The sequence below is a fragment of the Streptomyces sp. NRRL B-1347 genome (assembly GCF_000720325.1).
GTDB lineage: Bacteria > Actinomycetota > Actinomycetes > Streptomycetales > Streptomycetaceae > Streptomyces.
Genome location: NZ_JOJM01000004.1, coordinates 277,501 through 334,299, shown reverse-complemented (window position 1 = coordinate 334,299; position 56,799 = coordinate 277,501). Strand labels below are relative to the sequence as shown.

Sequence of the window (56,799 nt, the reverse complement as noted above, 5' to 3'; positions counted from 1 at the left end):
GGCCGCGAAGTCGGCCCAGGTCGCTTCGAACAGGTCCGCTTCCCGGTCCAGCTGGGACGCGTAGACGCTGACCTCGGTGCCGGGGTGGTCGCCGTATCTCGTGTAGGGCGCGCAGTCCTCGGCCGCACGGGCCCGGGAACCGCCGCCGTCCGGGGCACCGCAGGCGGTGACCGTGGCTACGAGGACGATGACGGCGAGCGCGAACCTCGCGCCGAACCTCATGGGTGTGCTTCCTCCGATCGCGCCCCCGCGTGTTCCTGGGGGCGACCAGAAGTTATCAGCGCGCGGACAGCATCGACCAATCGTTCGACCGTGGGGCTCGCGCGGACGTGCCGACCCCGCACGAAGGTGGGGCCGACACGGGCTCGCTGTCGCAGAGGCGCAGGTCAGCAAGTGGTGGACCGGATCACGTCCTGGATCAGACCGGCCACGGCGTCGGGCCGGGCGAGCATGACCAGGTGCGAGGAGTCGACCTCGACGGTGGTCATGCCCGCGCGCTCGTAGCCGTAGCGCTCGACGTCGGGGTTGACGGTCCGGTCGGCGGCGGCGACCAGGCCCCACGACGGCTTGGTCCGCCACGCGGCGACCGGGGCCGCCTCCGTGAAGGCCCGCGCGGCCAGGGGGCGCTGGGAGACGGCGAGCACGGCGGCGAGGCCGGGCTCGACGTCGGCGGCGAAGAGGTCGGGGAACCTCTCGACGGCCACGGAGACGTCGGTGCCGGTCTCGCTGGTGCCGGGCACGGGGAACGGCGTCTGGACGAGTGCCTCGGCGAGGCCGGAGTCGGGGAAGCGGCCCTGCAGCTCGCCCAGGCTCTCGCCTTCCTCCAGGGCGTAACCCGCGAGGTAGACGAGAGCGCGGACGTTGTCCTCCGCTCCCGCGACGGTGATGACGGCGCCGCCGTAGGAGTGCCCCACCAGGATCACGGGGCCGTCGACGGCGCGTATCACCGAGGCGATGTACGCGGCGTCGTCGATCAGGCCGCGGTTGGGCACCGCGGGGGCCACCACCGCCAGGCCCGCTGCGGTCAGTTCGGGGATGACCCGGGCGTAGCTGGAGGCGTCGGCGAAGGCGCCGTGGACCAGGACGACGGTCGGCTCGGTGGATCGGGGCATGGGGGGAACTCCTGCGAGGGTGGGGTCGGGTGGGCCGGTGGGCGTGTTCAGAGCGTGCGCCGCACGCCCGCCTGGCGTTCGAGGTTGCGCAGCTGCACGGTGAGGTCGCCCGCCACGGCGGCGTGGGCGGGGCCGCTGCGGCCGATGGGCAGGACCTCCTCGCTGCGCATGTCCTCCAGCATCAGGGCGAACGCCGCGTACATCGCGACGACCGCCACAAGGAGGCCGAGGGCGCCGGACGTGCGCGTGAGCCACTCGGCGCCGGTCAGTCCGGACAGGCCGGTGGCCGCCCAGCGGGGCAGGGAGACCACCAGGACGCACCACATCGCGCGCTTGGGCCGCGTCACGGCGGTCATCAGCGCCCCGAAGCAGAGGAACGCCAGGTTGAACACGCCGAGGACCCGCAGGCCGTCGGCCGCGCCGCTGAACATCACAAGGGCGTACGCCAGCCAGCTGCCGGCGAACGTGGCCATCAGCGTCGCCGCGATCACGTCACGGGCGCCGAAGGACAGCACGCTCACCAGGAGCTGGAGCGCGAAGGCGGGCAGCACGCACAGGGCGACGGCGGCGCGGGCCTCCGGCTCGAAGACCCCGAGCTGGAGGCATCCCGTCATCACGGAGGCGATCGCCACCGTGAAGAAGCCCAGCGGCATGGGCGAGGCGATGGGGTGCAGGTTGATGCGGGTCATCGGCCGGAGGTCCGGCTCGAAGCGGCGTCCCTGCGGAGCGTCCGGCGGGCCGTCGGGCCCGTCGTCGGCTCCGTCGGCGGCGGCGGAGGAAGCAGTGCTCATCGTGGGGATCTCTCGTTCGGTGCTCGGTCGTTCAGTGCTCGAAGCAGGGGTCCAGGAAGGGCGCGGGCACATCGGGGGTCGCGCCACGGGCCACGCGCCACCGGCGGTGCTCCTCGGACTCGGCCGCGGCCTCGGCCACGAGCGAGGCCTGCCGGGCACCGGCCTGGTAGCCGCCGAAGCGGGCCACGGGGCTCCACTCCGGGCTGACCGGCGGGACGGCCTCGTCGAGTCCCTCGTACTCCGCGCTCGCGTAGACGACGCGGCCGCCGACGACGGTGAGCACGGCCTCGATGTCGGGGATGGCCGCGTCGGGCACGGTGAGGTAGTCGTCGGACAGGATCGCCAGGTCGCCGTAGTAGCCCTCCCGCAGGATGCCCTTGACGTCCTGCTCGCCGGTGAGGCGTGCGCCGCCGCGGGTGTAGAGGCCGAGCGCGGTCTCCCTGTCGACGAGGTTCCCGGCCGGGTAGAGCGCGGTGCCGCCGACGGTGCGCCCGGTCACCAGCCAGTGGAGGGCGACCCACGGGTTGTACGAGGAAACGCGGGTGGCGTCCGTTCCCGCGGCGACGGTCAGGCCGCGGTCGAGCATGGCCCGCACCGGCGGGGTGTGGGCTGCGGCCTCGGCGCCGTAGCGGTCGCGGAAGGCGGTGCCCTGGAAGGACATGCGGTTCTGGACGGACAGGAAGCCGCCGAGGGCCGCGATCCGGTCCAGGCTGTCGGCCGAGACGGTCTCGGCGTGGTCGAAGAGCCAGCGGTTGCCGCCGGGGAAGAGCCCTTCGGCGGCGAGCTTCTCAAAGACGGCTAGGTCGCGGCGGATCGTCTCGTCGTAGGTCGCGTGGAGGCGGAAGCCCCAGCCGTTCTCCATCAGGAGCCGGACGGCGTCCTCGAACTCGGTCTCGTAGCCGTCGGCGAGTTCGGGGCGGGGCTCGGAGAAGTTCTCGAAGTCGGCGGCGGCCCAGGTCAGGTTCTCGCCCGCGCCGTTGAGGCGGAGCCACTCGTCGCCGTCCCCGGGCTTCACCGTCGCGATCCAGCGCTTCAGGTCGGCGAGTTCCTGACCGGCCGTCTGCGGGAACAGGTGGTAGGCGATCCGCAGGGACAGCTCCCCCGACGCGGCGAGGTCGACGACCGTGGCGTAGTTGTCGGGGAAGTTCTGGAAGCCGCCCGCCGCGTCGACCGCGGAGGTCAGCCCGAAGCGGTTCAGCTCGCGCAGGAAGTGACGCGTCGACGTCCGCCTGTCGGCCTCGTCGAGAGCGGGCGCCTTGGCCAGGGTCGAGTACAGGATGAGGGCGCTCGGTGCCGCGAGGAGGACGCCGTTGGGTTCGCCGTCCCGGTTCCTGACGATCTGCCCGCCCTGCGGATCGGGGGTTTCGCGGGTGAATCCGGCGGCCTGTACGGCGGCCCTGTTCATCAGGGCCGACTGGTACAGGTGCAGGACGAACACCGGGGTTTCGGGGGCGGCGGCGTTCAGCTCGGCGACGGTCGGCATCCTGCGCTCGGCGAACTGTTCGGCGGTCCAGCCGCCGACGACGCGGATCCACTGCCCCTTGGGGGTGCGGGCCGCCTGCTCGCGCAGCATGGCGAGGGCGTGGCGGAGGCTGCGCACGCCGTCCCAGCGCAGCTCCAGGACGTAGTTCAGGCCGCCCCTGATGACGTGCAGGTGCGAGTCGTTCAGGCCGGGGATCACCCGGCGGCCGAGGGCGTCGACGACCTTGGTGCCCGGCCCGACGAGGTGGGCGAGGTCGTGGTCGTCGCCGAGGGCCGCGACCTTGCCGTCGCGGATCGCGACGGCGCGGGCCTCGGGGCGGCCGGGGTCACCGGTGAACACCTTCGCGTTGCGCACGAGGAGGTCGGCCGGCGCGTGGCCCTGGGGCGGGGAGGCGGGTTCGGGGGTCGGCTGGTTCGGCATCAAGGGTGCTCCTTCGCAGGGGTGCGGGGTGGGTCGCGGGAGGTTGGGTGCGGATCGCCTCAGAGGCCGTACGCCTCCAGGAGCCGCAGCCAGACCTCGCTCACGGTCGGGAAGGCGGGCACGGCGTGCCGCAGCCGCTCCAGGGGGACTTCGCCGACGACGGCGACGGTGGCGGTGTGGATGAGTTCGCTCGCCATGGGGCCGGTGAGGGTGCAGCCGACGACGACTCCCCGGGTCTCGTCGACGACGAGCTTGGCGTGGCCGCGGTAGCCGTCGGCGTGCAGCGCGGCACCGGCGACATCGTCGGTGCGGTACTCCACCGCACGGACCGTCAGGCCCGCGGCGCGGGCGGCGCGCTCCGTGAGGCCGACGCTCGCGGCCTCGGGACGCGTGAAGACGGCCTGCGGCACGGCGGCGTGGTCGGCCCGCGCGCTCCAGGCCCGCCAGCCACCGGGGTCGGCCGGGCGGCCCGCGGCCCGTTCGGCGATCGCGGCGGCGCAGGCGCGGGCCTGGTACTTGGCCATGTGGGTCAGCGGCGCGCGGTGGTTCACGTCGCCGACGGCGTAGAGCCAGTCGCCGTCGAGGCCGGTGACCCGGCAGGTGTCGTCGACCGGAAGCCAGTCGCCTGCCGTCAGGCCGACGGTGTCCAGGCCGAGGTCCGCGGTGCGCGGGCGGCGGCCGACGGCGGCGAGGACCTCGTCGCAGGCGAGGACGGTGCCATCGTCGGTCTCCACCGTCACGGCGCCGGTGGCCTCGTCGCGGGCGACCCGGGTGGCCGAGACCCCGAAGCGCAGCGTCACGCCCAGACCGGTCAGACCGCGGGCGACCTCTTCGCCCGCGCACGGTTCCCAGTCGGTCAGCAGGGCCCGGCCGCGAACGAGCTGGGTGACGGCGGAGCCGAGCGAGCGCCAGGCGGTGGCCAGTTCGCAGGCCACCACTCCCCCGCCGATGACGACGAGCCGCCCGGGCACGGCGTCGGCCGTCGTGGCCTGCCGGTTGGTCCACACGCCGATCCGGTCGATGCCTTCGACCTGCGGCAGCGCGGGTTCGGTGCCGGGGCTGAGCACGACCGCCCGCCGGGCCCGCAGGGTGCGGACCGTGCCGTCGGCTCCGGTCACGTCCACCCGGCGCGCTCCGGCGAGCCGTCCGTGCCCCCGCACGAGGGGGATGCCCGCGCCGGTCAGCCAGTCGGCCTGGCCGGAGTCGTCGCCACGGGCGGTGAAGCGGTCGCGGCGGGCCAGGACGGCCGCCGCGTCGAGTGTCCCGGTCACCGCCTGCCGGGCCCCGTCGACCGACCGCGCGGCCTCCAGGGCGGCGCCGGGGCGCAGCAGGGCCTTGCTCGGCACGCACGCGCGGTAGGAGCACTCGCCGCCGACCGCCCCGGCCTCGACGACGACGGCGGTCAGCCCCGCCCGGACCGTCCGGTCGGCGACGACCTCGCCGCCCGGACCGCCACCGACCACGACGACGTCGTACGCGTCCTCCATCAGCCGCGCACCAGAGGCGTGTCGACGAGGTGCTCGGCGAGGAACCACACCTGCGCCTCGCCGGTGCGGATGACGTCGGAGACGAGCAGGTCGGCGCTGCCCTCGTCGCCCTCGGCGGAGAGCCGGGCGGCGGCGTCCCGCGCGTCGATCAGGATCCGCTCGTGCGCGTCGAGGAGGCGCGACAGCATGACGGGGACCTGCTCCACGCCGTCCGGCGGCCGGGGGACGACGGTCAGCTCCGCGACGTGCCGCGGGTCTCCGACGGCGACGCCGCCGAGGCTCTGGACGCGCTCGGCGAGCTCGTCCACGAGGGCCAGTTGGGCCTCGGCGTGCTTGTCCAGCATGAGGTGGAGCGAGTAGAAGGTCGCCCCGCGCATCAGCCAGTGGTGCTTCTTGTAGAGGGAGTACAGGATCTGCGTGTCGGCAAGTACGCGGTTCAGGCGCTGGCAGGCGTACATGCGGGTGTCGTGGCCGAGGCCGATCGGCAGCTGCTTGAGCGTGCCGAAGGCCTGGGTCTCGGCGCCCTTCTGGTGCAGCAGCGGCTGTCCGCCGCCGCGCGTGGCGGGGGTGGTCGTGGTGTCCATCAGGTGCTCCTGGTCGGGATGGTGGGTGGGCCCGGCCGTCCGGTCGGGGGTTCGGAGCGGCCGGGCCCGGTCTGTGGGGCGTGCTCAGCCCGCGCCGGGCGCGGCGGTCCCCGGCGGCACCGGGGTCGGCCGGTGCAGGACGAGCCGCGTGAGCAGCCCGCTGCCGAGACCGGCCGCGAGGGCGGCGGCCGCCCACCACAGCGGGTACGGCGTGAGGCCGAGGGCCGCGTCGAGGGACCAGTCGCCGGGCCCGGTGGCCGCGAGGGCGGCGGCGGTGCCGATGAGGACGAGCGGGTACTCGTAGCCGTCGTTCTGCACCCAGAGGCCGTTGCGCCACTTCACGGTGAGCGCGACCGTCATGACGCCGATCGCCCCGGTCGCGGCGAGCGGGGTCAGGAGCCCCGCGGCGAGCAGCAGGCCCGATCCGATCTGGCCGCCGCCCGCCGCGAGGGCGGTGAGGACACCGCCCCGGAAGCCGTCGGCGCGGAACTCCTCCGTGCCGCCCTCGAGGCCCTTGCCGCCGAGGTGCGAGCTGATCTTCTGCACCCCGTGGCCCGCGACGAGCAGGCCCGCGAGGAGGCGCAGGAGCAGGATGCCGGTGTCCAAGGCGGTCAGCCCGCCGCGTGCGCGCCGAGGATGCTCTGCGCGTACACGACGCCCAGGCCGTACGCGCCCGCGTGGGCCTTGACGATCTCCATGACGGCGCCGTACGTCTCCTGGCGGGCCCAGTCGCGCTGGAGCTCCAGGAGGACCTGGACCCAGGTCACCGGGACCGCGCCGGCGGCGATCATCCGCTGCAGGGCGTGCTCGTGGGCGGCCTGGCTGACGCCGCCGGAGGCGTCGGAGACGACGTACACCTCGTAGCCCTGCTCGATCGCGGAGAGGGCGGGCAGCACCAGGCAGACCTCGGTCCACAGGCCGGACAGGATGATCTTCTTGCGCCCCGTCGCCTTGACGGCCGCCACGAGCGCGTCGTCCTCCCAGGCGTTCATGGACGTGCGGTCGACGACGTCGTGCCCGGGGAACACCTCGGCGAGCTGCGGCAGCAGGGGGCCGGAGAAGGACTCGGCGGCGACGGTGGTCAGGACGGCCGGGACGTCGAACGCCCGGGCGGCCTTGGCCAGACCCACGGTGCTGTTGATGATCGAGGAGCGGTCGCCGCTGCCGGTGCCGAAGAACATCTGCGGCTGGTGGTCCACGAAGAGCATGACCGAGTTGTCGGGCGTGAGCAGGTCCGAGCTCGGGGCGGCCTGCACCTTGGTGACGTCGAACATGAGGGGTCCTTTCGAAGCGGTCGCTGGTGCGCCGACCGCGTCCGCGGCTCGGCACACCAGGAAGCTACGACCGGTCGGGCGGCCCGACTTTTCGTCCCGCGCCCAGGAGTTGGCACGCCAGCGCACAACCCGCTCGGCTCCGTGGTCCCCCGGGAGCAGCAGGTCAGGGAGGGGGTGCAGCGGCGGCCCCGTGCGATGCTGTGGGCATGAACCTGGAGGACCTGGTGCGGCTGCGCCGCGCGAAGGACGTGATGGACCGTGACTACGCGCGGCCGCTGGACGTCCCGGCGCTCGCGAAGGTCGCCTTGATGTCGTCCGGCCACTTCTCGCGCAGCTTCCGTGCCGCCTACGGGGAGACGCCGTACAACTACCTCATGACCCGCCGCATCGAGCGGGCGAAGGCGCTGCTGCGGCGCGGCGACATGAGCGTCACCGAGGTGTGCTTCGCGGTCGGCTGTACCTCGCTCGGGTCGTTCAGCTCGCGCTTCACCGAGCTGGTCGGCGAGTCGCCGAGCGCGTACCGGGCTCGGGACCACGGGGCGGGCGCCGCGATCCCGGCGTGCGTCGCCAAGGTCCACACGCGGCCGCTCAGGAACGGGGAGCCCGCGCTCGAACAGACGGCGGGCCCGGCACGCGAGCCGAAGGCGGGCCCGGCACGCGAGCGGGAGACGGGCCCGGCACGCGACCGGGCCGCGCGCGAGGACGGCGCTTCGCGGGCCGCCGGGAATCCGGTCACGATCGGAGAAGCGGATTCGGGCGGCTCCTCGTAGCGTCGAGGCATGGACATCAAGCTCTCGCAGTGCTTCATCGCAGTCGACGACCACGACAAGGCGCTCGCCTTCTACCGCGACGTCCTCGGCATGGAGGTCCGCAACGACGTCGGGTTCGAGGGGATGCGCTGGGTGACCGTCGGCTCCCCCGCCCAGGACGTGGAGATCGTCCTGGAGCCGCCGCTGGCGGACCCCAACGCCGCCCCGGCCGACCGGCAGGCGATGGCGGAACTGCTCGCCAAGGGCCTGCTGCGCGGCGTGATCTTCACGACCGACGACGTCGACGCCACCTTCGAACGCATCCGGGCCGCGGGCGCCGACGTGCTCCAGGAACCCATGGACCAGCCGTACGGCGTGCGCGACTGCGCCTTCCGCGACCCGGCGGGCAACATGCTCCGCTTCAACCAGCCCCGCAAGCAGTAGGGCCCCGCCGAAGGCCCCCTGCGGTAGGGTCCCGGCCCATCGCCGCGGGGGGCTCCGCCGGTCGGAACGAGCCAGGCGACAGAGGCGGAGCCGCGCGGGCGGTCCCGCGGAGACGGACGGAGAGACGATGAGCAAGGTCACGAGGACGCACCCGCAGTCGCCTGCGCCGCACGCCGCCGACAGCCACGACCTGATCCGCGTGCACGGCGCGCGGGAGAACAACCTCAAGGACGTCAGCGTCGAGCTCCCGAAGCGGCGGCTCACGGTGTTCACCGGGGTCTCCGGCTCCGGCAAGAGCTCGCTGGTGTTCGACACGGTCGCCGCCGAGTCACAGCGGATGATCAACGAGACCTACAGCGCCTTCGTGCAGGGCTTCATGCCCACCCTCGCCCGGCCAGAGGTGGACGTGCTCGACGGCCTGACCACCGCGATCATCGTCGACCAGCAGCGGATGGGCTCCGACCCCCGCTCCACGGTCGGCACCGCCACCGACGCCCACGCGATGCTGCGCATCCTCTTCAGCAGACTCGGCAAGCCCCACATCGGCCCGCCCAGCGCGTACTCCTTCAACACCGCGTCGATCCGCAGCAGCGGCGCGATCGCCGTCGGCAACAAGAAGGCGGTCAAGGCGACCTACCACCGCACCGGCGGCATGTGCACGCGCTGCGAGGGCCGCGGCTCGGTCTCCGACATCGACCTCACCCAGCTCTACGACGACTCCAAGTCGCTCGCCGACGGCGCGTTCACCATCCCCGGCTGGAAGTCCGACAGCCAGTGGACCGTGGGGCTCTACGCCCAGTCGGGCTTCCTCGACCCGCACAAGCCGATCCGCCGCTTCACCAAGAAGGAGATGCGGGACTTCCTCTACGGCGAGCCGACGAAGGTGAAGGTCAACGGGGTCAACCTCACCTACGAGGGGCTGATCCCCAAGATCCAGAAGTCGTTCCTCGCCAAGGACAAGGAGTCGATGCAGCCCCACATCCGCGCCTTCGTGGAGCGGGCGGTCACCTTCACCACCTGCCCCGAGTGCGAGGGCACCCGGCTGAGCGAGGGCGCCAGATCGTCGAAGATCAAAAAGGTCTCCATCGCCGACGCGTGCGCGATGGAGATCCGCGACCTGGCGGCCTGGGTCCGCGGCCTCGCGGAGCCGACCGTGGCGCCGCTGCTCACGGCGTTGCAGCAGACGCTCGACTCGTTCGTCGAGATCGGTCTCGGCTACCTCGCGCTCGACCGCCCTTCGGGCACGCTCTCGGGCGGCGAGGCACAGCGCGTCAAGATGATCCGCCACCTCGGCTCCTCGCTCACCGACACCACGTACGTCTTCGACGAACCCACCATCGGTCTGCACCCGCACGACATCGAGCGGATGAACAAGCTGCTCCTGCGGCTGCGGGACAAGGGCAACACGGTGCTCGTCGTGGAGCACAAGCCGGAGACGATCGCGATCGCCGACCACGTCGTCGACCTGGGTCCTGGCGCCGGTGCGGAGGGCGGCACCGTCTGCTTCGAGGGCACCGTCGAAGGGCTGCGCGCCAGCGGCACCGTCACCGGGCGTCACCTGGACGACCGGGCCGCCGTCAAGAAGACGGTGCGCGAGGCCACCGGAGCCCTGGAGATCCGCGGCGCGAACACGCACAACCTGCACGACGTCGACGTCGACGTGCCGCTCGGGGTGCTGACCGTCGTCACCGGCGTCGCCGGGTCCGGCAAGAGCTCGCTCGTGCACGGCTCCATCCCCGCAGGCGAGGGCGTGGTGTCGGTCGACCAGACCCCGATCCGCGGCTCGCGGCGGAGCAACCCGGCGACGTACACGGGGCTCCTCGACCCGATCCGCAAGGCGTTCGCCAAGGCCAACGACGTGAAGCCGGGCCTGTTCAGCGCCAACTCCGAGGGCGCCTGCCCGAACTGCAACGGCGCCGGGGTGATCTACACCGACCTGGCGATGATGGCCGGTGTCTCCACGACCTGCGAGGAGTGCGAGGGCAAGCGGTTCGACGCCTCGGTCCTCGAATACACCCTCGGCGGCCGCGACATCAGCGAGGTGCTCGCGATGTCGGTGACCGAGGCCGAGGAGTTCTTCGGCGCGGGAGAGGCCCGCACGCCCGCCGCGCACAAGGTCCTCGAACGGCTCGTCGACGTCGGTCTCGGCTACGTCAGCCTCGGCCAGCCCCTGACCACGCTGTCCGGCGGCGAGCGGCAACGGCTCAAGCTGGCCACGCACATGGCGGAGAAGGGCGGCGTGTACGTCCTCGACGAGCCGACCGCGGGCCTGCACCTCGCCGACGTCGAGCAGTTGCTGGCCCTGCTCGACCGGCTCGTCGACTCCGGCAAGACCGTCATCGTGGTCGAGCACCACCAGGCGGTCATGGCGCACGCCGACTGGATCATCGACCTCGGCCCCGGCGCCGGGCACGACGGCGGCCGGATCGTCTTCGAGGGCACGCCCGCCGACCTGGTCGCCGCCCGCTCCACCCGCACCGGCGAGCACCTGGCGGCGTACGTCGGCGCCTGACGCCGGTCAACCGGGCGCGGGCGGAGGGGAGTCGGGCGGCGCGTACGGCGGCAGGCACGCCTCGCCCGCCGCCTCCCGCAGCACGTCCCGGAGCATCTCCGGGGTCAGCCTGCCGGTGAACGTGTTGCGCTGGCTGACGTGGAAGCAGCCGTACAGGGTGACCGGGCCCGAGCCGTCCGCGGCCGGTGTGCCGCGCTCCAGGGTGACGCGGGCGCCGTGCGCGAACCGCGGGCGCGGCCTCGGCACCCGCCACCCGGCCTCGGCGAACGCGGGCAGGGCCGCCTGCCAGCCGAACGCCCCGAGGACCACCGCCGCCCGCAGCCGGGGCGCGAGCAGCTCCAACTCCCGTACGAGCCAGGGCCTGCAGGTGTCCCGCTCCTCCGGCGTCGGCTTGTTCTCCGGCGGCGCGCAGTGCACCGGCGATGTCACCCGTACGCCGCGCAGCGTCAGCCCGTCGTCCAGGGACACCGCCAGCGGACTCGACGCGAGCCCCAGCTCGTGGAGCGCCGCGTACAGGACGTCGCCGGAGCGGTCGCCGGTGAACATCCGGCCGGTCCTGTTGCCGCCGTGCGCCGCGGGCGCGAGCCCGATGACGAGCAGCGAGGCGTCCGGCGGCCCGAACCCGGGCACCGGCCGCGCCCAGTACGTCCAGTCCTGATACGCGGCCCGCTTCACCCGCCCGACCTCCTCGCGCCACGCGACGAGGCGCGGGCAGGCCGCGCACCGGGTGACGCGGGCGTCCAGTTCGGCCAGGGGATCCATAGGAGGTTCCACGGTAGTCGGAGTCCGCGGCGCTCCTCACATGCGGGCGAACTCCGCCGTCAGGGACCGGTTCCGGTCCATGGTGAGGAAGAACGACGGGTGGGTGTGGTGGTGCCGCTCGCCGTCGAGGGTCCAGCCGGTGAAGCGGTAGCCGGGCTTGGGAGTGGCGGTGACGGTGACGCCGGTGCCCGGGCGGTAGGGGCCCCAGGTGGTGGGGCGGACCGTGCCGCCGCCCGCGGGGGCGGTGCCCAGGGTCAGGCCGTGGCGGAGCCGGGGCTTGGCGGGCTCGCGGTAGGCGGCGACGATCGGGGTGGTCTGCTGGGCGAGCAGCGCGTTGTTGTTGTACCGGTCGCCGAGCGGCTGGCCCCACCAGGTGTTGTGGGTGTTGGAGTACTGGTTGACCGCCGTGCAGGACCGGCCGCAGGCGGAGGAGTAGGCCATGAGCGTGTGCCAGCGCCGGTCGGGGGTGACGTACCCGGTGCCGTACGGGGCGGAGAGGTAGGGCCGGTAGTCCTGGCCGCCCAGCTGCTCGTCGAGGGTAGCGCGGTCGTGGAACAGGCCCAGGTTGTGGCCGACCTCGTGGCCGAAGTTGTACCAGTCCACGATGGAGTGGACGTCGGTGACCGAGTAGGCCTGGTCGTCGGTCTTGGCAGTCGGTGGCATCGGCAGGCTGCCCTGTCCGGTGCTCGCCCCGCTCGGCACCTGCACGATCATGCCGACGAGGTCGGCGCCGTACTTCTCGCGGAGCCGGGCGGCTTCCGCACCGAGTTGGGGCTCGCGCGGATTGGACAGCTTCTCGTGGACCGTGGCGGCCTTCTCCTCGCCGTAGTAGGGCGCGCGGTAGGTGTCCACGATGTCGACGCTCGCCTTCACCCCGCTGTCGGCGAACGCCTGGTTGATCGCGGCCTCGGCGTACGCGACGCGGTTGAGCATGCCGTCGACGCCGCCGACGGCCCACTCGGCGCGCGGGGTCCAGCCGACGACCATGTCGATGACGACCGGGTTCTCGGCCGCCGCCCGCCGCGGCGGGCCCGCGGTGCCGCCGCCCGGCGGGGTGTACTGCTCGTCGGCGTCGTCACCGTCGGGGCGTTCGCGCAGGGCCGGGTTCTCCTCGGTCACCAGGGCCTTGCCGGGTTCGGTGCGCAGCGGCGCGATCCTGAAGACCCGGTCGCCGCGGTCGTACGTCGCGTCGACCATCACGGGGTCGTCGCCTGCCGCGCAGGCTCCGGTGACGTGGAGGAACACGGTCCGCTCGGGCCGGCCCGCCTCGTGCCCGGAGAAGCTGACCGTGCCGGCGGCGTCCGCGGGCTCGATGCGCTCGGCGACGGCCCTGACCTCCACGTCCGGGAAGAACCGCACGGTGTACTCACGCGGCCGCCCTTCGCGCGGGCGCTCGCACAAGTCGGCGTAGTCCCGCTTGTCGACGGCGACGGTGAGCCGCCGCACCTCGTCGCGCGGGACGGGCTCGGAGGCGTCGGCGGGGGCTGCGGGGAGCAGTGCCAAGGGGACCGTGGAGACGGCGCTGACCAGCACACTTCGACAAGCACGGGATCGGGGCATGCCTTCCACATGTCCCGGCCCCGCGCACTCGCGCACACGCGGCCGCGGTCATTCACTCGACTGGCGAACACACTTCCGCCCGCTCGGCCCTCTCCAGGTCTTACGAGTCCCCCAGGTCCGCCAAGTCCGCCTCCACGTCCTCCTCCAGGCCCTCCAGACCCTCCAGGAACGGGACGATCGCGTCGATGAAGTGCTCGTTCCGGTCACCGACCACCATGTGCCCCGCGTCGCCCACGTCGACGCGCCGTACGTGGGGAACCCCGGCGCAGAACTCGTCGGCGATGTCCGCGCCCACCACGTCGCTGACGCCGCCGCGCACGAGGAGGGTCGGCAGGGCGGCCCTGCGGGCGGCGGCGAGGAGGCGCTCCGCCCTGCCGGGCGGGTCCGGCCGGGCCGCGAAGCCGTCGAGCATCCGGGGGTCCCAGTGCCAGACCCAGCGATCGCCGTGGCGCCGCAGGTTCTTCCGTATCCCCTCGGGGTCGTGCGGGCGGGGGCGGTGCGGAAGGTAGGCGGACACCGCATCGGCCGCCTCGCCCACGCTGGCGAACCCGTCCGGTCGGGCGCGCGCGAACTCCATGATCCGGCGTACCCCGCGGTGGTCCGGCCGGTGGGCGACGTCGACGAGCACCAGCGCGCGCACCGCCGCCGCGGGTGCCTCTCCTGCGGCGAGCAGCGCGCTGATGCCGCCGAGCGAGGCGCCGACCACCACGGGCCGCTCGCCAAGCTCGGCGACGAGCGCCCGTACGTCGTCGGCGAACAGGTCGAGGTCGTAGTCGCCGTCGGCCGACCAGTCGCTGGTGCCGTGTCCGCGCAGGTCGGGGGCGACGACCCGCCAGCCCAGGGCGGCCAGCCGCGGGCCCGTCCGGTCCCAGGCGTGCCGTGTCTGGCCGCCGCCGTGCAGCAGGACGAGGGGCGGCGACGACGCCTCGCCCCACACGTCGGCCACGAGCCGGATCCCGCCGCGGCCCACGAACCTCCGGGGCAGGGCGCCGGCCGTCACGGCGCGCCCCGGGTCCGCAGCGGCGACAGGAGTTCGTCCCGGTGGGGGTCCGCGGCCGCCGCGGCGAGTACGACGTCAAGGGCGAACAGGGCACGGGCGAGGAACCGGTCGTCGTCGATCAGGGCGGCGACCCACTGGTGCAGCGCGCCCACGCACGAGGTGCCGACGGCGGAGGCCAGCGCGTCCGTGTCGACGTCGGCGCGCAGCACCCCTCGCGTCCGGGCGTCCGCCAGCGCCCGGCGGAGCTGGACGAGCGGGCTGCGGGCGAACACGAGGCCGCTCGCCTCCCACTCGCGCACCATGCGCCGCGACACGACCGGGTCGCCCACGAACAGTTCGACGGTCGTCCGGACGACCGCCCTCGGGCCGCCGCCCGGAGTCTCCCGGCGGCAAGTCTCCAGACGGCGCTCCAGTTCGTCCATGAAGCCGTCGGCGAGCGCCTCCCAGATCTTGTCGCGCGGTCCGATCAGGTTGTACACGGTGGCCGGGGCGACCTCCGCCCGCTCGGCGATCCGCTCGGTGCTGATCACCGATTCCGGGCCGTCCCGGAGGAGTTCGCGCGTCGCTTCGAGGATCCGGCCGCGCCGCTGGGCCTTGTGCCGTTCACGCAGTCCCCCTTCGACCGGCCGCATGAGCCCACGCCCCTTCCTTGTGCCGTCCGGAATTCTCGTGAACTTAGAGAGCTCTCTAAATTTAGGGATGGGTCTGGATACGGTCAAGGGTGGGTCCGGCGCACCCCTCTGACCAGGCAGGGAGCCGAGGCGTCAGCCACGCGATCGGAGCGGGGAAGCCGGGCAGCGAAGGGAACGCACCCTCCCATTCCGCCGTCCTCTCAGCCATGACCACTGCAATCCGCCGGGCGGCGCACCTCACGGCCGCCTCCGCCGCCTTCGCCCTGACGCTCACCTGCGGCACCGCCGCCGCCCAGGCTGCGGCACCCGGCAAGCCCGCCTCCCCGCGAGCGGCCACCGCCGCCGGGACCACGAGCAACGCGGCGAGCCTGACCAGCTATCGGCTCGCCCCCGGCCTCCTCAAGATCACCGGAGGCCGGACGGCGGGCAACCCGTCCCAGGTCCACGGCGTGCTCGGGATGCCCAAGGGCAAGGGGCCCCACCCGGTGGTCGTCGTGCTGCACGGCACCCACCACAACTGCGTGACCACCAAGGACGCCTCCGACGTCGTCGCCCGCAACCCCGTCAAGACCCACTGGCCGCTGGTCTGCGCCAAGCCCGGGAAGCCGGAGCGCGGTCTTGGCCCCGACTATCTGCGCCAGGACGTGGGCCTGTCGCACGTCGTGCAGGCGCTCACGCGCAAGGGGTTCGCCGCCGTGTCCATCGACGTCGTCTCGCCGGAGATCTGGTGGGGCGGCGAGACCGACCCCACCAAGGGCTACACCGATCTGGTCAGCGCCCATCTGCGACTGCTCTCCGACCTCAACAAGGGCGTCGACCACGGCCTGAGGATCCCCGGGGTCAAGGGCCGGATCGACACCTCCCGCGTCGGCCTGGTCGGGCACAGCCGGGGCGGCGGCTACGTCCTGTCCCCCAAGGCGGCCAAGCGCGCCGGGCTCTTCGGCACCGTGGCCATCGAGCCCGCCGAGAACGCCGAGCCCGCGCCGCACAAGGTCCCCGTGCTCAACATCCGGGGCGCCTGCGACGAGGACGTCCAGGCGCAGGCCGGGCGCGCGACGATGAAGGCGCTCGCGAGGTCGGGCTCGACGAAGGTCGCGGCGGACGTGCTGCTCGCGGGCACCGGCCACCGGATGATCAACACCAATCTCGCCGCCACCGACAAGGGCGGCGGGATCGGCCCCTGCAAGCCCGCCAAGGTCGCGTCGCCGGCCGTCGCGCGCGCCCAGGCCGCGCAGCTGACCGCCGCGTTCCTCGAGCAGGCCCTGCGCAAGGCCCCCGCCTACCGGCTCCCCGCCCTGGGCGGCCTCTCCCCCAAGGGCGGCAACCTGCGCAAGGGCGGCCCGGGCCTCACCTTCCGCCCCGCCCGCCCGGAGACGTTCACCGACCCCCGCGCCATCCGCGAGGTGTCGTCGAAGCAGCGGCTGCTGCCTGCCATCCCCAAGAACCTGAAGGTCAACAAGCGTCCGGACGACGGGATCTGACACGCGGCGGCCGCCCTCGGTCACCCCTGCCGCGGCCACGGCAGGGGGCCGCTCCTCAGCGCACCGGGAGCCACGGATCGCCGTCGCTCACCCTTCGAACGGCCGGAAAGCAGTTCGACAACAGCTCAGTCACGCGTCCGCCCAGCCCCTTCGATTGCGCCTTTCCGGTACGTCTACGGCAAGGAAATGCTCGGACCCGGCGGGTATCACTACCGTATGCATGGTCCTTGACCGGCACAGCCGTGTACCTCCGGAAGGCACCGCCATGGCCGCCTCACCCTCGTCCTTGCGCGTGGACATCGTCTCGGGGTTCGACCCCGCCCTGGTACGCGTACACGGAGATCTGGACATCGCCAGCGCGCCCTCGCTGCGGGCCGCGCTCGCGCCCTTGCTGCACCGCCGCGTGGAGCTGGACCTGACCGACGTCGCCTTCATCGACTCGTCCGGGATCAACGCCCTGACCGCGCACCATCGGCACTGCGGCCTCGCGGGCGGCCGCATCACCGTGATCGAGTCCTCGCAGCCGGTCCAGCGGGTGCTGCACATCACGGGAGTCGACGTGATCCTGACGCACCCGCGCGACCCGGAGGACCCGGGCCGCGGCCGACGTGAGGATCCGCCGCACACGCCCTGAGGCGCGGGCGGAGCGCGTACGGATCATCGCCAAGCAGGCCATCCATCACGCCGCGCGGGCCGTCACATCCTGCGTGCCGTCACGCCGTCCAGGCCACCACCGCGAAGCGCCCACCGTCCCGGCGCTCCCCGCAACTCCCCCTGCCCCGCCGCGATCTGACGGTACGACACACAACCATTACCGCACCCCTTCCAACACACTCGAACACGCTCTACCGTAATCCCACACTGCCGACAGGCAGCTGACGTCACTCCACGTTCGCCGTTCGCCGGGCCAGAGACTTCTCCTCACCCCCTGGAGCGCCCCATGGATCGACGCGACTTCCTGATCATCAGCGCCCTCACCCCGCTCGCCGCCACCTGGGCCACCGAGGGCCACGCGGCCGCCAGGAGCCCCCTGGCCGCCGCGGACCACACGTTCGGATTCTCCGCGGACGGCAGCCAGTTCCTGCTCGACAAGGAGCCCTTCCAGATCCGCAGCGGTGAACTGCATCCGTGCCGCATCCCCGTGCGGTACTGGCGCCACCGCATCCAGATGGCCAAGGCGATGGGCCTGAACACCATCGGCGTGTACCTCATGTGGAACTACCTGGAGGAGCGCCCCGGCATCTTCGACCTGACCACCGACCGGCGCGACTTCGCCGCGTTCGTCCGGCTGTGCCAGGCCGAGGGCATGTGGGTGCTGTTGCGCCCGGGGCCCTACGTGTGCGCCGAGTGGGACCTCGGCGGTCTGCCCGCCTGGCTGCTGAAGGACCCCGCGGCCAGGATCCGCGTACGGGCCGCGGCCGACCCGCACTACATGGCGGCGGTCCGCCGCTACGTCAGCAAGATCGCACCGGTGGTCAAGCCCCTCCTCGTCGCCAACGGCGGGCCCGTCCTCATGGTGCAGATCGAGAACGAGTACGGCTCGTTCGGCGACGACGCCACGTACGTCGACGAGATCCGTCAGGCCTGGCTGGACGCGGGCGTTCCCGGGCCCTTCTACACCCAGGACGGCCTGGCCCAGGTCAAGGCCAACCGCACCAACGTGCCCGGCGGAGCCATCGGCCTGTCCGACGGGGACGCCGCCGCCATCGCCGACTGCCGCCGGGCCTTCCCCGCGGTGCCCGCGTTCATCGGCGAGTCCTGGGCCGGCTGGTTCACGGCGTGGGGCGACAGCGGATTCGCCGGCATCGGCAAGGACAAGTCCCCGGTCCTGCGCGGCCTCATGCAGTCCAAGCTGTCGTTCAACATCTACATGATTCACGGGGGCACCAGCTTCGGCTACTGGGCCGGGGCCAACTCCGCGGACGACGGCAGCGGCTACACACCCGACATCACCAGCTACGACTACAGCGCGGCGATCACCGAGCAGGGCCGCCCGACCGCGAGCTACACCGCGTACCGCTCCCTCATCGACAGCTACCTGGACGAGCCGCTGCCTCCGCTTCCCGCGGCCGTCCCCACCATCACCCCGAGCCCGGTGACGCCCCGGGCGTACGCCTCGCTGTGGGACAACCTCCCCCGGCGCTGCCGCCGTCCCGGACGGTCACCGCCCAGCCCATGGAGACCTACGGCCAGAACTCGGGCTTCGTCCTCTACCGCCGCCCGCTGTCCGGATACGACGGCGCGACCCTGCACGTCACCGGCGTGCACGACTACGCCACGGTGTTCCTCGACGGCGTCTACCAGGGCGGCTTCAGCCGGGTCCCGGTTTGGCCGTCGTACGCCGGACCGCTGAAGGTCACCACCGGCAGCAGCCTCTCCCTCGGCGACGCGGACGCGACCCCGACGCTCGACGTCCTCGTGGAGGGCCTGGGCCGGGTGAACTTCGGGCACTACGTCGACCGCAAGGGCATCACCGGGCAGGTGTCGCTGTCCGACGCCGGTGCGCTCGACGGCCCGCTCACCCGGTGGCAGACCTACTCGCTGCCCGTCGACGAGAAGTTCGTGGCCTCCCTGCGCCCGGCCATCAGCGACCGCAGCAGAAGCGGCCTCTTCTTCCGCGCCGCCCTCAGCCTCGACAAGACCGGCGACACCTACCTGGACATGTCCGCCTGGACCAAGGGCGTGGTCTTCGTCAACGGCCACCACCTCGGCCGCTACTGGTCCGTCGGCCCGCAGCAGCGCCTGTACTGCCCCGCCCCCTGGCTGCGGACCGGCCGCAACGAGATCGTCGTCTTCGACCTGCACCAGACCACGCCGCAGCCCATCGGCTTCGCCGCCGCCCTGCAGAGCACCTACGTCCTCACCAACCGGCGCAGCGGCAAGGTCCTCGACGTACCTGACGAGTCGACGGACCAAGGCGTGCAGCTCGTCCAGTGGACCCGCCACGGCAAGGCCAACCAGCAGTGGCGCCGCACCACCCTGTCCCACGGGCTCACCACGTTCGCCAACTCCCTTTCAGGGCACCACATCGACGTCCACAGCGAGTCCACGACCCCCGGCGCGCCCGTCATCCAGTGGCCCGCCACCCGCGGCGCCAACCAGCAGTGGCGCCTGGCCGACACCGGTGCCGGCCACGTGAAGCTCGTCAACGTCCACAGCGGCAAGGTCCTCGGGGTCGAATCCAACTCCTCCGCGGACGGCGCGAAGATCGTCCAACAGAACGACACCGACGACACCAGCCAGCACTGGCACCTCGACGAGCTGTAGCCGCCGAGGGCTCAGCGGGCGGCGATGCCGGTCGCGGCGAGGATCTCCGTGGCCGACGCGCTGTTGCCGTCCTGTACGGCCAGGGTCATGGCGGCGTGGGCGGCCCCCTCGTCGGCGTACGGCGGGAGCATCAGGAAGGAGAAGATGTCCTGGTGGCCGCGGGTGACGAGCATGGTGTGGTCGTCGACGTCGGACCAGTCGATGCGGACCAGGTGACCATCGACGGCCACCGAGTGCAGGTGCACGTCCCACGCTCCGGCGTCCAGGCCGATCCGGGCGACCGTACCGAGCTTGTCGGTCAACGCGCGGATCAGGCCGGGCAGTTGCACGGCGAGGTTCCGGGACCTGGGCCACCACGCGCCGTCGAACGTGCCGTCGCGCCGGGACGTCGTCGCCATCCTGAGCAGGGCCGCGCCGGAGAACGTCTGTCGGCTTCCGGATTCCGTCGGGAGAACGACCGGACCGGCCGGATCGTCACTCATGGCACACCTCCCAGGTGCAGTGGCCACCACGGTCGGTCACGTACGCGTGAGGCCGCTGGGCGGCGAGGACACCTCAGTCCTTCCAGCCTACTCCTGGCCGCTGTGCGCACGGAGCGTGACCTGTACGGCCGGTCCGTGCGCGCAATCGTGGTCGGGCGGGCCGCAGGAGTAGGCTCATGGCCACTGGGAGCGTTCCTCGACCGCCTTCCCTGCCGGTCGCCCTCTCGGTCCAAAGCACCGGGCTCAGCACCTACGGGGTTCGGGGACAGGTCGACACCATGCCGGTGATCACCGCACGTACTCCGCTTCCCGCACCGGGCACCGGCGGCGACGCACGCCCGATGGCCGACGGGAGCGTCCAGGGCCGCATCGTCGCCGACGACCCCGAAGCGGCCTGGCAGGTGGCACAGGTCCTGCGCGAGCGCCTTCTCTGCGACGAGCCCCGCAGCTACCCCACCGGCAGCGAGGGCGACGGCGTCCGTCTGCATCTGACGGTCGACACCCTGCGGACCCGCCCGACGGCACCGGCCCCGCACACCTGGCTGATCGACAGCGGGTCGCAGGCGCGCCGCACCCACGCCGACGAGACGGCACACCCCTGAGCCGACCGCCACACCGTGCCCGGCCCCGGCCCGAGGCACGTCACCGCCCCCTGCCGCAGCCCGCCACGCACGCCCGCACAGCACCCCGCCACGCCGTACTCCCAGGGAGATCAACATGACCGCGCCCCTCGTCGGCCCCCACTCCCTCACCCGGCTGCGCCTGGCGCCCGTCGGAGGCGGTCCCCGCAGCATCGACGGCGTCTGGTGGCCCCACACCGACGACCTCGTCACCGAGCTTCCGCGCCTGCTGCGCACCCTGCCGCGCACCTGGGCACAGATCGTCCACGTCACCGTGCGCACCGCCACCTGGTCCGCCTTCCCCGGCCGGATGCTCTGCGCGGGCCAGGTGCTCCACCTGCACGGAAACTCCGCCGTGCACGCCCCCGCCACGGTCTGTCTGCTGGCGCCCGGCGCCGGGCGCTGGGACCTGCTGGTCGTACCGCACCTGACCGACGACAGGGAAGGACCGCGGCTGATGGCCGCCGCGTTCACGGAAGAGTGACGACCCCGACGGCGCCGCCCGGTCTTCCAGTACGCTCAACACACGGTCGCCCCAGACCCGGCCCTCTCCGTGCATGCCGCCCAGCGCAACAGAGGCTCTGCGCAACGCGAAGCAGCAACCTTCCTGAGGAGATGGGGCGGATGAGCCCGCATCCCGACCTCCCGGAGTCGGCCGGCCGGCCCGCTCTTCCCGTCCTGTTCGACGACTGCCGTCTGGTCCGCGCCCGGGGCGAGCTGGATCTGACCACCATCGCGCCCCTGGAGCACGACCTGCGCCTCGCCCGCACCGGAGCCGGACGACACTGTCTCATCGTGGACCTCACCGAGGTGACCTTCATGGACGGAAGCGTCCTCAGGCCGCTGAACGAGGCCTGGTCCGACTGCCGGGCCCGGCACGGCTGGATCCGGCTCGTCTACACGCTCCCCGCGACCCGGCTGGTCTTCCGGGCCGGTGGCCTCGTCGACCGGTTCCCCGGATACGCGAGCGCCCAGGACGCCTGGCAAGGCACGGCCGCCCGCCCCGGACCGAGCCGTCGGGCCGCTCACAACGGTGACGTGTGATGTACGGTCTGTGTCGGCAGGAGTCCCGCACGGGGAGGTCCCGGCCTCGGTGGAACGGAGACCGGTGACCAGCAACGGCATGGCCGAGGCTCTGCGTTCGCTGCGCCCCGGAAGCAACAGCGATCCCGCGGAGACCAGTGCGCGCGCGCTGGGGGTCGCGGGCGTCACCGTGTCCGTCTTCCCCAAGTCCTCGGCAACGGTGAACGGCACCCGCACGCCGGAGCCGCTGTGGTCCTTCCCCGAGCTGAGCCGCCGCTTCGAGGAACTGCAGTTCACGCTCGGCGAGGGCCCGGGCCCCGACGCCGCACACGCCGGAGTGCCCGTACTGGAACCGTTCCTGAGCCGCGTACGCCCCGACCGCTGGCCCGCGCTGCTGCCCGCGGCACAGCGGCTCGGGGTGCGTGGAGTGTGCTGCTTCCCCCTCGGCCTGGGCGCCGCACGGCTCGGGATACTGACCCTGCTGTGCGACGGGGAGCGCGGCCTCAGCGACCAGCAACTCCTGGACGCGAACACGCTGTCCGCCGCCCTGACGGCAGCCCTGATGAACGGGAGCGGTCCGACGCATGGCAGCAGTACGGGTGACGACGGGCCGTTGTGGCCGATCGACGGGCTGCACCGTGCCGTCGTGCACCAGGCGACCGGAATGATCAGCGTCCAACTCGGGGTCTCGATGGTGGAAGCCCTGGTGCGGCTGCGTGCCTTCGCCTTCGGCAGTGAACGCCCTGTCGGGGACGTAGCAGACGATGTCGTGGCCCGACGGCTGCGATTCGACGACGATAGGAACGGGCCTCATTCGCCCGACGGTGGAGAGGGATGATCGGTATGGCCCGGGAACAGCGCCTCGCGAGGGTGTTCGTCGAGATCGCGGACTCACTCATCGACGACTTCGACGTCCTCGACCTGCTGCAGCGCCTTTCGACACGCTGCGTGGAGCTCTTGGACGTATCCGCCGCGGGGATCCTGCTCGCCGACGCCCACGGTGAACTTCAGGTCATCGCCGCCTCGGACGAGCACACCCGCCTCCTCGAACTGTTCGCCCGGCAACACGACCAGGGGCCCTGCGTCGAGTGCTTCCGCGTCGGCGAACCCCGCACGAACATCGACCTCAGGCGTCCCGAGGCGGCCATCGCCTGGCCCCACTTCACGCCACGGGCCCGCGAGATCGGGTTCGTGGCCACGCACGCCATCCCCCTGCGGCTGCGTGACCGGGTGGTGGGCGCCCTCAATCTGTTCCACACCTCCGTGCACCCGCTCGGTGACGACGACATCGCTCTGGCCCAGGCGCTCGCCGACGTGGCCACGATCACGATCCTGCAGCAGCGCACGCTGGAGCAGTCGCACGTGGAGAACGCCCAGCTGAACTCCGCGCTCACCAGCCGGATCCTGGTGGGGCAGGTCAAGGGAGTGCTCGCCGAGCGCTGGGACACCTCGGTCGACGAGGCGTTCACCGCGTTCCGCTCGTACGCCCGCTCCCAGCACCTACGCCTGACGGACCTCGCCCGGTGCATCGTCGACGGTACGTTCGACACCTCCGTCATCCCGGCTCCCGAGGCCCGCATGTGACGGCAGGGCGTGGCGCAGCACGCGGCCCCACATCGACGCGTACTGGCGCCACAACGGGCCGGTGACGTACGGCAGTCCGTAGCGGTCGCAGATCTCGCGTACGCGCGGGGCGAGCTGGGCGTAGCGGTTGCTGGGCAGGTCGGGGTAGAGGTGGTGCTCGATCTGGTGGCTGAGGTTGCCGGTGAGGACGTGCAGGAGGGGGCCGCCCTCGATGTTCGCCGAGCCCTGGATCTGCCGCAGGTACCACTCGCCGCGGGTCTCGTCGGCGAGCCGCTCCTCGGTGAAGGTCTGCACCTCGCCGGGGAAGTGGCCGCAGAAGATGACCGTGTGCGCCCAGATGTTGCGGGCGGTGTTGGCGGTGAGGGCACCCACGAGGCAGGGCAGCGCGGAAGGGCCCGCGAGGAGCGGGAACAGGACGTAGTCCTTGGCCGCCTGGCGCACCGCCTTGCGTGCCGTGCCCGACGCGTCGCGCAGGAAGGCGCGCACGCTCTTGCGCCCCTGCGTCACAGCGTCGGCCTCCAGGTCGTACAGGGCGATCCCCCACTCGAAGACGGGCGCGAGCAGGGCGGCGTAGAAGGGCTGGAGCGCGTGGAACGGCCGCCAGGGCTGGTGCGGGCTCATGCGCAGGATCGTGTAGCCGAGGTCGCGGTCGCGGCCGACGACGTTGGTGTACGTGTGGTGCAGGTGGTTGTGGGTGCGCTTCCAGGCGTCGGCGGGGCTGGCGAAGTCCCATTCCCAGGTGGTGGAGTGGATCGCCGGGTCGGCCAGCCAGTCCCACTGGCCGTGCAGGACGTTGTGGCCCAGTTCCATGTTCTCCAGCGTCTTCGCGACCGTGAGCAGGGCGGTGCCCGCCAGCCAGGCGGGCGGGAAGAGGGACACGGCGAGGGCGGCCCGGCCGCCCGCCTCGCAGCCGCGCTGCACGGCGATCACCGTACGGATGTACCGGGCGTCGTCCGCACCGCGTGCCGCGACGACCTCGGCACGGAGCCGGTCGAGTTCGCGGCCCAGCTGTTCGGTGCGGTCGGCGTCCGGAGCCGCCGGAGCGGCGTCGCTGAAGGGGGCGGCGGTCGTGGGCATGGTGTCTCCATGGGGTGTGGTGCGGCCCTGCGGGGGCCGCTCGTCGGCCGGATGCCCGGGGGGAACGGCCGGGTCACAGGTCGAGGAGGAGGGGGCCTGCGGCCGCGTTGACGCAGGTCTGGATCAACTCGCCTGGTTCACCGCGCACTTCGCCGGTGCGCAGATCCCGCACCCGCCCTTCGGCGAGCGGCACGAGGCAGCCGAAGCAGATGCCGCGACGGCACCCGTACGGCATCGCCACGCCCGCCGCCTCGCCGACCGCGAGCAGGGGCACGGAGGCCCGCGCGTCCGCCTCCACACCGCTGCGGCCGAACCGGACCGGCGCACCGGCGGCGTCGCCTTCCCGGGGCGGCAGGGGCGCGAGCCGGAAGCGCTCCACGCGCAGCCGTTCCCGTACGCCCGCGGCCGCCCAGCTCTTCTCGGCCGCGTCGAGCAGCCCGGAAGGCCCGCACACCCAGGCGTCCCGGCGGCGCCAGTCCGGGCAGAGCGCCGCGATGCGGTCCGGGGTGAGCCGACCGTCCGTGCGCGTGTACGCCAGGCGGACGGTCAGCCACGGCAACTGGGCGTCGAGGAGAGTGAGTTCGGCCCGGAAGAGGCACTCCTCCGACTGGGGCGCGCTGTGCAGGAGCACGGTGTGGGGCACGGGGCCGGGGCGCCGGGCCAAGGTGCGCACCATGCCCATGACGGGCGTGACGCCACTGCCCGCCGTCACGAACAGCAGCCGCTCGGGCAGCGGCTGCGGCAGCACGAACTCGCCCTGTGCCGGGCCGAGTCGGAGCACGATGCCCGGCCGGGTCCGGTGGACCAGGTGCGGGGAGACCCGGCCGCCCCGCTGCGCCTTCACCGTGAGGGTGAGCGGGCCGGTGGGCGACGAGGTGATCGAGTACGTGCGCCAGTGCCGCACGCCGTCGATCTCGACGCCGACCGGCAGGTACTGCCCGGCCAGGTGCCCGCGCCAGCCCCGGCCCGGCCGGATCACCAGCGTGGCCGCCGCCGGGCCTTCCGGGAGCACGGCGGTGACCCGGCCCGCGGGGTGCCGCGCCGACCACAGCGGATCGAGCAGGCCGAGGTAGTCGTCCGGCGAGAGCGGGCTGGTCAGCCAGGACACGGCCGCGAGGGCGCGGCGCCCGGACCGCCCGTCGGCCCACGCGGTGAGCCGGGAGGCGACGGCGGGCGGCGGGGAGGGCGGCGACGAGCGGGGGTTCACGGACACGGCGGTACCCCTCCGGGGTCTGCGGTTCCGGTCGGGCCCGCACCTCGACGGCCGGACCCGTACCTCAGCGACCCGCCGTCGTCGCCGGGCCGTCGGGGCCGAGCGAAGCACACCTCGCGGCGGACCACACCGCCGCCGGGGCGCTTTGCGCCATCCGTCGCACCGCTCCTGCCAGCGGGGACGCACCGGCATCCAGGGTGCAGTGCGGAGGTCCGGCCGGAAGATGGCCAGATGGTGACGCCGCCCGTGAGCGGTCGCGTCCCAGAACTCCGCCGTGCTGGACGGCCCGTCCAGCACGGCGTGTTCGGTCTCGGTCTCCGTGCGGCGCCAGCGGGGCGGCCGGGTGACCCCTACTTCTCCACGGTGTAGCGCAGCTGAGCGAAGCCGCCGAGGTTGGCGGTGGAGTCCAGGCGGAGCGGGACGTCCTTGGTGAGTTCGCCGAAGAGGCGGTGGCCGGCGCCGATCAGGACCGGGGCGACACTGATGATGAACGCATCGACGCGACCCGAGCGGATGAAGCTCTGGACGAGCCGTCCGCCGTCGGGATAGACGTGCTTGATCCCCCGCCGGTCGAGGTCGGCAACAAGGCTGTCCATGTCGCGGTAGACGGTGACGCGCGGGTCGACGTCCTCGGGCAGCGTGGTGCTCAGGACGCCCACGTGGCGGTCGCCGTAGTGCCAGTTCTCCTCGCCGAAGCCTATGACCTTGTCGTAGGTGTTGCGGCCCATGATCACGGCGTCGACGGAGTCGAGGAACTCGACGAAGCCCAGGTCGCCGGCCTTCTCGCCGCGCGAGGTCAGCCACTCGATGTCGTCGTCGGGGCGGGCGATGTAGCCGTCGAGGCTGGTGCCGATGAAGACGGTGGAGCTGAAGGTCATGAGGTCCTCCCGAGCAGGTGGTCGAGGTCGTCGTGGAGCAGGGCGGCGGGATCGCCGTCACCGGTGAGGGCCCACCGCAGCAGGGAGCCGTCAGTGGTGACCTTGATGGCGCGGGCGAGGCGCGGCACGTCGGTGCCGGACGGGAGTTCGCCCTTGGCGACGGCGTCCGCGAGCAGTTCTTGGAGTGCCGCGTCCACCGCGCGGGTGTGCGCGGCGGCGTGGACGCGGAACTCGGGGTCGGACAGGTCGAGCTGGAGCATGCCGAGGTGATTGGCCATCTCCTCGGGTGTGGACAGGTGACGGGCGAACTCGTCGGCGACGGCGTGCAGCGCAGCCAGCGGCGAGTCGTGCTCGGCCCGCGCCCGCCGGTACGGCACGGCGGCATCCGCGGCCGCGTCCGCGGCGAACGCCAGCAGCAGGTTCCGCTTGGAACCGAAGCGCTGCGAAAGCGTCGCCGGAGAGACCCCCGCTTCGGCGCCGACATGCGCCAGGGTGAGCCTGCCGGGGCCGTGCGAGCCGATGGCACGCCCGGTGGCGGCGAGGATCTCGGCGTCGCTGGTAGCGCGTGGTCGTGGCATGGGTTCCTCCTTCCGTGATCGACTGTAGCACATTAATAAATGGCCATTCAGTTATTAACTGATTCCGGAGAGAGGACGGGAGGGAAGGCTGAGCCGGAGGGCCTGCGGGCTCCGCCTCACCGGCCGACGACAGCGACGGCGAGGCGGTGGCCGAGCAGCTGCGGCTGGCCACCAGGGCGGACCGGATCGCCCTGGCCGAGCAGACCGGATCGCCCTGGCCGAGCTGAAGGAGCGGCTGGAGCGGACGTACGCCTCGAAGACGTACGCCGAACTGGAGGCCCTGATCGCGTTCTTGCCCGCGGGTGGCGGCGTGCGCAGTTCGTGCCCCACGTCGTCCAGGAAGCAGCGCAGGCGCGCCACGGAGGCCTCAGCAGCAGCCCTACAAGGCGTGAGCGGTCACACAGCCAGCTCTGGCCACAGGTCCGTGAAAGCGCAGGCCAGAGACGGACGTTGCAGCATGCTTCGCCGGGTTGTCCACTGCGGGGCGGCGGTCAGTCACGGACGCATGAGCAGGGGTCGGCCGTCATGTGGTGTCCAATGGTGCGGCTGCTTCACGCCTGGAACTCGGTGAGATCGATGGTGTGCACCTGCAGGGGATAGTCGTACTCCGGGTGCGCCGTCTCCCGCTCGGGCACCATGCCGAGCTTGCTGATGATGTTCCCGGAGGCGTGGTCACCCACCTGGCTGATGCTGATGACGCGGTCGAGGCCACGGTCCTGGAGCGCGAACTCCAGCGTGGCGTGGGCGGCCTCGGAGGCGTACCCCTGACCCCAGAACTGTGAGCCGAGCCGCCAGCTGATGGCCACGGCGGGCATTACCTCCGGCAGGAACTCGGGCACGGACAGACCCGTGAAGCCTGCCAGTTCGCCCGAGGCCAGCAGCTCGACGGCGAAGAGTCCGAAGCCCTCCTCGTCCCACTCCTCCTCCCACCTCTCGATTTCCTCTGCGGTGTGGTCCAGGTCGCGCACCGAGCCGTCGTCGATCCAGCGCATGACCCGCGGGTCCGCGTTGATGTCCGCCATCGGCGCGAGGTCGTCGTCGTGCCAGCGACGCAGGAGGAGGCGGGGGGTACGGATCTCGGTCATGGCGCCCATCCTGCCGAAGGAAGTGGCCTTATCGGTAATCCGGCGCTCGGGCAGCGAGGCTGCGAGGTGAGACCGATGCGGCTGAGAGCTATCGCGGGCCTGCGCACCGGCCGGTAGCCGGCCGGTGGCCGGTCAGTGGCCGGTCAGTGGTGACTGGGTCTACCGGTTCGCGGTTTCGCGAGCGGTGATCCGGTTCGTGCGAGCGACCGCGCGGCCCACCGCGTTGCGCACTGCGAGGCCCGGCCGGGTGCGGGGCACCATGAGTCCGGAGAGCAGGCCGACGCGTCGCTGTCGCGGGCCTACCTCGCGGCGGAGCCGCGCCTCGTAGGCGGCGAAGGCGCGGGCGTGATCGCCGGGATGGGCGGCGAGCTCTTCCGCGAGGGCGTACGCGCCCGCCATCGCCATGCTGGACCCGTCACCCAGAAGGGCTGTCGCCGCCGCGGCGTCCCCGAGCAGCACGACGCGTCCGCGGGACCAGGAGGGCACCCGGATGGTGGTCAGGGGGTCGAAGTACGGGGCCGGGTGGTCGAGGAACGCCGCTACGAGTTCCGGTGCCCGCCACCGCACGTCGGCGTAGGCGTCGGCCACGGTCTGCTTGTGCAGGGCGATGTTCTTGCGGTCGTGGGCGGCTGCCTGTGCGGCCCGGAAGGTGAAGATCGCGAGAGGGGTGGTCCGGGAGGGGTGGACGACCAGCATCCGGTTCGGCACGGTCAGCATCGTCATCTCGCTCGGGTCTTCGACGGCGTCGGGTGACAGCGGCACGGTCGCGCCGTACAGGCCCAGGTCGCTCGCGAACTGCCGCTCAGGTCCGAATGCCAGGCGCCGCACGGTGGAGTGCATCCCGTCGGCGCCGACCACCAGGTCGAAGCGCCGTGGCGCGGCCCGCCGGAAGGTGACGTCGACCCCGCCCGCGTCCTGGTCGAGAGCGGTGACCGTGTCGTCGAACAAGAACTCGGCCTCGGTCTGCGCCGAGCGGTGGAGCACCTCGGACAGGTCGGCTCGGGTCACCTCGACCGTGGGCGCCTTGTCCGAGGTGAGCGGGAGTCGCAGGATCGGCCTGCCGCCGGGGTCGAGCAGGGTCAGTGACCGGTTGCGGGTGGCGAGCCCGCGGAGCTGCGGGAGGATGCCCATGCGGTCGGCGACCGGGATCGCGGGCCCCTTCACGACGATCGCGCTGCCACCGGAGCGCAGCTGCGGGGCATGTTCTATGACCGTCGGCCGGTAGCCGTTCCGGGAGAGCCAGTACGCGAGTGCGGGCCCCGCGATTCCGGCACCGACTATCAGCACCTCGGGCTTCTTCATGACGGTGACCTCTCGGAGTGTCGATGACCGGGCCCCCGGCGAGTGCCGGGCCGGGTCTCGGGGCGCGGCGGCACGGGCAGGGGGGCAGGGGGCAGCACAATCGGACCAAGGTACGAAATCTTTCGTACCTTGGCGCTCAGTGGAGCACATCCCTCAGGTACGATTCAAGTCGTACCTGAAGGGGGTGCCGCGTGCCCGGGAAGAACCTGGCCGGCCCGAAGGCCGATGCGCTCGATCTGGGCGCGGTGTTTCGTGCCCTCGCCGACGAGCACCGTCGTTCGGTGCTGACGCAGTTGGCCACCGACCGCGGCGACAACGAGCGGGGCTGCAACTCGTTCGATCTTCCGATCTCCAAGCAGACCCAGACCCACCACTTCCGCGTCCTGCGCGAGGCCGGCCTCATCGACGAGATCGACTACGGCAACCGCAAGGGCGTCCGTCTCCGACGCGCGGACATCGAGAAGAGATTCCCCGGACTGCTCGCCCTCCTGGAAGCAGAGCCTCCAGGCGCTGCCGCTCCTCGCTGAGCACAGGTGGGCACGGACGTTCGCCCCATGACCCCTTCGGCTCCCGGATGCGGGCCCGCTCCCCCTGCGGGCGAATACCGCAGCCGTCTCGTTGGGCCTCTTGCCCGCCGGCCCAACCCGCGCCGGGGCACTCACTGACCCAGCGAAAACCCCTCCTGCCCCGAACGAATCGGGCCAGGAGGGGCTTCAATCACGGGATCCTACGTACAGCTTGGAGGTCACCTCTGTCCCCTGGACGCCCGGGACCTACGGTTCCGCACCTCCTTCCTTCACCTGCCGAATCCCACGCGAACGGTGGAGCTCAGCGGGGCAGGAGCCCCCGTGCTGCCCCGCTGAGTGCCTTCGGGTCAGGCCCGGTTCAGTTCGGCGGGCAGCTGCGGAGCGCCGGCTTGCGGGGGGCACTCTTCGGCGGCGCCGCCGTCGGACAGGTGGTCGTCGGAGATCCATCCGTGGGTCTCGGTCCCCGCGATCCGCGCGTACGTCCAGGTGTTGCCGTAGTCGTTGAGGGCGTAGCACCAGTAGTAGACCTTGGTGCCCGCGTCCATCCCCTTGACGTTGCCGCAGGCGGCGTAGGGGCCCTTCTTCATGTTGGCGCCGCGTTCGAGCGTGCCGGAGCCGTGGTCGTAGTTGGCGTACTTCCATCCCGAGCAGGTCACTGCCGGGGAGGCCGCCTGGGTCGGTGCCGCCGCCAGGGCGCTCAGTCCGAAGGCGAGGCTGCCGACGGCAGCCAGGGCCGCGGCGTGTCGCTTGAGTCGTGTCATGGATCGGTTCCTTTCTGGTCGATGTCCGCCGAGTGGGTCCTGGCAGACGGCGTAGTGCGGCTTGAAGGCGACGGTGCGCGGGACGGCTGGAGGGCTGCCCGTCATCGCCTCGTCGTCGTGGTCGGCCACGGAGAAGGGCCTTCTCGCTGGGGGCCTTCTCGAGGTTGTACGTGGCGGTCGGCTTCCCCCCACCCAGTGGAGTTGGTCCGGTGGTACGGGGGCGTGCAGTTGACGTTGGCGCACGCAGAAGCGCCTGGAGGAAAGCCGAAGCGGGGGGTCTAGCCGGCCACGCGGTCGTAGACGTAGAGGAACCACTTCATCCGGCCGTCGAGGCCCCGCTTGTACTTGCAGTCGGAGTCCTTCCACCAGTGCTTGCGCTCGCCCGCCAGGCCTTCCTTGACGCACGCGCTCTTGGTCCAGTAGGCGCGGTAGAAGGTCCACCCCGAGGCCGCCTTCGCCGCGGAGTCGGCGGTGGCGGTGGTGCTCATCGACACCTGGGGCTGGGACGGCGTCTGCGGCGCGGCGTTCGCCACGCCGGTGAAGCCCACGAGGCTGCCGCCGGCCACAGCCACCGTTGCCGTGGCGCTCACCAGGTGCTTGCGCCATGCGGAGGAAGTGGTTCCTTGGACACGATTCACGAAGACTCCTCTGAGGTCGGGGTGTTCCGTAGTGCGAAGCCGTAACGCGCTTGTGCGGGCCGGCGTCCGGCGCCACGGGCCATGCGGCCGGGCGGGGCGGGGCCCGGCCGGAGCGGTAGGCCGTGGTGACCGGTGCGCTATCGAGTTCAGCGGCTGCCGGGTTGTTGCACAGCCCCGTTCTGTGGCGTGAATCAAGCCGATGCGTGGCTGGAAGTGGGCCAGGCTCCTGGCCGAGGTGCTGGTTGTAGCGGCGCGAAAGGCGTTCGTAAGCTGTCAGCTGATGATCGTTTGGGCGTCGGGGGGCCAGGGTGGGGCGCAAGGAGAATCCGGTTGATCCCTTGGCGGGGCCGGTGCAGCGCTTCGCATTCGCGTTGCGCGCGCTGCGCAAGGAGGCCGGCGGGATCCCCTACCGGGACATGGCCCCCAAGGCCGGCTTCTCCGCGGCGATGCTGTCGCGGGCCGCGTCCGGGCAGAAGCTGCCGTCCTTGCCGCTGGCCCTGGCGTACGTCCGCGCGTGCGGAGGCGACGAGCAGGAATGGGAGCAGCGCTGGCACACCGCTGCCGGGGAGCAGGAAGCCCAGCCCCCGGACCCGCCCGGTGACGACTCCCCGGCGCCCTACCGCGGTCTGGCCCGGTACGACGTGGGCGACGCGGAGTTGTTCTTCGGGCGGGAAGCGCTGACCGACCATCTGATGGCCAGGTCGGCGGAGCACCGCCTCATGGTGGTGGTGGGCCCGTCAGGCAGCGGCAAGTCGTCCCTGCTGCGGGCCGGGCTCATCCCACGGCTGCGCGGTGTCGAAGGCCGGGCGCGGCCCGCCGCCATCCGGATCCTCACCCCGGGCGCGTCCCCGGCCCGCACCCACGCGAAGGTGTGCGTACCGGCTGTCGACGCGGGCGAGACCTGGCTGGTCGTCGATCAGTTCGAGGAGGTCTTCACCCTCTGCCGCGACGCGCAGGAGCGAGCCGCCTTCCTGGATCTGCTCCTGGCCGCCACGGAGTCCGACAGCCGGTTGCGTGTCGTCCTCGGCGTCCGTGCCGACTTCTACGCGCACTGCCTCGCGCACCCCGACCTCGCCACGGCCGTACGGGAATCGAGCGTGCCGGTCGGGCCGATGAGCGGCAGCGAGCTGCGTGCGGCGATCGTCAAGCCCGCCCAGGCGGACGGCTTGATCGTGGAACGTGCCCTGACCGCCCGTCTCATCGCGGAGGTCGAGGGCGAGCCCGGAAGTCTGCCCCTGCTCTCGCACGCCCTGCTGGAAACGTGGCGGCGCCGCCGGGGCCGCACCCTGACCGTCGAGGCGTACGAACAGTCGGGCGGCATTCGGGGCGCCATCGCCCAGACCGCCGAGGACCTGTACACACGGATGAACCCGGTGCAGGCCGCGCACGCCCGCCGGGTCCTCTTGCGGCTGATCACTCCGGGCGACGGCACCCAGGACACGCGGCGCCCCGTCGACCGCGCCGAGCTGGACCTCGCCGACGCGGACGGTGGCGTCGCCCTCGTCCTGGCCGACCTCGCGGCCGCGCGGCTGATCACCCTGGACGACGACACGATCGACCTCGCGCACGAAGCGCTCATCACCGCATGGCCCAGGCTGCGCGACTGGATCGAGGAGGAACGCGAACGGCTGCGGACCCAGCGCCGCCTGACCGAAGCGGCCCGCGTCTGGCACGAATCGGCTCGGGACCCGGGCACCCTCTACCGCGGCACGCGCCTGGCCGCGGCGGAGGACCTCCTGGCCGACCCGGATCAGCTCACCGGCCTGGAACGCTCGTTCGTGAGCGCCAGCCGCCTCGCGCACACCCGTGAACACCGCCGACGCCGTCGGCTGCTGGCCACCCTGGCCGCCGTACTCGTCCTGGCCCTGGTGGCCGGTGCCGTCGCCTGGCAGCAGAACCGCGTCAACAACCGCCAGCACCAGGAGGCGGAGGCCCGCCGCATCGCCGCCGTCGCCACCGGCATGCGCGCCTCCGACCCCGTGCGGGCCATGCAACTGAGCGCGGCCGCCTGGAAGCTCGCGGAGACGACGGAGACACGAGCCGCGCTGTTGGGGGCCGTGACGCAAAAGGAGGAGGCCGCGTTCCGCATCCCCCGGTCCGGTGCCGCGGAGCCGGACCACCATCTGACCGCGTCCGGCCGTCGACTCGTCTCCGTCGACAGCGAACGGATCCGGGTGCGGGACCTGACGACCGGCCGTCTGACCCACACCTATCGCGGCATCGGAAAACAGGAACTGATGGATGAAGGGCGCGTGAGCGATGACGGCCGCACCCTGGCCATGGACGCCGCGGACGGAGTGCGGCTGTGGGACGTCCGCGCCGGGCGAGCCATCGGCACCCTGCCCGACATCGTGCCGTTGACGTGGGACTTCAGCCCGTCCGGACGGCTACTGGCGACTGACGACGGCACCCGTGGTGACGTGGAAGCCGTGGTCGAGGAGAGCGGCAGCACGGCGCCCGCAAGGCAGGAGCGAGAGGAGGCAGCACCCGACGGCGTGACGCAGGTGTGGGACGTCCGCAGCCGCCGCGTGCTCCTGCGTCTGACCGACCCCGGTGGCAAGGCGCCCCTCTTGAGCATGGCCATCAGCCCGGACGACAGCCGACTGGCGGTCTGCCGGGAGCGGCGCCACCCAGAGGTGTGGGACATCCGCGCGCGGCGAAAGCTCACCGTGAAGATCAAGGCCATCTGCGGGGAAGGACAGGCCGCGTTCACGCCCGACGGTCGCCGACTGGTCCTGTCCACGGGCAGCGGCATCCAGCTGTGGGAGCTGGCCTCCGGCAAACGCCTCGCCCGGATCAAAACCCCCGGAGCCGAGGCCCTGCGGGTCAGCGCCGACGGGGATTTCGTCGCCGCCGCGACCGACGACGAGATCCGTCTGTGGCGCTTCTCGGCACCCGACACCCCGGTGTTCCGCTACCCGCTGGCCAACGAACGGCCCAGCCAACTGGCGCTCGACACGGCGAACCGCTCCATCCGGTACGTCAACGGTGGCGGCACCGTCGTCCGCACCCTCAGCCTGGGGCAGGCGACCAGCAAGGACTGGCGGCGACAGCCGCTGAGAGCCTCCCGGCTGAGCCCTGACGGGCGCACCACGGCCGCCGTCCGCGAACACGGCCGGACCCTGGCCCTCGACCTGGTCGACGCGCGCAGTGGCCGCAGCCGCGGCACAGGGCTCGGCACGCCCTGCCCGAAACGGTCCACCGACTGCCACGACCACGTCGTGTTCAGCCCCGACAGCCGTTACGTCGCCCACATCCGGCTCCGGGAAGGACCGCTTCCGACAGCCCCACCGCCCGCACCGATCACCGTGACGAACACCCGGACGGGCCGCACCCACGCCCGGGTGAACGTACCCGCCGAGGACCTGAGCTGGATGACGCTCTCCGCGGACGGACGCACCCTCATCCTCTCCCGCACCTCCATGGACCACTCCCTGGAGTTCTGGGACATCAGGACGGGAAAGCGGCTGAAGAGGCTCTCACGCTTCTACTCCGACAGCCGGTTCACGGCGCGGAGCGACGGGAAGAAGCTGATATCCGAGGGAGGCGACATGGTCGAACTGCCCTCGGGGCGCGTGACCCGGCAGGTCCTGGCCCCCGACGAACTGGCCGCGCTGGCCTTCAGCTCCGACGGCACCCGCCTGGCCGTGGGCGACGTGATGGGCGGCGTCACCCTGTGGGACGGAGACGCCCGCAAGCAGCTCGGCGTGCTGCCCGGTCTCTACCCCACCCGCAAGGGCGGCCCGCACGAAACGCTCTCCGCCCTGGCCTTCTCCGCCGACGGCCGCCTCCTCGCGGTCGCCGGTGACGCCGGGACCCTCCACATCTGGGACGTGGCCTCCAGCCAGCTGCTCGGCACCTCCCTGTCCACCCCCGGCGACACCATCACCTCGCTGGCCTTCAGCCCGGACAGCCACACGCTGTACGCCACAGGCCGGCACGTGCGCGTCCAACGGCACGACATCGATCCCGCGACCCTGATCACACAGGTGTGCCGACGAGCCGGATCCGGTCTGTCACGCGCCGACTGGGAGACCCACCTGCCGGACATCCCCTACCGCGACACCTGCTGAACCGCCTCCCAAAGCCTGATGCGGAAGGCTTCTACACGCGGCCGCTGTCCAGTGATTGCCGTGGATCCGGGCGGGAGTTGACCCTCGCGCCCTCCACCGCCTCGTCCGTGATCGTCGCCGGAGTTCCCTGCGCCCTGTCGTCGGCCCGCGCCCGCTGTGGGGACACGGTCCAGGTGGTGGCGCCGTCGGTGAACTCGTAACGAAGCAGGGGCAAGGCCCGGTCCAGGAGATCGACCATCGCGAAGTGGTCGGGCGCGTCGCCGGTGAGGAGGTCCATGAAGGTGCTGCCCACACCGCCGGAGAGGTGGTCGCCGGGGCGGACGTAGGGCCGGTAGCCGGTGATGCCCTCGAGGGAGCGGACCTCGTCGGCGCCGGTGAGAGCACGCAAGTGGCAGGGGCTGTCCGGGGCCAGGCCGTTGAACTGGAAGAAGACCCGGTCGGGCGGTGCCGGAGCGGGCGGCGGGGCGGCGCCGAGGGCAAGGAGCGCGGCCGTCCGGACGAGGTCCGCTCCGCAGGCGCGGCGCGACAGTTCGTTGAGGTGGCCGCCGAGACGACCGTTGACCTCGATGATGCGGGGGCCGTGGGGGGTGAGCTTGATCTCCGTGTGGCAGATGCCGGTGGTGACGCCGAGCGCGGTGACCGCCCGTACCGCCAGGTCCGACACGGCCGCGGTGCGGTCGGGGGCCAGCGCGGCGGGCCAGAACTGGCCGCTCTCGCGGAAGGGCGGGGTCAGCGGGTGCTTGCCGGTCACCGCGAGCACCCGCGTGCCGTGCGGGTCCGTCGCGGTCTCGACCGACACGTAGTCGCCGAAGGGCCCGCCCGGCTGTCCGCTCAGTAGTTGTTCGACCACCCAGGACTCGCCGGGGTCGGTGAAGAGCCGTGACCGCAGGCTTTCCGCCTCCGCCCGGTCGTGGACGGCGAAGGTGCCCCGGCTGCCCTGCCCCTGTACGGGTTTGACCACCGCGGGCAGTCCGACGGCCGCAAGCGCCTCCTCCCAGGCGGCGGCGTCCGGCACCAGGTGGCAGGCCACCGCGTCGACTCCGGCGGCGCGCAACCGCTGCCGCTGCCGGTACTTGTCGGTGAGGACCTCGGCGACCTCCGGCGTGTGGTGGGGCAGGCCCAGGGCGTGGGCGAGACCGGCCGTGACGCGCAGCAGGTTCTCGGAGAAGGTGAGCACCCCCGCCGGGGCGAGCCGTCGTACGAGGACGGCGTCCCGTTGGGCGCTGCCCGTCAACTGGACCACCCGGCCCAGCTCGGCCAGGACCGGGCGCAGCGTGCGTACGTGCGCGGAGCGGGGCAGCAGGAAGACCACCGGGACCAGGCCCGCCACGCCCACCGCGATCTCAGCCGGGGAGACGGAGCCCACGTCGTACGCCACCACGAGCGGTGCCGGTTCACCCATCGTGAGGCTCCGTCCCGGCCGCGTGCACGTCCCGGGCCGCGGCGCGCAGGCCGTCGATGGTCAGTGCCTCGTACTTCTCCACCTGTTCCTCGGTCACCAGGTGCGGGTCGAAGGAGAGGAGGAGGCCACTGCCGAAACCGGGGTAGTCGAGGGTGAAGTCGCAGGACATCGGGTGGCTGGCCTTGTCCCGGTCCCACCATCCGTCGGCGGAGAGGGCCGTGAGTTCGGACACGCGGCGGTAGACGTGGAAGTCGGTGAAGTTGAAGGCCACGTCGAAGGACCGCCGCCCGGCGTTCTCCTCGATCAGCGCGAGGGGATAGCGCTGGTGGGGAGCGGCGGCGGTCTCCGTCTCCCGCAGCGTCCGGGCCAGTTCGGCCCAGGTGCCGGACAGGGACGGCAGGCGCAGCGGAACGGTGTTGAGGAAGAGCCCGACGACCCGGTCGGCGTCCGGCAGTTCGGGGCGCCCGTTGACCACCACGCCGGTGACCACGTCGGTGGTGCGGCCCGCCATCCGGCCAAGGGCCCAGCAGTGCACCGCGAGGAGCAGGCTCTTCAGCGGGACCCGTGCCTCCGCGGCCTGTGCGCGCAGGTCGGCGAAGAGGCCGGCGGGCAGTGCCGTGGCCCGCCGCCCGGAGGCGTTGGCCGAACGGCCGTACCGGTCCCGGTCCACCAGCGGCGGCGCATCGCACTGGGCGCGCCAGAACGCGGCGGCTTCCGGGGAGTCCACGGCGGCCCGCTCGAGGCGGACGAACTCGGCGGCCGCGGCCGCGGGCGGCTCCGGCAGTCCGTGGTCGGTGCCGGACAGGTGGGCGTCGTAGAGGGTGAGCAGGTCGACGACGACGGTGGCGAAGCTCCAGCCGTCCATGATCGCATGGTGCATGGCCACGGTCACCCGGAAGGTGTCGCCGGGACCGGCGGCCACATGGCAGCGGAACAGGGGCGCCTGCTCCCAGTCCAGGGTGGTGGAGAGCTGTTTGTCACGCCAGGCGGACACGGCCGCGTCGGCCTCGGCGGCCGTGCCCACGCGCTCGCTCTCCAGTGGCTCGGCCACGTCGCCCCAGAACACTTGCAGGGACTCCGAGTAGCTGCCCAGATCGAAGGAGCTGCGCAGCGCGGGGTGCCGGTCCATCAACTCGCGCAGGGCCGACCGGAAGAGGTCCTCTTCGTAGGGCGCCGTCACGCGCAGCCCGATCAGGTCGTGGTAGAGGCTCGGGTCCTCGGCCATCTCGCACTGGAAGATCAGGCCGGTCTGGAGCGCCGAGGCGGGCAGCGCGTCCAGCGCGCCCGCGGGCAGGGCCGCCCGGTCCTCTGGTTCCACCAGGGAGTCGCCCGGGTACGCCGGGGCGGCCGCCGCCTCCTGCGGGTCGGCGCCGACGGTGGCCGCGGCGCGCAGGTGGTCCACGAGTTCGTCCACCGTCGGGTTCATCAACAGGTCGATCAGGCGCAGCGGCATGCCCTGTTCGGTCGCGCGCGTGACCACCCGCACGGCGATGAGGGAGTCACCGCCGACCGCGTAGAAGTCGTCGTCCGGCCCGATCCGGTCGGACCCGATCTCCTCCTGAAAGATCGTGAGGAGCGCGTGGGCCGTCGGCTCAGGCGTCATGGGCCGTCTCCTTTCCTGCCAGGGTGTCGGTGAGGGCCTCTTCCACGGCGGCCAGGACGGCGTCGCGGTGCCGGCGCAGATAGAAGTGACCGCCCGGGTACATGCGGATGTGGATCGGCGTGGTGAAGTGGTCCTGCCAGCGGGCGAGGCGGGACTCGGTCACGTCGTCCTCGGTGCCGCCCAGGGCGAGCAGCGGCAGGGACAGGCGGCCGAACTGCGGCACGTAGTCCTGCAACAGGCGCGTGTCGGCGCGGAGCGTCCCGAGGATCAGCTCGCGCAGTTCGGGCTCCTCAAGGACTTCGGCCGGGGTTCCGCCCATGGCGAGGACGCGCCGCAGGAGCCACTCGTCCTCGCTCTCGCCGGGCCCGGGCCGGGCCTGGTTCACCGGCGGGCGGGCCGAGATGACCAGGAGTGCGGGCGCGGGGTGCCCGCCGCGCTCCAGCCAGGCCGCCGCCTCGGCCGCGATCGCGCCGCCCATGCTGTGTCCGAAGAGCACGAAGGGCTGCGGGGCCCTCTCGACCATCAGCTCGCCGATCAGGGAGGCGAGCTCAGGCATGCGTTCGATGCCGGGCGTGCCGATCAGGTGCTCGCGCCCCGGCAGTTGGACGGGCTGGACGTCGAGGGTGGTGGAGGCCCTGACCCACTCCCGGTAGGCCGAGGCGCCCCCGCCCGAGTGCGGCAGGCAGAACATGGTGGCTCGGGCGCCTGGCAGTCGGTCGTCCCAGAAGGGCAGCAGAGCGTCGGCGGTCGTCATCGGCGGTTTCCCTCTCGGCGGATGGTCGTGGCCCGGTCGTCCGTGGTGCGCGAGCGCGTCGGCGAGGTGGCGTCCCGGTGTGCTGGTCGAGCGGGCAGGCCGCGGCGGCACGGTCCGCGCGGGCCGTACGGTCTGCTCCTGACCGGGCGGCCCCCGCTCGCCGCCCCGTGTCGCCCGGCAGCCCGTCAACCGCTGCCCACGCTCCAGTCGTCCAGCAGGGTGGACCGCTGGCGCGCGGAGAAGAGCGGCACGCGCGAAAGCCGCAGCCCCGGGTCGGCGGCCACCGCCGCCAGGAAGTTCGCATAGTGCTCGCAAAGCCCGTTCGCCGTCTCGGCGGCGAACAGGTCCTGTGCGTACAGCAGTCGGCCGGTGATCGTCCCGTCGGCGCGCTCGCCCAGGTGCATTTCGGCGTCGAACCGGGTCCGCACCCGCCCCTCGGTGAAGTACTCGCTCCGCACCCCGGGCAGGGCCAGGAGGTCGGCCGCCGTGCCGGTGTCGCCCGCGTCCAGGTCGAACCAGACCTGGACCAGCGGGTTGCGGCTGAGGTCGCGCACGGGCGACAGCTCCCGCACGATCCGGTCGAACGGCACGTTCTGGTGTGCGTGCGCCGAAAGCAGCGACTCGCGCGTCCGGTCCACCATGGCGGCGAACGCCGGGTCGTCATCGAGGTGGACGCCGATCGGCAGGGAGTTGGCGAAGAACCCGATGAGTCCCTCGTACGCCACCTTCGCCCGGCCGTTGACCGGGCAGCCGACCGCGAGGGCGGTCTCCGCGGTGTAGCGCGACAGCAGGCCCTGGAAGGCGGCGAGGCACGTCATGAACAGGGAGGCGCCGCGCTCAGTGGACAGGGCCCGCAGCCGGTCGGCGGTCTCGGCGTCGATGTGGATCGCCGCCTCGCCGGCCCGGTAGGTCGGTTCCTTCGGCCGCTGGTGATCGGCGGGCAGCTCCAGTACGGGCGCCAGGCGGCCCAGGGTCTCGCGCCAGTAGCCAAGTTCCCTCTCGTACTCCTGCGTGCCGGTCAGGCCGGTCTGCCACAGGGCGAAGTCGGCGTACTGGGCGTCGAGCGGGGGCAGTTCGGGGGTGCCGGCGGTGGCCTCGGCCCGGTAGGCGGCGGAGAGCTCACCGGCCAGGATGGCCAAGGACTCCCGGTCGAAGGCGATGTGGTGCACCACGATGCCCAGGACGTGGTCGTCCGGCCCCAGCGTGGCCAGCCACAGCCGCAGCGGACCTTCCGCGTCGAGGCGGAACCGGTGGTCGGCTTCGCTGCCGGCGATCCGCAGGGCCTCGGCGACCGGGTCGGCGGCCGAGGTGAGGTCGTGCCGTGCCACCGGCGTCCGCGGACCGGCGTCGGCGTCCAGGACGCGCTGGAACGGCTCGCCGTGCTCGTCGGCCGGGTAGCAGGTGCGCAGCACCTCGTGCCGCCGCACCACCAGGTGGACGGCGCGCTCCAGCGCCTCGGTGTCCAGCGGGCCGCGCAGCCGGTAGGCGGTCGGCACGTTGTAGGCCAGGCTGCCCTGGGTGAGCTGGTGGATGAACCACAGTCGGCGCTGGGCCGGTGCGAGCGGCGGACGCTCGGGGCGCGGGTCCCGCTCTTTGCTCACCGGCGCCGAAAGGCCGGCGAGCCGCAGCTCCATAAGCCTGCGGGCGGCGTCCGAAAGGTTGCCCGTCACATTCGACTCCAGTCTTGATCGATGGTCCGGCAAACGGGACGGTACTCGGCGAGGACACGGAGCACAAGGGATTTCAGAACCCTCGACAATTGATCTCCGGGATAAGTAGACTGCACCGCCGGTAAGAGCTCTGTACAACTCGTTCTGGAGGCTCCCGAATGACCGACGACCGCATCTATCAGATTGTTGTCAATCACGAGGAACAGTACTCGATCTGGGACGCCAAGATGGACATACCCACAGGCTGGAGCCCTGTCGGAGTCTCCGGCAGCAAGGCGGAATGCCTGACTCACATCGAGCAAACCTGGACCGACATCACCCCGCTGAGCGTGCGGAAGAAGTACGCCGAGGCATCGGCCTGAGGGCGTTCAGAATTCCTGGGACTTTTTCCCGAGCACTCTTGATACCGCCGCGACCATCAGGTCGCGGCGGTATCTTTCGGTGGGCGCGTCAGTGATTCAGCGCTTCGGCTATTTCACTCTCGGACATGGTGGAAATAGATTCGAGTACGAGTTCTTCGATGGCAGCGCACTGCTCGGTGACGGTACGGAAATCGAATACCGCACGTACCGGGAAGTCGATCGCGAAGACCTCCCGGACTCGTACCGAAAGCCGGGCCGCTGACAGCGAGGTGCCGCCTGCGGCGAAGAAGTCGTCCTCGACCCCGGGCGCGCGCCCGGGCAGCACCTCCAGCCACAGGGCGTGCACCGCCGACTCGGCCGGGGTCCGCGGGGCCACCGCCGCGCGGGCCCCCTCCGAGGGCGTCGGCAGCGCACGGCGGTCGACCTTGCCCGTGACGGTCAGCGGCAGCGCGTCGAGCCGGACGAAGACCGACGGCACCAGGTACGAGGGCACCTGGCGGCGCAGCTGGGAGCGCAGCTCCGCGTCGCTCGGGCCGGGAGCGTCGCACACCAGGTGGGCCGCGAGCACCGGGGCTCCGTCGGGGCCCGTGGCCGCGGTCACGACCGCCTCCCGCACCCCCGGGCAGCGCAGCAGCACCACCTCGACCTCGGCCGGTTCCACCCGGTAACCGCTGATCTTCAACTGGCCGTCCGCCCGGCCCCGGAACTCAAGGGAGCCGTCGGCCGACCACCGCACCAGGTCCCCGGTGCGGTACATGCGCGCCCCCGGCTCCGCGGCGAACGGATCCGGGACGAACCGCTCGGCGGTGAGGCCGGGCCGCCCCAGGTAGCCGCGCGACACCAGGGCCCCGCCGAGCCACAGCTCGCCGCGCACTCCACGGGGCACCAGGTGCAGCCGGTCATCGAGCACATAGGCCCGTACTCCGGCGATCGGCCGACCGATGGAGCGGCCCGGCCAGGGACGGGTGAGCTCGTCGGTGGCGGTGGCGACGACGGTGTTCTCCGTCGGGCCGTAGTGGTTGACCACATCGACCCCCGGCGCGTCCTCGGCACGCGGCCGGAACACATCCCCGCCGGTCAGCAGCCGTCGCAGCGCGGTCCGCTGCCCGAGCGGCTCGCGGATCAGCAGTTCCGCCAACGCGGTGGGCACGAAAGCCGACCCCACGCCCGCCTCCTCCAGGCGCGCGAGCAGGCGCGACGGGGTGCGCACCTCGTCCGCCGAGCACACCTCGAGGCGCGAACCGCCCGCCAGGGCCGGCCAGATCTCCCAGGCCGCGGCGTCGAAGGAGACTCCGGCCGTCTGCGCCGTGGCCGCTCCCGACGCCACGGGGTAGCGGTCGAGATGCCAGTCGAGGAGCCGGGTGAAGTTGCGGTGGGTGACACCGACACCCTTGGGCAGCCCGGTCGAGCCGGAGGTGTAGACGACGTACAGCAGGCGGTCGGGATCCAGCGCCGTCGGCAGGTCCTGTGCCCCGTGCCCGGTCGCCGACAGCGCCGCCCCGCCGTGCGGGCCGTCGCCGTCCACGAAGTGGTCTACGCGCACCAGGGGGTGCCCGGTCACCTCGGTGAGGCTCTCGGCCCCGGCGTCCCCGAGCACCGCCATCGCGCCGGAGTCGCGCAGCAGGTACGCGATCCGCTCGGCCGGAAGCTCCGGCTCCACCGGCACGTAGGCCGCCCCCGACCGCACGACGCCCAGCAGGGCGCAGACCAGCTCGGGCCCGCGCGGCAGACAGACCGCGACCACCCGCTCGGGCCCGGCCCCGTGCTCCCGCAGCGCCCGGGCGATCCGCCGGGACCGCTCGTCGAGCTGACGGTAGGTCAGCCGCCGTTCGCCGGAGCGGACGGCCACCTCGTCCGGAACGCGGGCCACCGTGCGCTCCACGTACGCGTCCACCGTCGCCGGGCCGCGCCGCACGGCGGGCCCGGTGCCCAGGTCGAGCAGTCGCGCGCGCTCGGCCGCCCCGGTGAGCGGGATCGAGTCGAGGGGCCGCCCCGGCTCCGCGGCCGCCGCGGCGAGCAGCGCGGCATAGTGTCCGGCAAGGCCCGCGGCCGTCTCCTCGTCGAACAGCTCCGCCGAGTACAGGAGCCGTCCCGCCAGACCCGCCCCCGCGGGACGCAGATGCAGTTCGGTGTCGAAGCGGGTGGTGGTCTCGGTGACCGGGACCGGCCGGACCCGAACGCCGGGCAGGATCAGCGCGGGCCGGTCCCACTGCGGGTCCGCCAGGTCGAACCAGTGCTGGAACAGCGGATTGCGGTTGGCCTCGCGGGTCACGCCGAGCCCGTCCACGAGCTGCTCCAGAGGCAGTTCCTGGAGGTCCATCGCCTCAAGCACCCGGTCCCGCGCCTGCCGGGTCAGTGCGTCGAGCGACGGTGACCCGGCCAACTCCCCGCGCAGCGGCACGGAGTGCGTGAAGAACCCGATGACCTGCTCCGCCTCCGGGTCCTCGCGGCCCGCGAACGGCACCCCCACCAGCACGTCCCGGGCATCCGCGTACCGGCCCAGAAGATGCTGGTAGGCGGCCAGGCCGACACAGAACAGGGTGGTCCGGTGCGCTTGCGCGACGCGGTACAGGGCGGCGGTCACCTCTTCGGGGATCACGAAGTCCACCCGCCCCGCCCGCGGGCCCGGCCTGGCCGGGCGCGGGCGGTCCGAGGGCAGCTCGAGCACGTGCGGCGCGCCGTCCAGGGCGGTGCGCCACTCGGCGAGCAACTCCTCGCGCTCGGCGGGTCCGAGCGCCGCCCGCTGCCGGGCCGCATGGGTGGCGTAGTCCTGCCCCGGCGGGAGCTCCAGTGCCGGGCGGCCCCCCGCCAGGGCCCGGTACTGCGCCGAAAGGTCCCGCTCGAACAGGCCCCGGGAGATCCCGTCGAAGGCGATGTGGTGCACCTGGACGTGGAAGAGGGTGCTGCCCTCGCCCAGCGTGAACAGCGCGGCCCGCAGCCACGGCGCCGCCGTCAGGTCCATGGGCGTGTTCAGCATCGTCGCCACGGCGGCCTCGGCGGCGCGCTCCGGGTCCGGCGCACCGCTCAGGTCGACGCGCTCCAGGCGGAGCGTCGCGGCCGCCTCGACCACGGGAACCGGTGTCCCCGAGCCGGCGTCGATCCGTGACCGCAGCACCGGATGGCGCTCCGCGACCGCCCGCAGCGCGCGCTCCAACAGGTCCGCGTCCACCGGGCCATCAAGGCGGCGGCTGAACGGTGTGAGATAGCCGGACTCCCCCGGCGAGAGCTGGTCGAGGAACCACAGCCGCTCCTGAGCGAAGGACAGCTCGGGCCGACCGGCCGACTCCCCCGCCGCCGTCCCCTCGGTCATCCGCGCTCCTCGCGCAGCCGACGCGCTTCCTTGGCCAGTGCCGCGGCGGTCGGCCCTTCGAAGACCGCCCGCATCGGGAGCTGCACCCCGAGCGCGGCGCGCAGCCGGTGCACCACCTGGGTGACCAGCAGCGAGTGCCCGCCCATGCGGAAGAAGTCGTCGGTGACGCCGATCCGGTCCCGGCCGAGGACCTGGGCGAGCACCTCCGCGGCCGCCCGCTCGGTCTCGTCGCGCGGTGCGACCCACTGCGCCCCGCCGCCGTCCGGCAGCGGCAGCGCCTTACGGTCCACCTTGCCGGTATCGGTGAGCGGGAACTCCGGCAGGAAGACGTAAGTGCTGGGCACCATGGGCCCGGGCAGCCGAAGGCCGAGGTACTCGCGAAGCTCGCTCGGGGCCGGCGGTTCGCCGTCGGCGATCAGATACGCCGCCAGGTAGGCGTCCTGGCCCTCGCCGATCCGCAGTACGGCGGCCCGCTCCACGTCCGCGCGCTCGCGCAGCAGTGACTCGATCTCACCCGGCTCGATGCGGTAGCCGTGCAGCTTGAGCTGGAAGTCGACCCGGCCCAGGTACTCCAGGACTCCCCCGGGCCGCCACCGGCCCAGGTCACCGGTGCGGTACATGCGCGCGCCGGGCTCCGCCGCGTAGGGGTCGGGCAGGAACGCGGCGGCCGTCAGGCCCGGGCGCCCCGCGTAGCCGCGGGCGGGGGGTCCGCCGCCCACGTAGATCTCGCCCTGGACGTTCGGCGGTACGGGCGAGAGGTTCGCGTCGAGCACGTAGATCCGCGCGCCGGACATGGGTCGTCCCGTCAGCGGGTGGTCGGGCCACTCGGCGGCCGGTGCCGTCAGGCGCGGCGCGGTGACCACGTTGACCTCGGTGGAACCGTAGTGGTTGTCCAGGAACATCTCGGGGTGCTGGTCGCACAGGTCACGGATGGCCGGGGTGATCGTCTGCCGGTCACCGGTGGTGATCAGCTCACGGAGGGTGGCCACCTGGTCGGGTGCGCTCCTGCTGTGCCGCGCGAGCTCGTCGAGCGCGACCACCGGCAGCAGGACCTTGCTCACGGCGTGCCGGGCGATCAGGCCGGCCAGGGCCTCGACGTCGTAGCGCTCCGGCTCGGTGGCGACCACCGCGCAGCCGCCGAGCCACCACGTGGACATGAGCTCGAGGAAGGCCACGTCGGCGGTCACGGGGAAGTACTGCAGGGCGACCGGGCGCTCGGCGTAGTGCTCGCGGCACCAGTCGAGCAGCGTGATCTGCGGCCCGCTCTGCATGGCGATGCCCTTGGGCCGTCCGGTGGAGCCCGAGGTGTAGATGACGTACAGCAACTGGTCGGCCTCACCGGCGGGGCCGGTGCCCGGGTCCGTGACGGTCGGCGCCGGGCGCTCACCGTCCAGCTCGTACACCGGCGTCCCGCCCCAGCCTTCGGCGTCCAGACCGGCCGACACCGACCGGTCCGTCACCACGAGGCGCGCCCCGGCGTCGGCAAGGACCGTCCGGGACCTCGCCGCGGGGTGGGCGGGGTCCAGCGGCAGGTACGCCGCGCCCGCCTTGACCACGCCCAGGACCGCGACGGCCAGGCCGGTGCCGCGTGTGACGCACAGCCCGACCACGGTCTCGGGCCCGCACCCCAGCGCCCGCAGGTCACGGGCGAGGGCCTCGGCCTCCTCGTCCAGTTGCCGGTAGCTCAACGCGGTGCCGTCCGAGATCACGGCGGGCTCGTCGGGGGCCTTGGCGGCCCAGACGTCGAAGCCCTCCAGGACCGTGCGGGCCGACCGGCTCGGGGCCGCCTGCTGCTCTTGTGCCATGGCGCACTCCAGATCTTCGTGTCGTTGTTGTCGGGGGCGTCGCGGGCTCAGCGAGCCGCGGGGGTGGGCAGCAGCACCGGCAGCGCACGCGGTCCACGGAGCATGGGCCCGTACGTCCACACCACCTCGTCGAAGGGCACGGCCAGTTCGATCCCGTCCAGGCGGCGGAAGAGGATGTCGAGGGCGATCTCGCCCTCCAGGCGGGCGAGATGGGCGCCCAGGCACAGGTGGGCGCCGTGGCCGAAGCCGAGGTGGCCCGAGCCGCCGCGGTCGGCGCGGAAGGTGTCCGGGTCGGGGAACCGGGCCGGATCACGGTTGGCCGCGGCGAGCGACACCAGGAGCGCGTCCCCCTTGCCGATGCGCACCCCGCCGAGGTCCAGGTCCTCCTTGGCGTAGCGGTACACCGTGGACTGGACCGCGGCGTCGTAGCGCAGCAGTTCGTTCACGGCCGACTGCCAGGTGATGCTTCCCTCGCGGATCGCCGCCAGTTGGTCCGGGTGCTGCAGCAGCCGGTAGACCGCCGTGCCCAGGAACTGAACGGTCGTCACGTGTCCGGCGCCGAGCACCGACAGGATCATCGCCGCGAGTTCGTTGTCGTCGCGCAGCTCGCCCGTCTCCAGGCCCCGGACCAGGTGGGTGCCGACATCGGGCCCGGGATGGGTGCGCTTGTACGCGGCCAGTTTGGCCGTGTACTCAAGGAGTTCGCCCAGCTTGTCCACGTCCAGCGGGTCGGTCAGGCCCGTGTGGTAGAAGAGGTCGAGGCAGTGCGCCGGGGACTCGCGCTGCTCCGGCGGGATCCCGAGCACCTCGTGGATGATCGCCACCGGCACCGGCAGCGAGAAGTGCTCGACGAGGTCGCAGCTCTCCAGGCCCGCCATGGTGTCGAGGGCCTCATCGGTGATGCGGACCATCATGTCCCGCATCCGCTCGACGGCGCCCGCGCTGAACGCGCCCGCCACCAGCCGCCGCAGCCGGGCGTGTTCGGGCCGGTCCAGGTCGAGCAGTCCGCGTGCGGGATCCCACGCACCGCTGCCGAAGGCACCCGGCGCGCCCGCCGAGTTGCGGTCGTCGTTGCTCAGGCGCGGGTCGGTCAGGCAGGCGCGGGCGAGGTCGTAGGTGGTGACCAGCCAGGTGGTGCCCTCGCGGTGGGGGGTGTAGACCTCGCTGACGGGCGCGTGCTCACGCAGCCAGGCGTAGTTGGCGTAAGGGTCGGGGTCGCCGGTCTCCTTGAGCGAGCCGGACACATAGGGGTCGGATGCCACGGGTTCCTCTCTTCCGGTCGGCTCGGTGTTCACTGGGCCGCCCTCGCGGCGACCGCGTCGGCCAGGTCCGCGGCGAGCACGTCGACCAGCGGGTCGGGGGCGCGCAGGAAGGCGTGGTGGTCTCCCGGCAGCACCGTGCGCGCGCACCGCCCCGCGGGGGCGCACTCCTCCCAGCCGGTCATGCGCTCCGGTGCGACCTCCTGGTCGTCGCGCCAGCCGAGGGGGCGGATGCGCGTGGGCAGCACGACCGGCTCGGGGGTGCGGTAGGCGCGGTTCGCCGCGAGGTCCGCGTTCATGACGCCCAGGCCCAGGTCGATCAGGTCCGGCACCGGCTCCGAGCCCATGACCCGGGTGAGGCGCTCCAGTTCGCCGCGCAGCCCCGTCTCGTCCATCGTGAGGTAGCGGCCGTAGGGGCCCTGGTGCGGGGCCACCTGGGAGGACATGAAGAGCACGTCGGGGACGGGCATGCCGAGCTCGGCAAGGCGGTGCGCCGTCGCGAAGGCCGCGAGGGCGCCGCCGCAGTGGCCGAAGAAGCCGAACGGCCGGTCGAGGTGGGGCAGCAGGGCCGGCGCCAGGTCGGCGGCAAGCGCCTCGTAGGTGCCGAAGTGCTCCTCCCGCACCCGGTTCTCGCGACCCGGCAACTGGATGCGGCACACCTCGGCCGCTCCTACCCGGTCCGGCCACTTGTTGTACATCGACGCGCCGGTCCCCGAGTACGGGAAGCAGAACAGCCGGGCGGGGGCGTCCGCCGCCGGGGTGCGCAGCAGCCATCGCTTCTTCTTCGGCGGTCTCTGCGGCTTCTGCGGTGTCTGTGGTGTCTGCGAGGTCATGCGGCGGCCTCCGGGCGCGGCAAGGGCGTGTGGGCGGCCATGACTTCGGCCGCGCCGTCATGCAGGACGGCGGTCACGGGGAGGGAGCTGATGCCCGCCACGAAGTTGGACTTCAGATGGCGGACCGGCCCCGCGGGCCGGAACTCGGCCACGAGCCGGACGATCTCCTGGAACATCACGCGCAGCGCGATGCGGGCCAGCGGCGCGCCGATGCAGTAGTGCGGTCCGAAGCCGAAGGCCACGTGCCGGTTCGGACTGCGGTCGACGGCGAAGCGGTACGGGTCGGGGAAGACAGAGGCGTCCCGGTTCGCCGAGCCCAGCCAGGCGACCACGGCGTCGCCGCGAGCGATCCGCACACCGTTCTGCTCGGTGTCCTTGACGGCGTACCGCATGAAGTGGTTGGCCGGCGAGGACCAGCGCAGCCCCTCCTCCACGGCGCTGGTCACCAGGGCCGGTTCGGCCAGGAGGCGACGGTACTGATCAGGGTGCTCCATGAGGGCGAGCACGGTCGCCGCCAGGGCGTGCGGCGTGGTGACGTTCGCGCCCAGGAGCAGGCTGTAGCAGTTGTACACCAGCTCGTCCTGGCGCAGCGGGCGACCGTCGGGCTTCATCCGGAGCAGGAATCCGGTGAGGTCGTCGCCGGGCGCGGCGGAGACCGCGCGCACCCGCTGGGCGAAGTACTCGAACAGCTCGTGGTGGGCGGAGAGCAGCGTCGTGTGTCCCCCGCCCGCCTCGAACGCCGGGTCCTCGGGGGCGACGGCCATCGTGGTCAGGTGGGCGAGCCGGGCCCAGTCCTCCTCGGGCAGGCCCATCAGCGCCCCGGTGAAGGCCATCGGGAAGGCCGTGGCGGCCTGCGCCAGGTCCAGCGGTCCTTCGGCGAGCGGCGCGAGCAGCCGCAGCACCACCTCGCGGATGCGTGGCTCCCAGTGCGCGAGGGCGCGGGCCGACAGCGCCTTGCCCATCGGCTCGCGCAGCGCGGTGTGCACGGGCGGGTCGCTGGCCGCCATCATCAGGCCGCCGGCCGGGTCAAAGGAGCCCAGGATGGACAGCAGCGTGCCGCGCTGTGAGGTGTACCGGGTGTGGTCGCGCAGCACGTCGTTGACGTCGCGATAGGAGGTCACCGACCAGAAGGAGCGGCCGTCGGGCAAGGTCTGGCGGTGGACCGGCTCCCGCTCGCGCAGCGCGTGCCACAGGGTGTGCGGGTCGCCCGAGGCGTACAGCTCGGGGTCCGCGAGGTCGATGGTGTCGAGCGCGATGTCCGCAGTCGCCGCGGGGCTGCCGATCCTCATCGGACGCTCTCCCTCAACTCAGCGATCACCTCGGCGAGTTCGGCGACCGTGGGGTTCTCGTAGAAGGACCGGGCGGTGACGAACACCCCCTGGACCTGGCCGATCTCCCCAGTGATCGCGGCGGCGACGAGCGAGTGTCCGCCCACTTCGAAGAAGTCGTCGTCCACACCGACCTGGTCGATCCCAAGGAGGTCGCACCAGAGCTGCGCGAGCCACTGCTCCAGTTCGTTCTCGGGCAGGCGCAGCGGCACGTCGGTCTCGGGCCGGGCGCGTTCCCCGCGTGCCGCAAGGGCGCGCCGGTCGACCTTGCCGGTGCTGCCCAGCGGCAGGCTGTCCAACTGGACGAAGGAGCCGGGCACCAGATGGGCGGGCAGCTGCTCGGCCAGGGCGCGCCGCAGGCCGGGAAGGTGCAGCGGCTGCTCCTGCTTGCCCGTCACATACGCGACCAGAGCGCGCTCTCCGGTGGGCCCGGTGCGGGCGACGACCGCGCCGTCCCCGACGCCGGGCAGCTCGCGCAGCGCCGCCTCCACCTCGCCGGGTTCCACTCTGAATCCGCGGATCTTCACCTGGTCGTCCACGCGCCCGTGGAATTCCAGGACCCCGTCCGGCCGCCGCAGGGCCAGGTCGCCGGTGCGGTACAGACGGGCGCCCGGCGTACCCGAGAACGGGTCGGGGACGAACCGCTCGGCGGTGGCCGCCGGAAGGCCCCAGTAGCCGTGGGCGACGCCCCTGCCGCCCGCGTACAGCTCCCCCACGGTTCCGTCGGCCACGGGGCGCAGCCGCTCGTCGAGCAGATGTGCCTGGGTGCCGGGGATCGGGCGCCCGATGGGCACCTGCGGGGCGGAGACCGGTTCTGTCATGGCGTGGCAGCACGTGAACGTGGTGTTCTCCGTCGGGCCGTAGCCGTTCACCAGCGTCAGTCCGGGGTGGGCCGTGAGCATCGCGTCGACGTGCCGGGGCGAGAGGACGTCGCCGCCCGCGAGCAGTCTGCGCACTCCCGCGAGGCGCGGGTCGGGCCGCTCCGCGACCAGGTGGAACAGGCCGGCGGTGAGCCACATCGCGGTGACCCCTTCCGCCTCGACGACCTCGGCGAGCCGTTCCGCGGTCACCTCACCGGCCGGGAACACCGCGAGGCGCGCGCCGTTCAGCAGGGGCGCCCACAGCTCCAGCGTCGAGGCGTCGAACGCGGCCGGTGCCAGGTGGAGCACCACGTCGCCTGGCCCGACCGGCAGCACGTCGCTGTCCTGGACCAGGCGCAGTACCGCACCGTGCGGCACCAGCACGCCTTTGGGCTCGCCGGTGGTGCCGGAGGTGTAGGCGAGGTAGGCCGCGTCCTGGTCGCCGCCCGGCGGGGCGGCCGCGGGGGCGGTGCCGGCCGGCACATCTGCGGGGTCGAGGGAGTCCAGGTACACCGGCTTGGCCTCGGCGAGCAGCTCGGCGGGCACCTCTGGATGGGTGAGCAGCAGTCCGGCGCCGCAGTCGCGCAGCAGCGAGGCCGACCGTACGGCGGGCTCGCCCGGGTTCAGCGCCACGTAGAATCCGCCGGTCTTCAGCACCGCGAGCAGGGCGATGACCAGGTGCGGTGAGCGTTCGACGCGGACGCCCACCGGACGGCCCCGCCCGGCGCCGAGATCGCGCAGCTGGGCAGCCACCGCGTCGGCCGCGGCGTCCACCTGCGCGTACGTCAGGACGGTGCCGTCGCAACTGAGGGCCGGGGCCTGCGGGGTCGCACGGGCCTGAGCCGTGAACTGGCCGTGCACGGTGGCCCGGCTGTCGTCCCGGATCACGGAGCCCTGGTGCTGGTTCATGCCGTGTCCTTTCCTGGCGAGTTCGAGACGTGGGTGCCGGAGTCGACGAGCGCGGTCCAGGTGGCGGTCGCGCTCGCCAGGAGCTGCTCCGTGGCGTCGTACAGGGCGCTGTCGACCCGCAGCAGCCGCCCGCTGACGGCACCGCGCCTGGCCACCACCACGCACGGCTCACCGGCTCGCGGCGCGCGCCGCACGACGGCCGTCATCCGGCTCAGGAGACGGGGGCGGGCCAGCGGGTCGTCGGCCCAGCCGCCGGGGCAGTCGAGCGCGCTCCACACGAGCGCGTCCGGGACGGGGAAGCCGTCGGCGATCCCCTCGGCTGCGGGAGTCCAGGGGGTGGCCACGGTGTCCGGCACGCCGTCCACCGGCCCCGGGGCCAGAGCGAGGCCGTCCCGGGCGGGGCGGCTGTGCCCGCACGCGAAGCAGGTGGGGAACGGGTGGCCCGCGTGCCCCGCGAAGCGGGCCGCGGCAGCTCGCGCGGTGGCCGGGTCCACGGAGGGCGGTGGATCGACGGGGGCGCGGCCGGACGCCACCGTGGCGATCAGCCGGGTGCCGTGTGTGACCGTGGACCGGCGCGGGCCGGGGGTGAAGGTCAGCGGCTCGGCCAGCGGGGTGGGCTCGGTCAGGGTCACGGTGACGGTGGCGCCCTGGTGGGGGGCCGCTAGGGCGGCGAACCGGCCGGAGACGTATCCGCCGTGCCCGGAGTCGGGCGGTCCGTTGTAGCGGGCCGGGATCCGGAGTTCGTGTCGCTCAGCCAACACCGGCGCCTTCCCGTTGGGCGACGGCCTCGTCCACGACGGCGGCGAAGCGCGCCAGGGTCGAGGCGCGGAAGACCGCGCGGGCGGGCAGCCGCACGCGGAATCCGGCCCGGACGCGGGCGATCAGCCGCATGGCCAGGAGCGACTGTCCGCCGAGGGTGAGGAAGTCGGAGTCACGTCCCACGCGTTCGACCCGGAGCAGGTCCTGCCACATCCGGGCGATGGTCTGCTCGGTCTCGGTGCGCGGGGCCTCGTACGGCGGCTCGTCGGACGCGCCTCGCGGGTGGTGTGCGGCCTGCCGGGCCAGTGCGAGGCGGTCGATCTTTCCGCTGGTCAGCCGGGGCAGGGTCGGGTGCCGCCGGTAGCTTTCGGGGAGGGCGGCGGAGACCAGGCGCTGGGCGAGGAAGTCGCGCAGGTCGGCGTCGTCGGGCGTCTTCTCGCCCGTCACCAGGTGTGCGGCGAGGCGGATGCCCTCGTGTTCGGGGTCCTCCACCGCGACCACGGCCGCCTGGCTGACGTCGGGATGCAGCAGCAGGGCGTGTTCGACGTCGGAGGGCTCCACGCGGACCCCGCGGATCTTGACCTGGTGATCCACGCGGCCGAGGAACTCCAGTGCTCCGTCGGGCCGTTCGCGCACCAGGTCACCGGTCCGGTAGAGCCGACCGCCGGGGGCTCCGTACGGGTCGGGCACGAAGCGCTCGGCGGTCGCGGCGGCGCGCCCCGCATACCCCCAGGCCACGCTGGTTCCGCCGATCAGCAGCTCACCGGCGGTACCGGCCGGGACCGGGGCACCGGCCTCGTCGGCGACCACGGCGTGCACCCCGTCGAGGGGGCGGCCGATGGGCATGGCGTCCAGTGCCTCGTCCCCGGGGGCGATCTCGTGGGTGAGGACGTCGATGCACGTCTCGGTGGGGCCGTACTGGTTGAAGATCCGGGCACCCGTCAGGTCCAGGACCTGCCGGATCAGATCGCCGGGCAGCCGCTCGCCCGCGATCAGCAGATAGCGCAGCGAGGCCAGGGCCGCGGCTCCGCCCTCGGAGGTGAACTCGCGCAGCAGGGAGGGCACGGAGTGCATCACGGTGACCCGGTGGCGGTCGAACAGCGCCGCGAGTTCCTCGGGTTCGGCCTCGAGGCCGTCGGGGGCCACGAGCAGGGTGGCACCGAAGCACAGGGGCGCGAGCACCACCCAGAACGAGCAGTCGAAGACCAGGGATCCCCAGTGGACGACGGTGTCGTCAGGGCCGATGGGGTAACGGGTCTGCCCCCACAGGAAACGGTTCTGCACGGCGCTGTGCGGCACCTGCACCGGTTTGGGCCGCCCCGAGGAGCCGGAGGTGTGCAGCACATACGCGAGGTCCGTCAGATCCGGACCGGGCGGCAGCGCCACATCCGCGGCCCCGTCGATGGCCAGCAGGCCGTCCAGGCGCAGCGCGTCGGGGAAGAGCTCCGCCCCGTCGGCGTCGACGAGGACGACGGCGGGCGCGAGCCGCGTCACGTTCTCGCGTACGGCCGTGGCGGCCTGGCGCACGTCGAAGGGCGCCACGGCGGCTCCGGAGGCGAGGGTGCCGACCAGTGCGAGGACCTGCTCCGTGGACCGCACGGAGCACAGGGCCACGGTGTCTCCCGGCCCGATCCCCTTGCCGCGCAGGACGTGCGCGACCCGGGCAGCGATCGCCACCAATTCCGCATAAGTGAAATGGCGCATTCCGTCGGTGAGGGCCACCGCGTCGGGACGGCGCACCCGTGTCTCAGATATCAGGTCCCATACTGTCGGCTCTTTTTGGGCAAGGGCATGCGAACGCTGCACAGTCACCATGAACCCCCGTTTCGGGAACTGTGGCGGAAAGGAGAAGAAGGGGTGGGTCAGGTCGCCGGTACGTCAGATGTACTGGACTCGGCGGATTCCGCGGAGTTCTCCGCGGCGCTCTCGTTCTGATCCGCATTCGGCGCGTGCAGATTGCGTACGGCCGGCAGCATGAGCACCACGGAATTAGCAAGGACCTGCCAGCCGACGCCGATGGCCAGGATCAGGCCGATGCTGGTCTGTTCCGCCAGTGGACCGGCGAGGGCGAGCCCGACCGGCCCGACCGAATAGGCCCCGAAGGTCACGTACGACATCACCCGGGACAGGCTGTCCGCGGGCACGTGCTGCTGGATCGTCGTCATCCAGAGGCTGTTGAACACCGCGCTCGACACGCCGGCCGCGAGGGCCGCGGCGCACACCGTCCACAGCGGCGCGCGGACGGCGAGGGCCGCTGAGGGAGCCGCCCACAGGAACGTGATCAGTGTGGTCACGACCAGCGGGCGCGAGGGCCGTCGGCCGAGCAGCAGCAGACCGCCGAGCAGCGAGCCGCCGCCGAAGGTGCCGACGATCAGCCCCCAGGCCTCGGACCCACCGTAGCTGCGGCCCGCCGAGACGGGGCCGAGGACCAAGTAGGGCGCCCACACCAGCAGGTTGAACAGAGTGAACTGGAGGGTGACGGTCCACAGCCATGTGTGGGCCGAGAAGGCCCGCCATCCGGCCCGCAGTTCGGCCACCATGGAGCTGCCGCCGGAGTCGGGCGCCCGGTTGCCGGCCCGCAGCATGAGCAGGGCGCCGACGCTCACCACATAGCTCAGCGCGTCCACCAGCAGAACCGTGGCCGCCGAGGTGACCGCGACCAGGACGCCCGCGAGCGCAGGACCGCCCACGCTCGCGGCCGACTGGGCCATCCCGAGCAGGGAGTTGGCCTCCGGCAGCCGGTCCTTCGGGGCGAGCTGCGGCACCAGACCGTCGAACGAGGGACGGAACAGGGCCTCACCGACCCCACCGCAGGCGGCGAGGGTGAGCACCACCCACAGGGGCACGGGCCCGATCAGCAACAGCACGGCCAGGGCACCCTGGCTGAGGGCGCGCACGGAGTCGGCCACCAGCATCACCAGGCGCCGCGGCAGCCGGTCGCCGAGCACCCCGCCGCCGAGGAGCAACAGCACCATCGGCACGATGCGCGCGGCGAGGACCAGACTCAGGTCGGTGGGTGATCCGTCGTTGTGCAGGACCGCGAAGGCCAGCGCCACGGATGCCATCGACGTACCGAGGTTGGACGTGACATAGCCGACGAAGAAGACGGAGAAATCACGGTCCCGAAATACCGCGAACCGTTCTCGAGACCCCATCAATGGCCGGTCCTGGCCGCTATGGGAAAGGAACCCTGTGGGGTGACTGCTCGCACTGACACGAAAGCCTTTCGTGTGGCGGACAACTTGTGGCCCGAACGGCCGTGTAGCGGACAACTTTTGGCTTGAACGACCGGAGCCTACGTATCGTCGACGACGGACGTCAACCAAAAACATCCCTGTTCGTAGCAGCAGTGGGACACAGGGTTGCCGCTGTGTGAGCTGCGCTACACGGCGATAGCGATGGCCGAAGAGCACACCACGGGGCACGCGGACCGCACACACCTGGCGTCCGCCCCCACACCACGGGCGCGGATCGGCGGCCGAGCCGGCAGCCGTTCAGCCCGCCCTGGGTCAACTCACGCTTCACCGGCGGCCAAACCGATGATCTGGAGGGTGGTCACCACCGCACGCGTGAGGCAAGATCTGCGGGCATGGCGAAACCCATAGCTGTGGTGACCGGTGCCAGTAGCGGGATCGGGCTTGCTTCCGCCCGCCGTCTGGCCTCCGACGGATTCGACGTCGTCGTCGCGGCGCGTCGCTTCGACAGGCTCGAAGCCCTGGCGAAGGAGATCGGAGGGCGGGCGATCCGGCTGGACGTCACCGACGCCCAGTCGGTCGCGGAGCTGGCCGAGTCGGTGTCCGAGTGCAAGGTCCTCGTGAACAACGCGGGATGCTCCCTGGGAGTGGACCGGATCGCGGACCTCGACCCGGAGGCCTGTCTGCGCATGTACGAGATCAATGTCCTGGGCACGATCCGCGTCACGCAGAAGCTGCTGCCCGCGCTGCGGGCGAGCGGTGACGCGAGGATCGTGGTGATCACCTCACTGACCGGGTACCAGACCTATCCCGGCGCCGCGGGCTACGCGTCGGCGAAGTACGGTCAGGTGGCGGTCGCCGACACCCTGCGCAAGGAGATGCAGGGAACGCCCGTCCAAGTGATCGAGATCGCCCCCGGCTTGGTGCGCACCGAGTTCAACCTCGTGCGATTCGGCGGCGACGAGAAGAAGGCCGAAGAGGCATACGGGGAGATCCAACCGTTGAGCGCCGACGACGTCGCCGACTGTGTGAGTTGGGCGGTGGCCAAACCGGTGGGCGTCAACGTCGAGTTGATCAAGGTGTTGCCCAACTTCTGAGCACACATGCCGTGTCCCCAGTGCAGGCCCTTCTCGCTGCGGATGCGAGCACGCTCCTTCCGCTGGGCGGCGAGCACGTCGGGGTGACGGGCGTCGGCGTTGCGCCATCGCAGGTAGGCGTGCAGGGCCCGGGTCCGGACGGTGTGGTTGCGGTGGCAGGTGGCAGGATGCCGTTCGGGGTAACCGGCAGGGGGCCAGGACGAGCCGGCGGCGGGGCGGATGGCGAGCGGACCGAACTCGTCGAACGCGAAGACC

The 56,799-nt window shown here is 72.4% G+C and carries 49 protein-coding genes and 2 pseudogenes (2 of these 51 cut by a window edge); 16 read left to right on the top strand and 35 right to left on the bottom strand.

Features of this window, described 5'->3' with window-relative positions:
* From IG74_RS0106950 to IG74_RS0106915, 8 genes are all read right to left on the bottom strand, one after another.
* Window positions 1–222: the beginning of an ABC transporter substrate-binding protein gene (locus IG74_RS0106950; RefSeq protein WP_030671280.1), read on the bottom strand. It extends 1,110 nt beyond the left edge of the window; the window shows 222 of its 1,332 coding nt (coding positions 1–222); the start codon lies at window positions 220–222; its stop codon lies beyond the left edge, outside the window.
* Between the two features lie 164 nt (window positions 223–386).
* Window positions 387–1,112, bottom strand: a complete 726-nt coding sequence (locus IG74_RS0106945) for an alpha/beta fold hydrolase (RefSeq protein ID WP_030671277.1) — start codon at window positions 1,110–1,112, stop codon at window positions 387–389.
* A gap of 47 nt (window positions 1,113–1,159) precedes the next feature.
* Window positions 1,160–1,903 (bottom strand): GPR1/FUN34/YaaH family transporter, encoded by a 744-nt coding sequence (locus IG74_RS0106940; protein ID WP_030671274.1) that lies wholly within the window; start codon window positions 1,901–1,903, stop codon window positions 1,160–1,162.
* A 31-nt stretch (window positions 1,904–1,934) separates the two neighbouring features.
* Window positions 1,935–3,806 (bottom strand): amidohydrolase, encoded by a 1,872-nt coding sequence (locus IG74_RS0106935; protein ID WP_030671265.1) that lies wholly within the window; start codon window positions 3,804–3,806, stop codon window positions 1,935–1,937.
* 59 nt (window positions 3,807–3,865) lie between these two features.
* Window positions 3,866–5,293 (bottom strand): dihydrolipoyl dehydrogenase family protein, encoded by a 1,428-nt coding sequence (locus IG74_RS0106930; RefSeq protein ID WP_030671262.1) that lies wholly within the window; start codon window positions 5,291–5,293, stop codon window positions 3,866–3,868.
* Window positions 5,293–5,877: a Dps family protein gene (locus tag IG74_RS0106925; RefSeq protein ID WP_030671259.1), complete on the bottom strand. Its 585-nt coding sequence runs from the start codon at window positions 5,875–5,877 to the stop codon at window positions 5,293–5,295. The genes IG74_RS0106930 and IG74_RS0106925 overlap by 1 nt, the downstream gene beginning before the upstream one ends.
* Before the next feature lie 84 nt (window positions 5,878–5,961).
* Window positions 5,962–6,483: a DoxX family protein gene (locus IG74_RS0106920; RefSeq protein WP_030671257.1), complete on the bottom strand. Its 522-nt coding sequence runs from the start codon at window positions 6,481–6,483 to the stop codon at window positions 5,962–5,964.
* 5 nt (window positions 6,484–6,488) lie between these two features.
* Window positions 6,489–7,151, bottom strand: coding sequence for a hydrolase (locus IG74_RS0106915; RefSeq protein WP_030671256.1), 663 nt, complete (start codon window positions 7,149–7,151; stop codon window positions 6,489–6,491).
* 206 nt (window positions 7,152–7,357) lie between these two features.
* On the opposite strand from IG74_RS0106915, the gene IG74_RS0106910 reads away from it, so the two are divergent.
* From IG74_RS0106910 to IG74_RS0106900, 3 genes are all read left to right on the top strand, one after another.
* Window positions 7,358–7,921, top strand: coding sequence for a helix-turn-helix transcriptional regulator (locus IG74_RS0106910; RefSeq protein ID WP_078868647.1), 564 nt, complete (start codon window positions 7,358–7,360; stop codon window positions 7,919–7,921).
* Between the two features lie 9 nt (window positions 7,922–7,930).
* Window positions 7,931–8,344, top strand: coding sequence for a VOC family protein (locus IG74_RS0106905; protein ID WP_030671253.1), 414 nt, complete (start codon window positions 7,931–7,933; stop codon window positions 8,342–8,344).
* A 127-nt stretch (window positions 8,345–8,471) separates the two neighbouring features.
* Window positions 8,472–10,856 carry an ATP-binding cassette domain-containing protein gene (locus IG74_RS0106900; RefSeq protein ID WP_030671252.1) on the top strand — a complete coding sequence of 795 codons (2,385 nt, stop codon included), beginning with the start codon at window positions 8,472–8,474 and terminating at the stop codon, window positions 10,854–10,856.
* A 6-nt stretch (window positions 10,857–10,862) separates the two neighbouring features.
* On the opposite strand, the gene IG74_RS0106895 is transcribed toward IG74_RS0106900, so the two are convergent.
* From IG74_RS0106895 to IG74_RS0106880, 4 genes are all read right to left on the bottom strand, one after another.
* Window positions 10,863–11,618 (bottom strand): uracil-DNA glycosylase, encoded by a 756-nt coding sequence (locus tag IG74_RS0106895; protein ID WP_030671250.1) that lies wholly within the window; start codon window positions 11,616–11,618, stop codon window positions 10,863–10,865.
* A 36-nt stretch (window positions 11,619–11,654) separates the two neighbouring features.
* On the bottom strand, window positions 11,655–13,121 hold the full coding sequence (locus IG74_RS47755; protein WP_158857505.1) for an InlB B-repeat-containing protein: 1,467 nt from the start codon (window positions 13,119–13,121) through the stop codon (window positions 11,655–11,657).
* 157 nt (window positions 13,122–13,278) lie between these two features.
* On the bottom strand, window positions 13,279–14,178 hold the full coding sequence (locus IG74_RS0106885) for an alpha/beta fold hydrolase (RefSeq protein WP_234334245.1): 900 nt from the start codon (window positions 14,176–14,178) through the stop codon (window positions 13,279–13,281).
* Entirely contained in the window at window positions 14,175–14,810 is a 636-nt protein-coding gene (locus tag IG74_RS0106880) for a TetR/AcrR family transcriptional regulator (RefSeq protein ID WP_030671245.1), read from the bottom strand. The genes IG74_RS0106885 and IG74_RS0106880 overlap by 4 nt, the downstream gene beginning before the upstream one ends.
* A gap of 206 nt (window positions 14,811–15,016) precedes the next feature.
* Between IG74_RS0106880 and IG74_RS45640 the strand changes: the two genes are divergently transcribed.
* From IG74_RS45640 to IG74_RS54380, 4 genes and pseudogenes are all read left to right on the top strand, one after another.
* On the top strand, window positions 15,017–16,291 hold the full coding sequence (locus tag IG74_RS45640; protein WP_051854641.1) for a dienelactone hydrolase family protein: 1,275 nt from the start codon (window positions 15,017–15,019) through the stop codon (window positions 16,289–16,291).
* A 265-nt stretch (window positions 16,292–16,556) separates the two neighbouring features.
* Window positions 16,557–16,925: an STAS domain-containing protein gene (locus IG74_RS0106870; protein WP_030671243.1), complete on the top strand. Its 369-nt coding sequence runs from the start codon at window positions 16,557–16,559 to the stop codon at window positions 16,923–16,925.
* Window positions 16,926–17,231: 306 nt separating this feature from the next.
* Window positions 17,232–18,311, top strand: a pseudogene (locus tag IG74_RS45635) (beta-galactosidase); the annotation flags it as partial.
* A gap of 155 nt (window positions 18,312–18,466) precedes the next feature.
* A complete protein-coding gene (locus tag IG74_RS54380; RefSeq protein ID WP_324607491.1) occupies window positions 18,467–19,558 on the top strand; it encodes an RICIN domain-containing protein in 1,092 nt (363 codons plus the stop codon).
* An 11-nt stretch (window positions 19,559–19,569) separates the two neighbouring features.
* On the opposite strand, the gene IG74_RS0106860 is transcribed toward IG74_RS54380, so the two are convergent.
* Window positions 19,570–20,040: a DUF5994 family protein gene (locus IG74_RS0106860; RefSeq protein ID WP_030671241.1), complete on the bottom strand. Its 471-nt coding sequence runs from the start codon at window positions 20,038–20,040 to the stop codon at window positions 19,570–19,572.
* 284 nt (window positions 20,041–20,324) lie between these two features.
* On the opposite strand from IG74_RS0106860, the gene IG74_RS0106855 reads away from it, so the two are divergent.
* The 5 genes from IG74_RS0106855 to IG74_RS0106835 all read left to right on the top strand — a co-directional run bounded on the left by IG74_RS0106855 (window position 20,325) and on the right by IG74_RS0106835 (window position 23,267).
* On the top strand, window positions 20,325–20,642 hold the full coding sequence (locus IG74_RS0106855; protein ID WP_324607490.1) for a hypothetical protein: 318 nt from the start codon (window positions 20,325–20,327) through the stop codon (window positions 20,640–20,642).
* A 115-nt stretch (window positions 20,643–20,757) separates the two neighbouring features.
* A complete protein-coding gene (locus tag IG74_RS0106850) occupies window positions 20,758–21,144 on the top strand; it encodes a DUF5994 family protein (RefSeq protein ID WP_030671238.1) in 387 nt (128 codons plus the stop codon).
* A gap of 140 nt (window positions 21,145–21,284) precedes the next feature.
* On the top strand, window positions 21,285–21,704 hold the full coding sequence (locus IG74_RS0106845; protein WP_030671236.1) for an STAS domain-containing protein: 420 nt from the start codon (window positions 21,285–21,287) through the stop codon (window positions 21,702–21,704).
* A 64-nt stretch (window positions 21,705–21,768) separates the two neighbouring features.
* Window positions 21,769–22,521, top strand: coding sequence for an ANTAR domain-containing protein (locus tag IG74_RS0106840; RefSeq protein WP_030671234.1), 753 nt, complete (start codon window positions 21,769–21,771; stop codon window positions 22,519–22,521).
* Window positions 22,518–23,267 (top strand): GAF and ANTAR domain-containing protein, encoded by a 750-nt coding sequence (locus tag IG74_RS0106835; RefSeq protein WP_030671232.1) that lies wholly within the window; start codon window positions 22,518–22,520, stop codon window positions 23,265–23,267. Before IG74_RS0106840 ends, IG74_RS0106835 begins: the two co-directional genes overlap by 4 nt.
* On the opposite strand, the gene IG74_RS0106830 is transcribed toward IG74_RS0106835, so the two are convergent.
* The 6 genes from IG74_RS0106830 to IG74_RS0106795 all read right to left on the bottom strand — a co-directional run bounded on the left by IG74_RS0106830 (window position 23,184) and on the right by IG74_RS0106795 (window position 29,400).
* The gene (locus tag IG74_RS0106830) at window positions 23,184–24,344 is read right to left on the bottom strand and encodes a fatty acid desaturase family protein (protein WP_030671229.1); all 1,161 of its coding nucleotides are present in this window, start codon (window positions 24,342–24,344) and stop codon (window positions 23,184–23,186) included. The two genes, IG74_RS0106835 and IG74_RS0106830, sit on opposite strands and share 84 nt — an antisense overlap.
* A 73-nt stretch (window positions 24,345–24,417) precedes the next feature.
* On the bottom strand, window positions 24,418–25,452 hold the full coding sequence (locus IG74_RS0106825; RefSeq protein ID WP_030671227.1) for a ferredoxin reductase: 1,035 nt from the start codon (window positions 25,450–25,452) through the stop codon (window positions 24,418–24,420).
* Window positions 25,453–25,907: 455 nt separating this feature from the next.
* A complete protein-coding gene (locus tag IG74_RS0106820; RefSeq protein ID WP_030671224.1) occupies window positions 25,908–26,435 on the bottom strand; it encodes a dihydrofolate reductase family protein in 528 nt (175 codons plus the stop codon).
* Complete coding sequence (locus IG74_RS0106815) at window positions 26,432–27,013, bottom strand: TetR/AcrR family transcriptional regulator (RefSeq protein WP_030671222.1); 582 nt, start codon at window positions 27,011–27,013, stop codon at window positions 26,432–26,434. Before IG74_RS0106815 ends, IG74_RS0106820 begins: the two co-directional genes overlap by 4 nt.
* A gap of 551 nt (window positions 27,014–27,564) precedes the next feature.
* Complete coding sequence (locus tag IG74_RS0106805; protein WP_030671219.1) at window positions 27,565–28,098, bottom strand: GNAT family N-acetyltransferase; 534 nt, start codon at window positions 28,096–28,098, stop codon at window positions 27,565–27,567.
* A gap of 159 nt (window positions 28,099–28,257) precedes the next feature.
* A complete protein-coding gene (locus IG74_RS0106795) occupies window positions 28,258–29,400 on the bottom strand; it encodes an FAD-dependent monooxygenase (protein WP_030671214.1) in 1,143 nt (380 codons plus the stop codon).
* Between the two features lie 191 nt (window positions 29,401–29,591).
* On the opposite strand from IG74_RS0106795, the gene IG74_RS0106790 reads away from it, so the two are divergent.
* Window positions 29,592–29,927, top strand: a complete 336-nt coding sequence (locus IG74_RS0106790) for an ArsR/SmtB family transcription factor (protein ID WP_030671211.1) — start codon at window positions 29,592–29,594, stop codon at window positions 29,925–29,927.
* Between the two features lie 347 nt (window positions 29,928–30,274).
* On the opposite strand, the gene IG74_RS50875 is transcribed toward IG74_RS0106790, so the two are convergent.
* Complete coding sequence (locus tag IG74_RS50875; protein ID WP_051854640.1) at window positions 30,275–30,688, bottom strand: hypothetical protein; 414 nt, start codon at window positions 30,686–30,688, stop codon at window positions 30,275–30,277.
* 278 nt (window positions 30,689–30,966) lie between these two features.
* Window positions 30,967–31,326: a hypothetical protein gene (locus tag IG74_RS0106780; protein WP_158857503.1), complete on the bottom strand. Its 360-nt coding sequence runs from the start codon at window positions 31,324–31,326 to the stop codon at window positions 30,967–30,969.
* Window positions 31,327–31,676: 350 nt separating this feature from the next.
* Here IG74_RS0106780 and IG74_RS0106775 point away from each other — a divergent pair, with 350 nt between their 5' ends.
* Window positions 31,677–35,399 carry a hypothetical protein gene (locus IG74_RS0106775; RefSeq protein WP_051854639.1) on the top strand — a complete coding sequence of 1,241 codons (3,723 nt, stop codon included), beginning with the start codon at window positions 31,677–31,679 and terminating at the stop codon, window positions 35,397–35,399.
* Window positions 35,400–35,430: 31 nt separating this feature from the next.
* Here the strand turns inward: IG74_RS0106775 and IG74_RS0106770 are convergent, their stop codons facing one another.
* The 4 genes from IG74_RS0106770 to IG74_RS0106755 all read right to left on the bottom strand — a co-directional run bounded on the left by IG74_RS0106770 (window position 35,431) and on the right by IG74_RS0106755 (window position 40,828).
* The gene (locus tag IG74_RS0106770) at window positions 35,431–36,801 is read right to left on the bottom strand and encodes an ATP-grasp domain-containing protein (RefSeq protein ID WP_051854638.1); all 1,371 of its coding nucleotides are present in this window, start codon (window positions 36,799–36,801) and stop codon (window positions 35,431–35,433) included.
* Window positions 36,794–38,404, bottom strand: coding sequence for a condensation domain-containing protein (locus tag IG74_RS0106765; protein ID WP_030671182.1), 1,611 nt, complete (start codon window positions 38,402–38,404; stop codon window positions 36,794–36,796). Before IG74_RS0106765 ends, IG74_RS0106770 begins: the two co-directional genes overlap by 8 nt.
* On the bottom strand, window positions 38,394–39,158 hold the full coding sequence (locus IG74_RS0106760) for a thioesterase II family protein (protein ID WP_051854637.1): 765 nt from the start codon (window positions 39,156–39,158) through the stop codon (window positions 38,394–38,396). Before IG74_RS0106760 ends, IG74_RS0106765 begins: the two co-directional genes overlap by 11 nt.
* Window positions 39,159–39,343: 185 nt before the next feature.
* Window positions 39,344–40,828, bottom strand: coding sequence for a condensation domain-containing protein (locus tag IG74_RS0106755; RefSeq protein ID WP_158857501.1), 1,485 nt, complete (start codon window positions 40,826–40,828; stop codon window positions 39,344–39,346).
* 158 nt (window positions 40,829–40,986) lie between these two features.
* Here IG74_RS0106755 and IG74_RS0106750 point away from each other — a divergent pair, with 158 nt between their 5' ends.
* On the top strand, window positions 40,987–41,190 hold the full coding sequence (locus IG74_RS0106750; RefSeq protein WP_030671179.1) for an MbtH family protein: 204 nt from the start codon (window positions 40,987–40,989) through the stop codon (window positions 41,188–41,190).
* Between the two features lie 88 nt (window positions 41,191–41,278).
* Here IG74_RS0106750 and IG74_RS0106745 read toward each other — a convergent pair whose 3' ends face one another.
* The 9 genes from IG74_RS0106745 to IG74_RS0106705 are packed head-to-tail and all read right to left on the bottom strand — an operon-like array spanning window position 41,279 to window position 55,408.
* Complete coding sequence (locus IG74_RS0106745; RefSeq protein ID WP_051854636.1) at window positions 41,279–44,500, bottom strand: non-ribosomal peptide synthetase; 3,222 nt, start codon at window positions 44,498–44,500, stop codon at window positions 41,279–41,281.
* Window positions 44,497–46,305 carry a non-ribosomal peptide synthetase gene (locus tag IG74_RS0106740; RefSeq protein ID WP_030671177.1) on the bottom strand — a complete coding sequence of 603 codons (1,809 nt, stop codon included), beginning with the start codon at window positions 46,303–46,305 and terminating at the stop codon, window positions 44,497–44,499. The genes IG74_RS0106745 and IG74_RS0106740 overlap by 4 nt, the downstream gene beginning before the upstream one ends.
* A gap of 47 nt (window positions 46,306–46,352) precedes the next feature.
* A complete protein-coding gene (locus IG74_RS0106735; RefSeq protein ID WP_234334244.1) occupies window positions 46,353–47,567 on the bottom strand; it encodes a cytochrome P450 family protein in 1,215 nt (404 codons plus the stop codon).
* A gap of 29 nt (window positions 47,568–47,596) precedes the next feature.
* Window positions 47,597–48,397, bottom strand: coding sequence for a thioesterase II family protein (locus IG74_RS0106730; protein WP_051854635.1), 801 nt, complete (start codon window positions 48,395–48,397; stop codon window positions 47,597–47,599).
* Window positions 48,394–49,686 (bottom strand): cytochrome P450, encoded by a 1,293-nt coding sequence (locus IG74_RS0106725; RefSeq protein WP_030671173.1) that lies wholly within the window; start codon window positions 49,684–49,686, stop codon window positions 48,394–48,396. Before IG74_RS0106725 ends, IG74_RS0106730 begins: the two co-directional genes overlap by 4 nt.
* Entirely contained in the window at window positions 49,683–51,494 is a 1,812-nt protein-coding gene (locus IG74_RS0106720; protein ID WP_078868631.1) for a non-ribosomal peptide synthetase, read from the bottom strand. The genes IG74_RS0106725 and IG74_RS0106720 overlap by 4 nt, the downstream gene beginning before the upstream one ends.
* Window positions 51,491–52,252 (bottom strand): hypothetical protein, encoded by a 762-nt coding sequence (locus tag IG74_RS0106715; RefSeq protein WP_078868630.1) that lies wholly within the window; start codon window positions 52,250–52,252, stop codon window positions 51,491–51,493. Before IG74_RS0106715 ends, IG74_RS0106720 begins: the two co-directional genes overlap by 4 nt.
* Window positions 52,245–54,068, bottom strand: a complete 1,824-nt coding sequence (locus tag IG74_RS0106710) for a non-ribosomal peptide synthetase (protein ID WP_078868629.1) — start codon at window positions 54,066–54,068, stop codon at window positions 52,245–52,247. Before IG74_RS0106710 ends, IG74_RS0106715 begins: the two co-directional genes overlap by 8 nt.
* 47 nt (window positions 54,069–54,115) lie before the next feature.
* On the bottom strand, window positions 54,116–55,408 hold the full coding sequence (locus tag IG74_RS0106705) for an MFS transporter (RefSeq protein ID WP_030671163.1): 1,293 nt from the start codon (window positions 55,406–55,408) through the stop codon (window positions 54,116–54,118).
* 434 nt (window positions 55,409–55,842) lie between these two features.
* Between IG74_RS0106705 and IG74_RS0106700 the strand changes: the two genes are divergently transcribed.
* On the top strand, window positions 55,843–56,544 hold the full coding sequence (locus IG74_RS0106700) for an SDR family oxidoreductase (RefSeq protein ID WP_030671160.1): 702 nt from the start codon (window positions 55,843–55,845) through the stop codon (window positions 56,542–56,544).
* A 14-nt stretch (window positions 56,545–56,558) separates the two neighbouring features.
* On the opposite strand, the pseudogene IG74_RS53260 reads toward IG74_RS0106700, so the two are convergent.
* Window positions 56,559–56,799 (bottom strand): annotated as a pseudogene (locus tag IG74_RS53260) (hypothetical protein); its annotated part runs 63 nt beyond the window's last position; the annotation flags it as partial.

Bases quoted from the DNA above. Each gene is read 5' to 3' on its own strand.
- IG74_RS0106850 (WP_030671238.1), top strand. From the start codon at position 20,758: ATGACCGCGCCCCTCGTCGGCCCCCACTCCCTCACCCGGCTGCGCCTG.
- IG74_RS0106905 (WP_030671253.1), top strand. From the start codon at position 7,931: ATGGACATCAAGCTCTCGCAGTGCTTCATCGCAGTCGACGACCACGAC.
- IG74_RS0106915 (WP_030671256.1), bottom strand. From the start codon at position 7,151: ATGTTCGACGTCACCAAGGTGCAGGCCGCCCCGAGCTCGGACCTGCTC.
- IG74_RS0106765 (WP_030671182.1), bottom strand. From the start codon at position 38,404: ATGACGCCTGAGCCGACGGCCCACGCGCTCCTCACGATCTTTCAGGAG.
- IG74_RS0106925 (WP_030671259.1), bottom strand. From the start codon at position 5,877: ATGGACACCACGACCACCCCCGCCACGCGCGGCGGCGGACAGCCGCTG.
- IG74_RS0106720 (WP_078868631.1), bottom strand. From the start codon at position 51,494: ATGAACCAGCACCAGGGCTCCGTGATCCGGGACGACAGCCGGGCCACC.
- IG74_RS0106895 (WP_030671250.1), bottom strand. From the start codon at position 11,618: ATGGATCCCCTGGCCGAACTGGACGCCCGCGTCACCCGGTGCGCGGCC.
- IG74_RS0106830 (WP_030671229.1), bottom strand. From the start codon at position 24,344: ATGCCCACGACCGCCGCCCCCTTCAGCGACGCCGCTCCGGCGGCTCCG.
- IG74_RS0106730 (WP_051854635.1), bottom strand. From the start codon at position 48,397: ATGACCTCGCAGACACCACAGACACCGCAGAAGCCGCAGAGACCGCCG.
- IG74_RS0106705 (WP_030671163.1), bottom strand. From the start codon at position 55,408: ATGGGGTCTCGAGAACGGTTCGCGGTATTTCGGGACCGTGATTTCTCC.
- IG74_RS54380 (WP_324607491.1), top strand. From the start codon at position 18,467: ATGGAGACCTACGGCCAGAACTCGGGCTTCGTCCTCTACCGCCGCCCG.
- IG74_RS0106935 (WP_030671265.1), bottom strand. From the start codon at position 3,806: ATGCCGAACCAGCCGACCCCCGAACCCGCCTCCCCGCCCCAGGGCCAC.
- IG74_RS0106835 (WP_030671232.1), top strand. From the start codon at position 22,518: ATGATCGGTATGGCCCGGGAACAGCGCCTCGCGAGGGTGTTCGTCGAG.
- IG74_RS0106770 (WP_051854638.1), bottom strand. From the start codon at position 36,801: ATGGGTGAACCGGCACCGCTCGTGGTGGCGTACGACGTGGGCTCCGTC.
- IG74_RS45640 (WP_051854641.1), top strand. From the start codon at position 15,017: ATGACCACTGCAATCCGCCGGGCGGCGCACCTCACGGCCGCCTCCGCC.
- IG74_RS0106760 (WP_051854637.1), bottom strand. From the start codon at position 39,158: ATGACGACCGCCGACGCTCTGCTGCCCTTCTGGGACGACCGACTGCCA.
- IG74_RS0106940 (WP_030671274.1), bottom strand. From the start codon at position 1,903: ATGAGCACTGCTTCCTCCGCCGCCGCCGACGGAGCCGACGACGGGCCC.
- IG74_RS0106900 (WP_030671252.1), top strand. From the start codon at position 8,472: ATGAGCAAGGTCACGAGGACGCACCCGCAGTCGCCTGCGCCGCACGCC.
- IG74_RS0106805 (WP_030671219.1), bottom strand. From the start codon at position 28,098: ATGACCGAGATCCGTACCCCCCGCCTCCTCCTGCGTCGCTGGCACGAC.
- IG74_RS0106860 (WP_030671241.1), bottom strand. From the start codon at position 20,040: ATGAGTGACGATCCGGCCGGTCCGGTCGTTCTCCCGACGGAATCCGGA.
- IG74_RS0106700 (WP_030671160.1), top strand. From the start codon at position 55,843: ATGGCGAAACCCATAGCTGTGGTGACCGGTGCCAGTAGCGGGATCGGG.
- IG74_RS0106745 (WP_051854636.1), bottom strand. From the start codon at position 44,500: ATGACCGAGGGGACGGCGGCGGGGGAGTCGGCCGGTCGGCCCGAGCTG.
- IG74_RS0106845 (WP_030671236.1), top strand. From the start codon at position 21,285: ATGAGCCCGCATCCCGACCTCCCGGAGTCGGCCGGCCGGCCCGCTCTT.
- IG74_RS0106725 (WP_030671173.1), bottom strand. From the start codon at position 49,686: ATGAGGATCGGCAGCCCCGCGGCGACTGCGGACATCGCGCTCGACACC.
- IG74_RS0106820 (WP_030671224.1), bottom strand. From the start codon at position 26,435: ATGACCTTCAGCTCCACCGTCTTCATCGGCACCAGCCTCGACGGCTAC.
- IG74_RS50875 (WP_051854640.1), bottom strand. From the start codon at position 30,688: ATGACACGACTCAAGCGACACGCCGCGGCCCTGGCTGCCGTCGGCAGC.
- IG74_RS0106740 (WP_030671177.1), bottom strand. From the start codon at position 46,305: ATGGCACAAGAGCAGCAGGCGGCCCCGAGCCGGTCGGCCCGCACGGTC.
- IG74_RS0106870 (WP_030671243.1), top strand. From the start codon at position 16,557: ATGGCCGCCTCACCCTCGTCCTTGCGCGTGGACATCGTCTCGGGGTTC.
- IG74_RS0106930 (WP_030671262.1), bottom strand. From the start codon at position 5,293: ATGGAGGACGCGTACGACGTCGTCGTGGTCGGTGGCGGTCCGGGCGGC.
- IG74_RS0106880 (WP_030671245.1), bottom strand. From the start codon at position 14,810: ATGCGGCCGGTCGAAGGGGGACTGCGTGAACGGCACAAGGCCCAGCGG.
- IG74_RS0106910 (WP_078868647.1), top strand. From the start codon at position 7,358: ATGAACCTGGAGGACCTGGTGCGGCTGCGCCGCGCGAAGGACGTGATG.
- IG74_RS0106795 (WP_030671214.1), bottom strand. From the start codon at position 29,400: ATGAAGAAGCCCGAGGTGCTGATAGTCGGTGCCGGAATCGCGGGGCCC.
- IG74_RS0106815 (WP_030671222.1), bottom strand. From the start codon at position 27,013: ATGCCACGACCACGCGCTACCAGCGACGCCGAGATCCTCGCCGCCACC.
- IG74_RS0106710 (WP_078868629.1), bottom strand. From the start codon at position 54,068: ATGGTGACTGTGCAGCGTTCGCATGCCCTTGCCCAAAAAGAGCCGACA.
- IG74_RS0106945 (WP_030671277.1), bottom strand. From the start codon at position 1,112: ATGCCCCGATCCACCGAGCCGACCGTCGTCCTGGTCCACGGCGCCTTC.
- IG74_RS0106750 (WP_030671179.1), top strand. From the start codon at position 40,987: ATGACCGACGACCGCATCTATCAGATTGTTGTCAATCACGAGGAACAG.